Here is a 43,476-nt window from a genome sequence, read left to right as displayed (position 1 = left end):
CGACGTTCCTCTTGCGCCGCCGCCGGCAGCTTGCGCATGTCCACATGCTTCATGCCCCCAACCTGGACGGATCCTACTCGCCTTCAAGACCGCCCAGGCCGGATCAATAGGGTTTGCGGCAAAGTAGAAGTGTCAGGGTCCAGCCCGATCCGCCCTATCTGCGGCGCGCTTTTCGAGGAAGCTCTGGCCTCGGCGCGAGGCAAGACCTCGTCGCTGGTACCCACTCTTCTCGGCGTTGCTCTTGACCCGCGGTGCCGGGAGAGAGGCTTGCAGTTCCTGCACGTAGCGCAGTGCCTCACCCAGCCGCTTGTTCTCGACGATGGCCGCGTGCTGCACTCGCTGGTCCTTGTCGAAAGCGGTGTAGGACAGGGGAATGCCCTGCCAGCGCAGTTCCAGGCTGCCATCCGGGAAGGCGTAGGTGTCGACGTACTGCCCAACCAGGCCACGCGTCACCGGCGTCTCCTGCAGCATGATCCGCTTGCGCTGGTAGCACAGGGTCAGCTGGTGCCCGACATGGCGCTGCTCGCGGTGACACAGGATCTCGCGTAGCCGCTCCGGGCTGACCTCCAGTGGCCGATGGCGGTTCGCAGACCGGGCAGGGGCGACAGCGAACTGGCTGTTGAAGCGCTCCACAAAGCCCGGCAGGTGCGCATCGCCAGCATCGGTGTCGCTGATGCCGGCCAGCCGCAGCTCCTTCACCAAGCGGTCCTGCAGCGTCCGGTTCACCCGCTCGACCCGACCCTTGGCCTGGCTGGAGTTGGCACAGAGGATCTCGATGTTCAGCTCGGCCAGCGCCCGGCCGAACTGGGTCATTTCCTGGCCATGGCGGGCCTCCGTCCGGGTGATACGGAACACCGAGTGCTTGTCCGAACAGAACGCGATCGGCCGACCGTGGTCTCCCAGGTAGCCCTCCAGAGCGGCGAAGTAGGAGAAGGCACTCTCCGACGCCACAAAGCGCAGCTGCATCAGCCGGCCGGTCGCATCGTCGATGAAGACCAGCAGGGTGCAGGGGTCTGCCCGGTCCTCAAACCAGCGATGCTCGCTGCCGTCGATCTGCACCAGCTCACCGAGATGCTCGCGCCGCAACCGGGGCGGATGAAACTGGCGTCGCTGCCGGCGCGGCTGCCACAGGCCGGATTCGGCCATCCAGTGCCGCAGCGTCTCGCGCGAGACTGTCAGGCCGTGGTGCATGGCCAGCATCTCGGCTGCCAGCGTGGGCCCAAAGTCACCGTAGCGCTCGCGGATCAGCGCCAGAGCTTTCTGGCGCTGCACCCCGGACAAACGATTGTTGGACGGGCGCCCACGGGCCCGGTGAGCGAGGGTGCCGGGTCCGCCCTCCCGCAAGCGGCTCAGGAGGCGGTGCGCCTGGCGTGGACTGATCTCCAGCATCGTCGCCGCCAAGGTAACGCTGCGGTGGCCGCTGACCACCTCGCTCAGAACCTCGAAGCGGTGCAGGTCTTTCTTGCTCATTGCGATCCAGCCCATCGCCACCCTCCCAGCCCAGGCGTGCTCGGGGAGAGGAGGCTGACAGTTCTACTTTGCTCAGGCCGGACACTTTAACTTTGCGTCTACAGCGCCTCCCGACCGATTCTGAATTATGGAAAGTGCATGGTAGAAGAAAGGGCTGGAAGGCCTCTGCAGTTGCCATGGGTGCGCTTACCGGGACAATGGAAGCACCTTGTGCTGACATGTTCGCCGCAAATGATTCGCCCGCTGGGCCTGCGCGGCTGGATTGCAATCGTGGAACCATGAGGCGGTACCGGCCGAGCATGGTCTTCATCCGGCCGCATCGACAGGATGGCTGTGATGCCGATCTCCGCCCTGCCTCCCCTGCCCGATGACGCGGCAATGCTCCGCACCCTCTCACGCCCGGCAGTCGAAGCCGGCCGTGCCTATGCGGCGCGCGGCGCAGTGCGCCGCCTTACCGCCTCCGCCGACGGGAGCGTGATCGAGGCGGCGGTGAAAGGCACGGCAACGCGGCCCTACGTCCTGCGCATCACGCTGCGGCCACGACGCGACGGCGGTGCCGATTTCGACGGCATATGCAGCTGCCCGGTCGGGCTCGACTGTAAGCACGTCGCTGCGGCGCTCTTCGCTGCTCGGCGCGAACGCAGCGACGTGCCACGTCCCGCCCTGCCGCCCGCCGCGACCCTGGCCGAGCCAGTATTGCCGCCCGAGGTCGCCGACTGGCTGCGCCAGCTCGGCGCGATCGACGAGGCGGACCCGGAGGCCTACCCCGCGGACATTCGCCAACGTGTCATCTACGTCGTCGCGCCGCTTGCCCGGCCGGTGGGGCACGTCTCGCTAAACGTCGCGGCCTTCTCGGTCACCTTGCGAAAGGATGGCAGCTACGGGACCGGCAAGGGCGTCCAGGCGCAGGCGGGGACGGCGCGCTACCTGCGCCCCTCGGACCGGGCGATCCTGCGGCGGACCGACCTGCTGCGCTACGCGCCTGAAGGCATGCTCCGGGATACGGACCCGCCTGATCTGCTGCGCCGGATCATCGCCACCGGCCGGGGCCGTTGGGCTGCGGCAGATGGGGTCCCGCTGCGGGAGGGCCCCGCGCGGCCGGGCAGGCTTGTCTGGCGGTTGGAGACGGACGGGTGCCAGCGCCCCGTGCTGGAAGTGGACGAAGGACTGCTCGGCCTCGCCTTGCCATCCCCCTGGTACGCCGACCCGACCAGCGGTGAGCTGGGCGTCCTCAATCTCGGTGTGTCGGCGCATGTCGCGGCACGGCTACTGCTCGCGCCGCCCATCCCGCCCGGGGTGGCGCCCCTGGTCGCAGCCGAGTTGGGACGGCGGCTCGCAGCCCCAGCGATGGCATTGCCAGCGACGCTCGACCCACCGGAAACGCTGTCCGGCCCGCCGGTGCCGCGGCTGCTTCTCACCGCCGGCAGGCTGCCGGCCTATGCCATGCGCGGCTACGGCCAAGGCCTCATGCGGCCAGAGGTGGACTTTCCCCTGGCACGGCTCGGCTTCCGTTATGGGCCGCTGCTGGTGGCGCATGACATGCGCACGGCTGACGCCCAAGCGCGGCCCGGCGCAGATGTGGTCGCGCGCGACGGGCGGCTCTATCAAGTGCGGCGCGACACGGCGGCAGAGCGTGCGGTGGTGGCGCGCCTACTGGGCATTGGCTTCGTGGCCACGAGGATGACGCCACCATTCAGTGCGTCCGGCGGCGCCGACGCCTTCCTGCTGGACGACGAGACGGAGGATGACCCCGACTGGCTCTTCGTGCTGCAGGAGGAGGTCCCGGCGCTGCAGGCGGATGGCTGGGATGTGGAGGTCGCCGCCGATTTCCCCATCCGTTTGGTCGAGGCCGACAGCCCGTTGGAGGCGCGGCTGGAAGGCTCCGGCATTGACTGGCTGGACCTGCATCTCGGCGTGACGATTGCTGGGCAGCGGGTGGACCTCGTTCCCGTGCTGCTCGACCTGATCGCCACCGGGGTGGCACCGGAGGAGTTTGCCGAGGGACCGGTCCTGCTGCCACTGCCCGATGGGCGGCTGCTCACCCTGTCACGGGAGCAGATCCTGCCGATCCTCCACTCCCTGATCGAGCTGGTCGAAGGCGGGGGGCTCGATCCGGGGGCGGGGCGCATTGGCTTTACCCGGATGGATGCGGCGGAGCTGGCTGGGATCGAGGCAGGATCCGGCCTTGCTTGGCAAGGCGGGGAGGCGCTGCGGGTGCTTGGCGCTCAGCTCCGCGCGGCGGAAGGGGCGATCCCGCCGGCCGAACTGCCGGCGGATTTCATGGGCACACTCCGGCCCTACCAGGCGCAAGGCGTTGCCTGGCTGCAATTCCTGCGCGGCGCCGGGCTGGGCGGGGTGTTGGCGGACGACATGGGCCTCGGCAAGACGGTGCAGACCCTGGCGCACCTTGCCATCGAGCAGGCGGCTGGACGGCTGGACCGACCGGCGCTGATTGTCTGCCCGACCAGCCTAGTGCCGAACTGGCTACGAGAGGCGGCGCGCTTCGCACCCAGGTTGCGGGTGCTGCCACTGCATGGGCCGGCCCGGAAGACCCGCTTCGGCGAGATTGCGGCGCATGACTTGGTGCTGACCACCTACCCGCTGCTGACCCGAGATCAGGCGGCGCTGACGGCGCAGGATTGGCACGTGGTTGTGCTGGACGAGGCGCAGATTATCAAGAACCCGAACGCCGAAACCTCGCGGCAGGCGCTGCAGCTGCGCGCGCGGCAGCGGCTCTGCCTGTCCGGTACGCCTCTGCAGAACCACCTGGGCGAGCTCTGGTCGCTGTTCGATTTCTTGGCACCAGGCTTCCTGGGCAACGCCCGGAGCTTTCGCAGCCGCTACCGCACGCCGATCGAGAAACACGGCGATGTGGAGCGGCAGGCGGCGCTACATCGCCGCGTGCGACCCTTCCTGCTGCGCCGGACCAAGGAGGAGGTGGCGACCGAGTTGCCACCCAAGACCGAGATCACCGAGCCGGTGGAGATGGCAGCGACGCAGCGTGCGGTCTACGAAGCAATCCGGCTGTCGATGCACGCCAGGGTCAAGCAGGCGGTCGCCGAGAAGGGTTTGGCGCGCTCCGGCATCATCATCCTGGATGCGTTGCTGAAGCTGCGCCAGGCCTGCTGCGACCCGCGGCTGCTGGCGCTGAAGTCGGCGCAGAAGGCTGGCTCGGCCAAGCTGGAGCGGCTGCTGGACCTGCTCGGCATATTGCTCGACGAGGGGCGGCGCGTGCTGATCTTCTCCCAATTCACCAGCATGCTGGCGCTGATCGAAGCAGCGCTGCGAAAGCTCGGCATCCCTTACGTGCTGCTGACCGGCGACACCAAAGACCGCGCGGCACCAGTGCGCCGCTTCCAGGCCGGTGAGGTGTCGGTCTTCCTAATCAGCCTGAAGGCTGGCGGCGTCGGTCTGAACCTGACCGCGGCGGACACGGTGGTGCACTATGATCCGTGGTGGAACCCAGCGGTTGAGGATCAGGCGACGGACCGCGCCCATCGGATCGGCCAAGACAAACAGGTCTTCGTGCACCGGCTGATCACGCTCGGCACCATCGAGGAGAAGATGGAGGTGCTGAAAGAGCGCAAGCGCACGCTGGTCGCGTCCGTGCTGGAAGCGGAGCATGGCGGGGCGTTAAGGCTGACCGAGTCTGATGTAGAGGAGCTGTTCGCCGCCGCCTGACGCGCCGGGCAACTCAGGCTGTTGTCGGCGTCCGCTTGCCCATCATCCGGGTCTGTCCTTCTCGTAAGCGAACCGCGCTGAACCGCTTCTCCGAGACTCAAGGGCCACCTCAGCGGTGTTTCAGCGAGGAGCTATGGCTCAGTCCCCATCTTCGGGCGGCGCATGAATGAACAACGCTACAGTCAACAGGCTCAGCGAGAGATAACCCAGGATCCAAGCGCGCATGATCGGGCTCTCGCTCGTTACAGTATTACGATAGAAGGCATCGACAATATCCGAAGGGATGCTCCGAAAGGGTGATTTTTCCCACTTATATTTAACCATAAGTTTTATCAAGATCCTGCATCGCAGCAGATCGGGCCACTGCCTGGACCAGGATGGCGATAGCGAAGACGGGGATGATGGCGGTCGCCAGCAGCGCCTCGTGTGAGCAACTGTCGTCCTATCGAGCCCCAGATGTGCCGGAGCAGCCTGTAACTGCTATCGCATTTTCGGGGCTATCCCGCTTTGGTGGGCATTGACTCAGCTTTCGCGCGAGGTGCCCCCCCGACCCACCCTGCCTATGCGCCGAAGTTCCGGTGCCAGATGGCTATGCGGGCCCGCGCCAGCCGCGACCCGACCGACTTTGCCCGCAAGCTCGAGTCCTCCGCTCAGGCATTTAGAACTGGGTAGTTGTCGCTGGCTGGCAGGCCGGTGCGAGACCAAGCAACCGCGCCAGGAGCGCGACATTCTCTCTCGAGTGGCGGCTTGCTTTGCCGGCCAAACTGGCGGCGCGAGCCGATATGGGTGCGGCGCCGCTATGGTAGATTTCAGCTCCTGCACGCGATCTTCGGCGCGGTAGGCCGTTAACGCCCCCCCCCGCAACGGTGGCAGCTGGCCGGCGCTGAACTTGGTGGATTGCGACCTCGCCGCCAACCGTTGCGACTAACGGCTGGTTGCCGACATCGCGTTCATCCCGGTGGGTAGCCGATGCCCTCCATCTCGCCGTCGTGCTTGAGACCTGGGAGCTGCCACGCAGTGGCGGCGTGCGGGCCTCTCTTAGAGAGCGTCCAGCGATCGTCTGTGGGGGACGGGAGGTGCTGAAGGATTGAGAGTGATACCGTCGTCTCCGACGGAGACGCGCGCTTCGGGATATGCCGCCAGCGATGCAGCCAGAGCATCGCGGAAGCGCGGGCGGAAGTGTGAAGGATCTTTGTAGCCGCCACCAAACTGCGCCAGCAGCGCTGCCCAGCGGATTGGTGTCGGCTTTTCCAATTGGTGCAGGCGATAGGCTAACCAAACGTAGAGATCGAGCGACATGCTGCGGTCTTTTAACTCTCGCAGCGCCGCTTCCCGCAAAGGGACGGGATGGCTTTTCAGTGCCTCCCAGAACAGCTCATCAAGGATCACCTTATCTTCCCAGAGCCTCGGCTGCTCGGGCATGTCTTCGGCATGGAATCGCAGACCGGCGGAGATGATCCCACCGCGTTTCCAGCCTGAAGCTCCCTCCCCTTCCCAGAAGAATTTCAATGAACATGCTGAAATGCGTGCGGCCTGCTCGCGAAGTGCCTTCGCGGTTTCACCACCTACGGCAAGACCCATCCGCTCCATCCAGGCGCGCATGCTCTTGCCGATCTCAACCTCGCGGGACCCGGTGCGGGTGGCTTCGCTTTGCAGGTATAGCAAGATCAGCCGAGCCCGCGCACCGTATGGAATGCCAAACGGCTTGATCTGCCCAGCGACCTGCATGCTGCCTGGTTCGACCAGGAGCGTCACTCGATGACCGCGTTTCTGCCAAACTTCCCCATCGGCAAGCCGCTTATGCGGCAGGCTGGTGAGACAAAAACCCGCATAGGTGATGCCGATCCGGCCGACCTCATCGGCCATGACCTCGGCGGCGATGTCCACGAGATGCTTGCGCTTGGCTGTTGCCAGCTCACGAGCCTTCTTCCACCCGTGGAGAAGCACAAGCTGATGGACACTCTCGTCGACCATAACCACATCCATAGCAGCGAGTGGCAACCTGCCGGCATAGACATCCTCAGGTCAAGTGTGGGGTTAAGCGGTGCCTTAGTTGCAAGATATTTGATTCTTACTAGTTGAGTATCCCGCTTCTCCCCACGGGAGAACTTGGTTTCGCCCGCTTACCCCCACACTTCGCCCGCTTTCCCCCACGGGATAACTTGGTGGCAATGTGGACGACTCGGCCTTCCTCGCTTCTCCCCACGGGATAACTGTGGGTAAGTCGAAGAGGAGGTCGGATTCTGAGTGGGTTTCTCGTTAAAACAAACACTTACGCGGTGTGGGGTTAAGCGGGCAAGCAATATGGCTCCTATCCAAGGGCTGAAAGCAGGCCTGTTTAAAACGTGGCGGTCTGTTTGAAGGCCCCGCTTAACCCCACACCGACTGATTCAAGTCACCAAAAAATCGAAATGCAGAAGGAACAGGATGTCTGCGAGGCGCATAGACCCTACATGCCCCGCTTAACCCCACACCGCGTCGCCGCGTCTCAGGTAGGTTTAAATCGACCTCCGGGACCGTACCTCCGGATGCCAACAGTCGAGGCTACCGCGAGGGCGACGGGATAGCTCTCGAGGCGGCCGCGGCCCAGCTCAGAGTGCAGATGGCAAACCAAAGACACCTTGAGGCCGGTGCCGGGGGGCACGGTTTGCCGGCCTTGCCCGCTTGGTCGCCGTCGGGCAGGTCCAGTGTCATGGGCCTATCGCGCACTTGTCGTGACGGTAAAGCAATAGGCACGGCCCGGCTGCGGCCGCTGGCAGTCACGCTGCCCTGAGTCTCATTGCCGCCGCGAGAGCGGCCAAGCTCCTCGCGCAGATCTCGCTCCTGACTGTTCCGCTAGTTTTCGCCCCTGCCCTGTTTTGATGGGCACGAATGTCCGCGACATCAAGGAAGGTCATGCCGAGCGCGACCCCGCGCTGCTGAACCAGTTCCTGCTGTAGTAGGCGCTCCCAGACGCCCAGTTGAGCCCACCGGATGAACAGTTGCGCTGCCAGCCACCACGGACCGAGTTCTGTCGGAATGCTGCGCCACTTCGCCCCATTCTGGTGCCGCCAGAAGATCGCCGAGATAGTCCGCCGTAGCTCCTTCGGTGGCACCTTGCCATGCGGGCGAACCGCCTCAATCAGCGGCTCCCAAAACGTCCACGTTGCGTCGGTAAAAATCTCGCACCTGTTCCCAGCAGTCATGCCCCAAAATACCGGAACAGCAGGCACGCTCCAACAAATCTTGGCTCCGTATCGGCGAATAGGCCGGGGCGAAATCGGCACTATTTCGAATGCTGCATGTAGATGCACCTAACTTTCCTTCACAGGAAACGACAGAATGCGACATCTCATGCAGGGCTATTATGGCATGATCTTTCATAGGCCAGCACATGTCATGACGTCGTTTCACGCGATGTCACATGACGTCATGTGGTTGCAAGCGTATGCATATGACACTGTATGCATGCATGTTACATCATGCGAGGTCGTTGTAAATCATGTCCTATTGCTTGTAGGCTCCCCGCCGTTCAATCGGGGAACAGGGGGATGATCCTGACATTTGGCGGGGAAAAGGGAGGTGTCGGCAAATCGACCCTCTCGGTCCACCTCGCTTTCATGTTGCGAGCCATGGGGCGAGACCCTTTGCTCGTAGACGCTGACCCGCAGGGCAGCGCCACAAACTTCACCGCGGCGCGGGACGGACACGGCGCTGAGCCGCGTGTCGCTGGCGTGCAGAAGTTGGGGAAGGGGTTGGCACATGAAGTGCGCGGCCTGGCTGATCGCTACACCGACCTAGTGATCGATACTGGCGGGCGCGATTCCGTCGAGCTTCGGTTGGCAATGTTGGTCTCTGACCGTGTTATTGTTCCGATTAACCTCTCGGCCTTCAATTGGTGGACGCTCGAGAAGGTCGACCAGCTGGTTGGCGAGGCCCGGCTGTCCAATCCCGATTTACAGGCTGCAGTGCTCCTGAACCGGGCCCCGGGCAACCCGGCGCTGCGGCGGCGCAAGGTCGTGACCACGGTCGAGCGCCTACATTCAGCCGCTTTCGCAAACTTAGCGGTGCTGGAGACCGTGATCGTCGAGCGGACCGTTTTCCAAGACAACGAAGAATTCGGCCTGACGGCCTGGGAGCCGTCGGTGTTGCGGGGCGTCGTCGACGCCAATGCCTGCGGCGAGACTGCCGCGCTCTACAAGGAGATCACCGGACATGAGTACACCGCCGGCACCGTCGGCGCGGCCGCCTAACAGCCGACGCTTCGAGGCGCTGGATAGCCCAGCAGCCAAGGCCTTCGTTGAAGGCGCTGATCCGGGGGCAGGGGGAGGGGCAGCCGACGCATCGAATCGGCCGGCTTTGGTAAACGCGGAGCCACCCACAACGGTGGAGCCGCTGCGGTCGACGCCGGCAACCGAGATGATTCCTCGCAGGCCGCGGAAGGAGCGCATGCAGCCGGTGACGCTGCGGCTCAGTGAGGCCTTGCACGCTCAGCTGCTTCATATCGCGGATAACGGCAAGAGATCGATGAATCAATTCATCATTGATGTGCTGGGTCCAGCGGTAGCGGCCGAGGTCGAGAAAATCGAACGCCGAAAGGCGCTAGGATTGGATTAGCTGTCACATGCTGTCATATGATATCATATGATATCATATGACGTCAGACGACAGCATGGGTGGCATGGTCGGTGTTTGACCGTTTTCAGTTGGCGGGCTGGGGCCTAGCTGGCCCCTCCGAGGCGCGTTAACTATGAACCAATCTATCTTTTACAATTCTCCGCGATCCGGTTGCCTGATGCATGGTGCCGGACAGCAAAATGCGGAGCGCGACCACTCTCATGAAGCAATCGGCTACCTTTGGCATCGTTGGCTTTGACCATCAAAGCATTCTGCCGGGCACGAATCCTGCCCTGCTGCCGAACGCTGCGGCCCTCATGGCGCCCCTGCCGGACGCCCTGTCCTCCGAGCCATTCACGCCGGCGTCGGACGGCACGACGGCGCTGTTCAACGGCGGCGTCACGGTGACGACGACGGGGTTCGGCACCGACAGCGAGCACACCACCTACGACGTTTCTGGCGCCTGGAACAGCGTGAAGAACGCGTCTGTCACCGCCGACGCTCCCGCTCACCTGACCTTCTCGGGATTTGTCCATATCGACGCGGTTGTCGGCCTCGGTTCGGACCAAGGCTCGACGGTTGAGCTCGACGGCGTGAAGCGCGCCAACTTAGTGATGGGGGAGGGTGCCGATCGCATCGACGTTCGAGTCCTCAGCAATAATGATGACTGGTCCAATGCGTTCCGCGCCAACACTGGTGACGGCGATGATGTGGTCAGCTTCTCACTATTTGACGCAGCTGGCGCTGCGGCGGCCGATCCTACCTTTGCCGCCGCGTTGGCGACCAAATTGACGTACGACTACACTGGCGCATTTACCCAGATCTATCTGGATCTCGGCGCAGGCGACGATGCCGCAAGCGGACTGGCCGGTAACGACATCATGGATGGCGGTAGCGGCTCGAGCTTCCTCCTCGGCGGTGGCGGCAATGACGAGTTCTACGTTGATGGCCGTGGCGGCAAGGTGTCCTGGAGCACCATCACCGATTGGCAAGCAGGCGACCACCTGGGGCTTCGAGGTTGGCAACCCGGCGTCAGCCAGGCGGCTTGGGTCGAGCATGCGGGCACCGCCGGCTACGAAGGTGCGACGCTGCAAGCCGACCTGAACGGCGACGACGTCACCGATACCAGCATTACCTGGACGGGACTCAGCCCTGAACAGGTTCCGGTCCCAACGACTGCGCATGCTGACGGCATGCTCTGGTTTGCCTGACCGGCAGTGAATATCCTGGAAGGTACCCGCAGCCTCCAGGAGGCGGTGACCCGTCTCACGGGGCGCACTGGCACAGCCGACTACGCAGGTCGCGCAGGCTGACACGGAGGTGGGTGCGCGACCGCGTGCGACATCGATGCAGGCAGCGAGATGGAACCTCGCGCCTGATGTCGCTGGAGCAACTCAAGCTCACGTCGCACCAACGACGCGAGGCGATCGGGCTACCGGAGAGCGGCGAGACTTTGTCGGAGATCGGCCGTAGCGACAATGCTGGCGGGAGGATGAGTCTTCAAATTCGCCCGTGACACGATGAATGTGCCTCTGCTTCAGTACATTAGGAAAAATGGGGAAGTCTCGGATGGCGAAAGCGACAAAGACAGTGGCGGCCAAGAAGCCGGCCGCCTCGGCGAAAGGGGACAAGGCACCGGCGCCGAGCAAGGCCAGGGTGCCGGTCAAGACCGATGGTGGTAAGGCCGCCACGAGCGGCACCACCGCCGCGGCAATTAGCTTGAAGCAACTGGCTGCTGGGCTGGCCGAGAGCCAGGATCTGCCAAAGCGCCAAGTCGAGGCGATGCTGGGTGAGTTCGTGCAAAGCCTGGCCGAGCACCTGCAGCAGGGCAGCAAGATCCGCGTCCCCGGCCTTGGCATTTTCCAGGTGAGCGCGCGGGCCGCCCGGATGGGACGCAACCCGGCGACCGGCGAGCCGATACAGATTAAAGCTAGCAAGAAGATCGCCTTTCGCCCGGCCAAGGAGCTCAAGGAGGCGATCTGACCAGGCGACACCGGGACGAGTGACGCATCCTGCGGTGGTTGCGTCAGGGTGCTGACGCGGAGGACGGCTTGGACGCTCGCTCTCTCGGCCGCTTGCCCATGCCGAGGTCCAACCGTCGCTGGCGGGCGGTCCAGGCGTATTTGGCATCGCCCTCCAGCAGGTGCAGATGGTCGGTGAGGCGGTTGCGCTCGAGCCAGGCAACGGTGGCCTCCAGCTCGGCCAGCGACATCACTGCCCGACCCTTGCCCATCACCCGCTTGAGTGCGGCCGAGTAGGCGTGATGCCCACCCGCGCCGCGCGGGATGCGCAGCATGCCCTCGTCCTCGACAACCTGCGCCGCGACCAGCTGCCCTACCTGCAGCCGCAACGCGCGCTCGCGCCGGGAGGGCAGGTCGAGCAGGTCTGACTGCTGGGCCAGGCGCTGCTCCGGCCGGGCCGCGGCGAAGTCCGGCCCGGGCGCGAGCCGCTCCCAGCGAAGGGCGGTGGCGTTGGAAGCCAGCGGCACGATGGGGTCGGCGCGCTCGCGGCCATCGTCGATCGGCAACTCGCCCTGGCGGCGCGGCTTGCGGTCGCGGGCGAGCGTGCCCTGCTCGCGCTCGATCCGCTCCCGGAAGCGGCGGAACAGCAGGTCGTCCGGGTGGAGCACCAGGGCGGACTGCGTCTGGTAGGGGCCAGCTGCCGGGTCGACCCGGGTGGCGCGGGCGATCATCTGTTCAAGCCAAGCGCGCGAGCGGATGTGGGTCAGCGCGGCGCAGACCGCGACCGAGGGTGCATCGAGCCCCTCATAGGCCATCGCGCAGGTGACCAGGATCGAGGGCTCCGGCCGCAGGCGGAAGGCGGCCAGCGTCGCGTGCGCGTCCCGCTCGTCCGAGGTGGCGATGCGCACCGCATGCTCGGCCTGGGTCCGCGGCACCCAGCCGCGGAGCCAACCGAGGTACTGCCGGGCATTCTCCTGGTCCGGCGCCACAACCAGCAGCTTGCCGAGCCCCATGGCGGCCTCGCCCGGTCCAATGCCGAGGCGCGCGCGCCGGGTCGCGCGCAAGTCGCGGGTGGCGTCGAAGGCGCGCCGCAGCAGGTCGCGGGCAAAGCCGGTGCGCAGCGCGGTGAACAGGGCGGCCCTGGCGACCTCGGGGCTGCCGGAGATGCGGTGCGGCCCGAGCCGGCGGCGCTCCTCGTCCAGCCATTCGGCCTCGCCGTCCAGCGCGCCGAAGTCGACCGGCAGGACCGCCTTCTCGGCCAGCGCCTGGGCACGGCTGTATCCCACCACCGCCCAGCCCGACGCTTCGAGCGCCACCTCCCGGGTCTTGGCCCGCTTGCCGCGCCGGTAAGGCAGCCAGAGGATCGCCCGGCCATCCGCCCGCTCCAGGGTGCCGGAGAGCAGCAGCCGCACGCGTGCGGCCTCCAGCAGCGGCAGGATGGCGCGCGACCAGGACGCCTCGTCATCAGGTGCCAGCGGGTCGACCTCGGCCAGGGAGGGGAGGTGGTGCACCTCGTCGACGACCAGCAGGTAGCGGTGGCGGCGGTGCTCGGCGAGGTGGAGGTCGGGCTGGGCGGCGATGCCCTGGTAGGTGGTGACGTAGCCCTGCAGCCCGCGGCAGAGGTCGGGCGCGTTCTCGGCGGCGCGGACCGAAACAGCATGGCCGAGGGCGCTCTGCCAGGCCGGGTCGGCGAAGGCCTCTTCGGCCTGCAGGCGCAGGCTGTCGCGGGGCACGATCCAGCAGATCCGGTCGACCACGCCGGCCTCGATCAGCCGCGCCGCGGCGATCACCGGCAGCAGCGACTTGCCGCCGCCTGGGGTCACCGCGGCCAGGATGTCAGCGAGGTCGGTCTGGCCCGCGGCGATCGCCGCGACGATGCCGGCGACGAGCTGCTGATGAGAGCGCAGGGGACGGTGCATTGAGGGCGGCAGCATCCAGTGCGGAGGGAGGTGACGGGGCTATACCCCGCGAGAGATTGCGCCCTAGCCTAGCGCGGACTGAGCAGTAGCATCAGCCTCAGCGATGACGGGTCCGCCGTTGAGCAGGGTTCAACCCGTAGCTTGTCCTTCCTGCGTCGGAAATAGGCCCCCTCCGGCGGCAACCCTCCTTCACCCGCATCCGGCGTCCCAACGCTGCGGCCCAGGAGGGCCAAGCTCCGTCTAAGGCACGCTGGGGCACGGCGGCTCGAACGCGCGGCCTACTCCGGCTTACAGCGTCCACACCTGCCCCGACATTCTGGCGGGTGTGTGATTGGTGCTGGATGGGTCACCCTTGACGGGCTGAAGACGGCGGATGGTTGGCTGTCGAGAGGCTGGTCCGTCATTAACGCCGCCCGTCCATCGACAATCGACGCTGTGGGCGTGGACTGCCGCACGCGCGAGCGCCTCCCCGCCCTCGAGAGCGGCGATGTTTGGCTTGGAGCCGGTGGTCCCGCTCATAAGTCCCACAGGCAAAAGCTGCGGCTTCGAAGCCCAGTAGGGAAAGCCTCGCATGCCGGCAGCAAAAGAACTCATTTACACCTATAAGTTTTAAAAATTCCGCAGAAAAAAACTAAATGGCGAAATCATTCAAATTATGCCGATTTCATAATTAATACGATTAAGTGATTTTACAACGCCGCATCAAAAAAAAGCCTGCGGACTTTTCCAGACACACGGAATTGGCTGGAGGTACTAATGAATACATACACGCTGCTAGGGCCAAAATGGCCCGATAGCCACATCACGTGGAGCTTCGCAAACCAAACGTTTAATGAAGACAGCAGTACGCCTTTCTCGGGCACCATCCAGGTTGAATGGCAACACTTGTTCGAGCAGGCGTTTTCCCGCTGGGCGGCTGTGTCAGGGTTGAGCTTCGAAGAAGTTCCCGATGCAACTGATCCAGCAAGCGCCGCTGATATCCGGATTGGCTGGGGAGATTTCGGCGTAACGGCAGGCACAATTGGTGAGGCGTCTATACGGTACATTAAAGACATCATTCAACCCGATGTCATTGTACGCTTGGAAAATCCGGAAGAACGCCCGCTTGTTCTCAACTCACTAGGAGAGCTCATCTACAGCGACACGGGTAGTAGCCTGTATACGCTTGTATTGCATGAGATTGGGCATGCGCTGGGGCTTGGACATGCTGACGATATTTCAGCCGTAATGTACCCAATTATACTATATAGCACACATGATCTTGGCCAGTCAGATATAATTGGTATAAGAGCACTTTATGAAACTTTGTCGTTCTACCAATATTCTATTACCAATTCTACTACGCTGAAGCAGAATTACGTAAACGGCACCACATATGATGGGCCTGTTGAATATCTAAATTTGCAGCTAATTGCAAATAACGATGGTGATATTGTCATGGGAACGCGATTTAATGATTTTATCAATACTCTGGGTGGCGACGATGCGATCGATGCCGGACTGGGTGATGATGTTTTGGACGGTGGGACAGGCTCGAATTTTTTAGTCGGAGGGGAGGGGAGGGACGTTTTTTTCCTGGATGGTCGAGGCAATCAGCCCAGCTGGAGTACTATATCCGATTGGCAAAAAGATGAACAGCTATGTATTTGGGGTTGGCGTCCTGGTGTGAGCAAGAAAACCTGGATCGAGATGGATGGATTAGGAAAATATCGTGGTGTTACTTTACATGCCGATTTGAATGGGGATGGTTTCATTGATGCGAGCGTGACCTGGACGGGACTCACGCAGGCGCAGCTGCCCGCACCATCCGAACTGAATGGTCTGCTTTGGCTAGCATGAGTTGCCCCCGGCTTTCCTGGACATAAATTTGTCTGATTGAAGCCCGGCATGGTGAAGTGCAACATGGCCGCCGTTACGGCGGCGCGCGGATCTGCCGGGTTTGGAAGGGCCCGGGGTGGGCGTTCTACGCCATGTGTCGGCCGGCGCCGGATCCTACCTGCACGTCTGCCGTGCCCGCGCGCCACGGCTCGAAGCCGGTGGTGTCGGATGCTGACCTGCTCCCGGCCATCCGGACCGATCTAGCGCGCTCGCCCTGGACCGGCGAGGGCACCGCAAGGTCTGGGCCCGGCTGCGGACGCAGAATGGCATCCGGGTTGCCCGCAAGCGGGTCCTGTGACTGATGCGCGAGCACCACCTGCTCTCGCCGCATTGGACTCGGCCCTGGGTCGGCGACGAGCCATGAGCGTCAGATCTTCACCGCGGCGCCGAACGTGATGTGGGCGATCGATGCCACCCAGGTCACCACGGTCCAGGACGGCAAGATCTGGCTGTTCGAGGTCCTGGAGCACTGGAACGCCGAGATGCTGGGCTGGCATGTCGCCAAGCGCCGCATCCGCTACGAGGCCGTCCAGGCGCTCGGCACGGCCGTGCGCCAGCAGTTCGGCCATCGGACGGCTGGCGCCGCCCATGGTCTGGCACTGCGCCACGACCATGGGAGCAACTTCATGGTCAACGTGTTCGAAAAGCAGATGTGGTTCTGGAGCGTGACGCCGAGCTACGCCTTTGTCGCCGAGCCCGAGACCCGCGGCTGCATCGAGTGGCTCTTCCACACGCTGAAAAGCAGGCCATTCACGGCCGCATCTTCGAGGCCATTGACGACGTGCGCGACGCCATCCGCGCCGTCGTCGCCCGCTACAACGCCGAATGGCTGATCGAGAAGACCGGTCATTGCAGCTCCGTCGACATGCATACCGCCTGGCAGGAGAAGACCTTCAGGCGCACCGCATAAGCCAAGCGCGGTACACTCCGCCGGGACACAGTTATTGTGGAAAAGGCAGGATTGACGGTCCCGCCTCCGGTAGGAAGGGCTGCCCGGAATGCGCCGAGCAGGTCGTAGGCTCTCTGCATCATGGTGTCGCCAAGGCTGAGTGTGATGATGCGGCAATGCTTAGCGCCTTGCCGCGAGGCACTGGCCCCACATGCTGTGCCAAGCCCTTGGTCGAGACCTCAACCTGTCGAACCGCTCCTGGAATCAGCTCCTCTGGTGGGCTGGCCATCAGCTAACTGTAGGGCAGAGAATGCGGTGTTGCGGCTTGCCACTGGCGCGACCTGACAGCCCTTGATATGGAAGCGCATTCACATGATACCTCATGAACAAAATATCGCTCACGGAGGCGCATGATAGTGTCCCAGGCTATTCGCGCCACATCTGACTCGTTTGAAGCGACAGACAAGGCGGCCACCTGCTTTTTAGCCGAGCCGTCGTTCTGGTTCCCTGATCGTTTGGTGCCGTCCGCTTGGCTGGAGCATGCGCCGTTTGGATTTTGGATTGTTGCCGCCGCTCGGCCACGGATGCTTGTTGAGCTAGGCTCTCACCACGGCTTCTCCTACTTGGTGTTCTGCCAGGCGATCCAGCGGCTTGGGCTTGCATGTCAGAGTTATGCCATCGACAGCTGGGCCGGCGATGCGCACACCGGGACGTATAGTGAAGAGGTGTTTGCTGCGCTGCAGGCCTACCACGAACCGCGCTATTCTAGCTTCTCCAGCCTAATCCGAACTCGGTTCGACGAAGCATTATCGCAGTTCGATGATGGGTCCATCGACTTACTGCATATCGACGGACAGCATCGCTATGAGGATGTCCGCCACGACTACGAGGCATGGCGACCAAAGTTAAGCGATCGGGCGATCGTGCTGTTTCATGACGTGAATGTCCGAGAAAGCGATTTCGGCGTTGTGCGCTTTTGGGAAGAAATGCGGCAACGGTATCCGAGCTTCGCGTTCCAGCACGGCTCGGGGTTGGGCGTGCTAGGCGTCGGGACCCAGTTACCAAACACCATCGCCGAGTTTTTCCGTGCGACAAGCCGGGAGGAGACGGCCGTGGCTGTCTCGTTGGCCTATAGCCGCCTCGGTGCAGCTGTCACCGCTCAGCATCGGTTAGAGCAGCAGGCGGCCACTCTGGCCCAACTGCATTCGACAGCCGCGGTCAATGAACAGCTGCGAAGCGGCAAGATCCTCGATATGCAGCAGACTGCGCGGCTACGCGCCGAGGTCGTTACCGCGAAAGCCTCAGAAGGCAAAGCCGTTGCCGCAGTGTCGCGCCTGACCGCAGAGGCGCGGCGTCTCTTCGAAGAAGCCGTCAAGCGCGACCAAGTGATTCAAGCTGCTCAACAGGACATTGCCGATTTGCGCAGCGTCCTTGCGGAGCGGGAGGCGGCACTTGCATCAAGCTCCGCAGAGCGGGAGGCGATCCTCGTCGTCAGCGGTCACCAAGCCCAAGTGCTGCAGGGCTTGGTGGATAATGCTCGAAACGACGCAGATGACGTCCGGAAGACAGCACTTGCCCTGGGCGCCGAGTTGGCGGCGATGCGCGGTTCAGCTGCTTGGCGGCTGGCAGCGCCCGCGTTACGGCTGGCCGGGATAGATGGCTCACAGCCGTATGTCGGGCTGATGGGCCGTCTACGCCTACGACGGGACCGACGGATGCTGTCCCGCTCGCCGTTGTTCGATCATGCTTGGTATCTGCAGACCTATCCCGATGTGGTCGGGACCGATCCAATCATCCATTTTCTGTGCCATGGCACGCAGGAACGGCGTAATCCCGGGCCAAGGTTTGACACCGCCACCTACCTCGCACGCCGACCAGACGTTGCGGCTGCAAGAGTGAATCCATTGGTGCATTTCCTGCGCGCCGGCTATGCTGAACAGACATTCTTCCCCGTCGCGCCTGGGGTGATTCCAGCAGCGACCGAACACTTGCTGCCGTCGTCCACGGCTGCACCCACGGCACTCCAAACCGTGGCACATGTAGATCCTGAAGCAGCCTTGATCTCACCTACCCTCGACGCGGCTCCGGCGCCGACCGAGTCCTCGCTGGTACCCTCCGTGATCGTGTCTACGGCAATGCAAGCCGTGACGCATGTACATCCTGAAGTAGCATCAACCCCGACTGCACCCGCCACGATCACGATGGCAGTCGAGCACTCACTAGCATTCTCCGCAGCCTTGCCCACGACCGCGCAAGCTGTGGCGCACGCATTTCCCGAGGCCGAGCCTTTCCTGGCTTTCAGCACGCCGACATCGGTCCGACCCCGCGTGACGATGGTGGCGGACAATGTAGATATGGACACTTTCGACGGCAACATCTCGACCGGGCTTGTCCTTGCTACACTACTCGCAGAGCGGCTAGGCGGCGACCTTCGGCTACTCACCCGAAAAGAAGCAAGCGCCCCTGATCGGGTGCGCGAAGTGCTTCACAGCAATGGGGTCAACTGGGCAGCCAATATCACCTTTGAATGCGCCCCCATCGGGGACACTCGGCGGCAGGTGGATGTGACCGATGGGGACCGATTTATCAGCACATCCTGGCCAACGACACGTGCCATGCTGAACGCCGTTGGGCCAAAGCGCGTGACCTACTTGGTACAGGAAGACGAGCGCCTATTCTCCCGCCAAGGTGACGAGCGGCTGCGCTGTGCTGAACTGCTCGCCGAGCCGGAGCTACGGATGGCGGTCAATTCCAGCATGCTATTCGACCACCTTCGAGGCAGTGGCGTCGCCGACCTACCCCGGCGTGCTTGCGTCTTCGAGCCCGCCATCCCCTTTGGGATTCCGGACTTTGCACCTCGACTGGCCGAGAAGTTAAATTTCTTCTTCGACGCCCGATCGAATCGCGCACCGCAACTGTACCTTCGGGGGTTGGAGGTGCTCGCTGCAGCGATTGAGGACAGGCATCTCGACCCGGATCGCTGGGTGATACATTTTGTGGGTGGCAATGACCGAGTCGCGCTGCCGCGGGGCATGGAGGCACGTGTTGTCGCTGGGCTGTCTCGATCGGATTACGTCCAGCTGGTCAAACGGATGGACGCCGGCCTTTGCTTAACCTATGCGCCCCACCCCAGCGTTACGCTGCTTGAGTTGGCGATGTGCGGCGCCGCTGTGGTGACCAATCGATGGGAGGCGAAGACCTCGCTGGAGCGATACTCGGACAACATCTTCTGTGTAGAGCCCGATGTGGCATCGCTGTCGACGGCGATCGGCGACGCGGTTGCACTCGCGGTAGACGTTCCTCGCCGTCGTGCGAATCAGGAAGCATCCACCATAGGGCGTGATTGGCGGGTCGCACTCGCCGAGGTGCTGGATCGGCTAGCAAAGGAATAGCGGGGTGTTCGATCACGGCGTACCGCCTCTGCCTTATGTTCACCCCTGGGCGCAGCCCTTTGAGGACCGCTTCACGGCTTTACGCCGGGCCGGCACGCGCGTCGCCTACTATTACCACGAGCCGGATAACAGCACCTTCCGCTACCGGTGTTATAATATGGCGCAGGCGGTGAACGCCTTATTGCCTGGCGTGTCGGCGGCCCATTTTGTGCAGGAGGACGGCAGTGCACTGGATCGCGTCGTGGATGCTGCGGACATCTTTGTCGTCTGTCGCGCGCGCTACACAGACCGCCTCAATCGCTTAATCACCCGCGCTCGCGGTCTGGGTCGGCGTGTCATCTATGACATCGACGATCTCGTGTTCGATACGCGCTTCACGCACCAAGTGCTGAAGACATTGGACCAGGAACCGTCGGAAGCGGCCATGGACCACTGGTTTGCCTATTTCGGCCGCCTCGGCGCCACCATGCGACTGTGTGACCGAGTCACGGTAACGAACCAGCAGCTGGCTGCGAGGGTGGAAGAGTTCGCTGCGTGCCCGACCCGTGTGATCCCAAACTTCATGAACCGTGAGCAGCTCGAGGTGTCTGAGCGGGTGTTCAACGCCAAGCGGGCCTCCGGCTTTCGATCAAGTGGCCCGGTGTTGCTCGGCTATTTCAGCGGCACGCCCACCCACAACCGCGATTTCGGCCTAATCGCCCCTACGCTGGCGCGGCTGCTGGACAGCGACGAGCGGCTCGGCATTCGGTTGGTCGGTTTCCTGGACGAGTTCGGCCCATTGGCCCGCCATCGCGCCCGGATCAGCCATGCACCGCTCCAGGATTTCGTCAATCTCCAGCGTCTTATCGGCGAGGTGGAGCTCAACCTCGTACCGCTCCAGGACAACGCGTTCACCAACTGCAAGTCTAACCTCAAGTACTTTGAGGCGGGGGTGACCGGCACCGTCACGGTAGCCTCTACCACGATTCCCTATTGCGACGCGATCGAGGATGGCCGCAACGCTTTTCTGGCGCGGACGCAGGCTTGGGAGGAAACCTTGAGCCGCGCTCTCGCGGCTTTGGACGAGTACGCCTGCATCGCCGAGCGCGCGTGCGAGCACAGCTTGGCCCACTACGGTTGGCAGGCCCAGGCCGGTGCCCTTGAGGCAGCGCTGTTGGCGCCATGCCTTCCCCCAACGAGCCGAAAGGACGCGCATGGACCGCATTGACATTTTGATGTCCCTGTTCAACCCGGCCGGGCGCGGATTGGAGGTCGGTGCTGGATTTAATCCGATTGTTCCGAAGGCGCGTGGCTATGACGTAGAGACGGTCGACCATGCCACAGCTGCCGAGTTGCGGAAGAAATGGGCGAACGACAGCCTGGTGGATGTGTCTCGCATCGAAGAGGTAGACTACGTCTGCGACGGTGCTTCCATCGCGGCTGCTGTCGGCAAGGTCGGCCACTACGACTATGTCCTCGCCTCCCACGTCATCGAGCACGTGGTGGATCTCATCGGCTTCCTGAAGGATTGCGAGCAGCTGCTGAAGCCAGACGGCGTGCTGGTGCTGGCCATACCGGACAAACGTCGCTGCTTCGATGTGTTTGGAGGGTTGTCCAGCACGGGAGCTGTGCTGCAAGCCCATATCGATGAGCTGCCACGACATCGCCCAGGCTCTGTTTTCGACTATTACGCAGGCTATGCGCTTCGCGCCGGCCAGATTGGCTGGGCAGGCGGCAGTGACGCAGATCTATCGTTGCGGTACGATCTGCAGACTGCCTACTCGGCGTTTGAGCACTCACGCCATTCGCCGGAGTATCAAGACATCCACACATGGAGATTCACGCCGTCTAGCTTTCGCTTGATCCTGCAAGAGTTGCACGCCTTGGGCTTAACGAAGCTTCAGGAGCAAGTCTTCGTGCCTGGGCCCGGTGTGGAGTTCTACATCAGTCTGTCGACTGCCGGCCTCGGCTGTCCGCTGGACCGTTTGACTCTGTGCAAGCTGATTCTAGCGGAGCAGTACGAGGTCCTGGCTGAGCCGAACGTAGACCTGCAGCCGCAACCTGCACCGGCGGGAATCGAGGAGCGGATGCGACGCTTGGAGGCAGTTTGCCTTCACTTGTCGTCTGCATGAGGGGCTGCATCTTGCGATGCATCAGAGGCGGGCTTTACGGCGGAATGCGTGTGGGCGGCGTGAAGATTTTTGTTACTAATCGTTTCAGCAGATCACGGCGGTCAACTACACCTTCGAGCCGATTGGCGGCGGAGTAGACCAGGCGTTTTTGCTTATAGAGAGAGCGGAGATATGGCGAATTTAGAGTCTCCATGCGGTCAAAGCCGCGAATGTCGAGGTCAGGTGGTGGGCGGCGTTCACCGCTACCAGTCGGGGCTGAGCTCGTTGGCGACGCCGATTCTGGGGATGGTGTGATTTCTGGGAATGGTGTGATCAGCTTGCTGGTTTGCGCCTGGTGGCTGGCTTGCGTGACCACGTCTTGGCGAGATCTTCGACAGCCTTAGCGTGCTTACCGAAGTCGATGACTGCCGGATTCGATCTGCCGATTGGCTATCGTCAGCTCCTTCTGCATGCTGCCGTGGCATGCCAATGGTATCTATGGCTGAGCTAAGCCGCATTCCGTTCAGCCAATTTCCCGTCCATAAAGCGGGAGAAGCAGCGGGAGACTTCTGCGAAGGTCCCGGACGTTGTGGCGGGGCAGTCCCCAATCAAGGAGACGCTTGGGCAAGACACACATAATGACCTGTAATCTCAAGCGATGCCTGCGGCAGCGCACAGTGTGAAGGCCAAGCGCTGCTGAGTAAGCGGCGGAAGAAGGGGCGTTGCCCTATGAACTACCTGTTCGTACACCAGAATTTCCCTGGCCAGTATTTGCATGTACTGCGGCGGTTAGCTGCCGAGCGTCGGCACGAAATTGTCTTTATCAGCTTGCCTAATCACAACCAGATCCCAGGGGTACGCCGGATCGATTATCGTCCCTTGCGTGGCCCGAGTCCCGGTATCCATCGTGATGCGACAGAGTTCGAGGCGGCCATGATTCGCGCGCAGGCCGTCGCGGAAACCGGACAGCGCCTCGCCGCCGTTGGTTTCCAGCCTGATATAATGATTGGCCACAATGGCTGGGGCGAACTCCTCAATCTGAAGGACGTCTGGCCCGGCGTGCCTCTCATTCCGTATTTCGAATTTTTTTATCACGACGCGGGCCTCGATGTCGGCTTTGATCAGGAATTTCCGCTGTCGCCGGAGCAGCGCTCGCAGGTACGGGCTAAGAACGCGGTCAATCTCCTCGGACTGCAACTAGCTGATCGTGGGCAGACCCCAACCGCCTTTCAGCGGAACACCTATCCCGCTTGGGCACGCCGAAAGCTTGCGCTCGTCCCTGAAGGCGTCGACCTGGCATACTGTCGGCCGCGCTGGGATGTTGATTTTGCGCTGCCGGCCATTGGGCGGCGATGGAGCCGACAGGGTCGACGTCTCGTCACCTATGTTGCTCGTAACCTTGAACCGTACCGTGGCATCCACGTGTTGCTACGCGCCATACCCCGCATTCTCGCCGACCGGGCCGATGTCGATGTTGTCGTTGTGGGTGGTGACGAAGTCTCGTACGGCCCAGCACCAGAACACGGCACCTGGCGGGAACGTTTGCTTGCAGAACTTGGTAGCGCGATCGACCCCGACCGCGTCTTCTTTCCCGGCAAGCTTGCGTATGCCGACTACCTGACGCTGCTGCAGGTGTCCTCAGTCCACGTCTATCTCACTTACCCATTTGTTGCATCTTGGTCGTTGCGAGAGGCGCTCGCCTGCGGATGTGCCCTCGTTGCCAGCGATACGGCGCCCGTGCGCGAGTTTGTCAGCGATCGAGAAACCGGTCGCCTCGTGTTTTTCGACAAGCCAGCCGAGGTGGCTTTGGCAGTGCTCGAACTTCTTGAAGACACGGACCAAGCGGATAGGCTCCGACGGAACGCACGACACTGGGCGGAAACCCACCTCGACTTGGCATCTCACCTTACCGCCTTCAAGCAAGTAACCAAGGCCGCTCACCGAGCTTGCTCCAGCACAAGAAGCCAATTGCCGCAGTGATCGGCACAGCCCAGGAGAGGGCTGCCGTGCGTCTTTGACCTACGCGCCGTGGAGCACGGCCCAACAAATTCGAATGAGATCGATCTGGTTTCGTGGTAATTTTTCACTTTACCGCATGAAAGGGGAGGTATGTCGGCGAGCAACTTAGGAAACTGCCTGCTCTAGTTGTAGGAATAAAATCTTTATAAAATTTACTCTGTGTGTCGGATGTTGTTTCGCCCGTACGGCGAACCGATTTTTTTGCAACGCATCATTTAGGTTGATTTCATGCAATCACCAGTTATAACGCAAGCAGTTTTGAGCGACGTTGGGGATCCATAGATGGCTGAGGCGACACTTTCAGGTGGCAGCGGCGGCACCATCACAATTCCGTTTGATACGGCGGGTGCAGCTGGCCTGGCCCAGCAGGCGCTGTCATCGATCACGTCAACCCTGACTTTTACGCCTGGCGGATCGGTGCCGAACGCACCGGTGGGCGGTGGGGGCGCCCTGGCGATTGGCCCGAACGGCCTGCCAACCGGGACGGTGGCCGTGCCGAGCGGTTACACGGCCGTGGTGAATACCGCGACTGCGCCTGTCGCCCTTGTGGGGGGCGGCGAAAGCCAGATCATCATCTCCAGCAGCGGCGGCCTAAATTACTTCACGGGCGGTGGCTCCGACACTGTGATCGCGGCGGGTGGTGACAACCTGATTGGCACCAGCCTGAGTGGAGACGCGGGGTCTCGAATTCTTGCCGGTGTGGGCAATGACACGGTTGTCGCGGCCTCTGGAAACAACACCATTACGGCGGGTGGCGGCAGCAACCTGATTGGCCTCGGCAGCGGCAATAACGTGGTTTACGCACAGGGCAGCGACCGTATCGTCGCGGGCGCAGGCAATGACACCATTGGCGTCGAGAGCGGCAACACCACGGTCTGGGGCGGGGCGGGCCAACTCACCTTCGTCGGGGGAAGCGGCAATACCACGGTGGCCGGCGGATCTGGGACTGCAACAATCTTTGGCGGCGTCGGGGGCGGCCAATTCAGCGGGGGCGCCGGTGGCGGCAACCTGATCGTCTCGGGCGAGGGCGCGAGCACCGTCTGGGGCGGTGGGGGTAACAGCCAGCTCTTCGCGGCTGGCGCCGGCGGCGACGTGCTCGTCGCGGGCACGGGCAACCAGACGCTGAGCGGTGGCAGCTCGACCGGGAATAACACCTACTTTGCCGGGAGCGGCAACAATCTAATTGGTGGCGGGGTTGGCGACGACAACATCTTCGCCGGCCGTGGCAACGCGACGATTTTCGGCGGTGGCGGCAAGGATACCTTTGACTTCTTCAAGGACCTGACGGGTGGCCCAGGCAGCACGATCACCATCGGCGACTTCACGATAGGCCAGGACAAGCTGGCAGTGATTGGCTTTGACAATACGCCGGCGGAGCTGCTCGCGAGCCAACAGGTGCAGGGCGCCACGACCACCCTGATCCTAGGTGACGGCACCAAGGTGGTGCTGACCGGCCTGGCCGGTGTTGACAGCCGTATCTTCGGCTGAGCCGCCGGGGTGGTCGCTCTGCGACCACCCCCCCTCGCCGGCTGACGTAGCGGCAGCAGGGGACGTGGTTGGCACTGCCGAGCACGCCTGGTCACGCGGTCAACAGGCGGGACGGCAGGGCGAATGGGTGTGTGCGGCCCGTTGGTTGGAGCGGGCCTATCGAGTTGGTGGCCGTGCGCCGAGTCTGGCATTGGCCTGGGCCACAGCGCTCACTTACAGCGACACGACGCGAGCAGTTCCACAGCTGGAGGCGCTCGCGCGCGAGCATCCCGGCGGAGAGATCGGCGCGGCGCTTGCGGCGGCCCTGTTGCGACTGGGTGCTGTAGCGCGCGCCGCCGAAGTGCTGGCAGCCGTGCTGCGGCGCAATGCCATCCCATGGGGGGATGGCCGCGTGGAGCTCGCACAGGCCATTGTGGCGGCAGGCGGTGGGTGCGGCTGGTTGGGCTGCTCCGGCGATGAACTGAGACTCTTTCTTCGAGGGGCCGGAGCGTCGCCGACGGAGCTGGCCCTGTGGGCGGGCAACCACCGGCTTGCGCCTGTCTGGCGGCCGTGCGCCGACGGCGGCTGGGCCGCGCCGATACCGGCGGGCATTCCCATCGGTGAGCTGCTGCGGACCAACCTACCGCTGCTGGGGAATCCCCTCGACCTGACCGCGATCCGCCGCGTCGAGGGCTTTGTCGAAGCCGTAGCGGACGGGCTGCGTGGCTGGGCGTGGCAGCCGGGTGCACCCGAGGCACCCATCAGGCTGCAAGTGTCATTTGATGCGAGGGTGGCGGGCGCGCGGCTGGCCAACGGTCCGCAGGCCGTGCCGCACGATGCCCCGACCGCGCGTCCGCGCAGCTTCGCCATTCCAGTGGCCGACATACCACATGGGACCCGCGTGGTGCGCGTCTGGGGCGCCGACGGCCGCGATCTCGCCGGCAGCCCGCTGCGGCTCCGACCTGAGGCGCGGCCGGTGCGGGGCGGGCGAGCAAAAACGCCCGAACGGGACGGGCGGAATGGCGCGGCGCCGGTTGTGCTGCTCGTGCACACGGAGACGCACCCAGTTGCCGACGCGGTGCTGGCGAGCTTGCTGAAGAGCGGGTCGCCCGTCATCGCCGTTGCTGGCGGCATCGCACCCAGTGCGACGCTGCGCGAGGCAGCCCGCGATCAAAGGCTACTGCTGCTGCGCTGGCGACGGCCGCGCGGCCTGGCGGCGGCCTGGAACGCAGCGGCCGCATGCGCCCCGGGCCGGGACGTGCTGGCAACGCGCGGGGACTTACAGCTCGACGCTAGTGGGCTCGGAGCGCTGCATGCCACCGTGGCGGCCGATAGCCGGATCGGTGTCGCGGCGCCGCTCTCTAATGGCTGGATACGGGGCGGCTATCCAGAGGCGGATCGAGCAGTGGCACTCGAGCCAGGGCGGGCGGATGAGATAGCCGCGCGGGCGCAGCGGGTCGCGTCGCCTCCAATCGAGACCATCGCGCGCGGCGGCTGCCTCTACATCCGACGCCGCTGTTTCGACGCCCTGGGCGGCTTCCAAGACCGCGGTGACGAGGCCGCCAATGTGGTCGTCGAAGAGTTCGGCCGCCGGGCGAGTGCCGCCGGCTGGCGCAGCCTTATTGTCCCGTTGGTGTTCGTCGCTGATTTGGGGGTGATTGGCTCGACGTCACTAGCACAGCGAGCGCTCGCCGCCGCGGGTGACCACGGGTTAGACAGTCGCTACCCGGAACGGGGAAAGGAGGCGGACGCGCTGGCGACGGCGCGCCACGCGCTCGACATGGACCGGCTTGTCCAGGCCGTAAGGGGCCGCCCGGTGACGCTCATCGTCACACACAATGAAGGCGGTGGCATCGAGCGGCACGTCCAGGAGCGCTGCGCAGCGCGTGCGCGGGCGGGTGGAGCAGATGTGCTGCTTCGATCAGGGCCTGACGGCACGACGGCAACGCTGGAGCTGGCCAGCGAAGCGGCGGCTCCGCTCTGCTACAAGCTGCCGGCCAGTAGAGCGGCCCTCGTGCAGCTCCTCACGAGGGTGGGGGTGGGGCGGATCGAGTTTCACCACCTGCGTCGGCACCACCGTGCCGTGCGAGACCTCCCGCAGCAGCTTCAGGTCCCCTACGATGTCGTGTTGCATGATTATGCCCTGCTCTGCCCTCGGGCCAACCTCGTGGCGACGTCCGGGCGCTACTGCGGCGAGCCGGACCTAGCCGCCTGCGAGCGATGTGCGCACGAGCATGAACTCCGACCGCGTATCGCGCCGGACGGCGTGGCGGCATTGCGGGCAGAGAGCGCGGCCACCCTGCGTGGCGCGGCACGCATCGTGGCGCCGAGCCACGACACGGTCCGGCGCTTTGGCCGCTACGTGCCCGACTTGGCGATTGAGGTTCAGGCCTGGGAGGCCCCGGCGGGGCACCCACCAGCCCCAACACCAGCGGCGCGGCGCGCGCGCGTGTGCGTCCCGGGCGCCATTAACGATGCGAAAGGCTACGAGGTGCTCCTCGACTGTGTGCGTGAGGCGGCCGCACGACGATTGCCACTGGAGTTTGTGGTGGTGGGTCATACCCGCGACGACGCGGCGCTACTCCAGGCCGGGGCCTTCGTGACTGGACACTATACGGAGGCCGAGCGGGCTGCACTGATCGCAGGGCAGCGTGCACATGTTGGCTTTCTGCCCTCGGTTTGGCCCGAGACCTGGAGTTACGCGCTGAGTGCACTGTGGGAGGCTGGGCTCCCCGTGCTCTGCTTCGACCTTGGTGCCCAGGCTGAGCGGGTGCGGGCAACGGGCGCTGGGCGGTGTATCCCGTTGGGCACGCCGAGCCAAATGATCAACGACGTGTTAAATCAACTTGCCGATAGTGCAAAAAATCTGCCAAACTGCGGTGTGAATTTAACCGGCGCGTGATGCCGGAGGCCACTTTGCGCAGGGCGCTGCATCGTTGCGCGATGCGCGCGAGGGACATTGCATGCCTGATTTTAACTACCCGAGCTCAGCGATTGCCGACATTGAGGTTGCCGCCCATACCCTGCTCCTACCGCAGGGCACCTACTGCCTCCACGTAACCGAGGTCGCCGAAGATCTGGAGGCGGAACGGCTGCCCGGGTTGAGTGTGGCAGTCGCACCGGGTGAAGAAGGCGGCGCTATCGAAGTGGCACGTCTGTCCGGCGAGCCTTGGTTGCGGCGTCCGGGCGATGCCCTCTTGGTACGGGTGCATGCCGCCCGCATTCGGCTGTTGCTGACCAGCTACAACCTCGCCCGTGCGGCGGGCGCGACTCCCCCAAAGATTCAGGTACAGCGGCTGGACGCGCCGGCGGCGGCTGCGCCGGCCCTGCCCGAGGCGGCGCCCCCCGCGCTCGTGCCGACGGCGCTGCTGGTCCACGCACGCAGACGCGGCGACCTCAGTGGTGGCTACGGAGACTGGGTCGGCGAGCAGGCCGACGACGTCTGGATCGAGGGCTTTGCCATCACGCCCCCCGCGGGGCTGGCAGCCGCAGACCTCGAGTATCAGGCGGTGCTGGGCAAGGGCTGGTTCTCGCCCTGGAGCCCCGGTGGCGAGTTCTGCGGAAGCCGGGGGATGCAGCTGCCGATCCTCGGCTGGCGGATCAACCTGAAGGGCGATGCCGCCAAGAACTTTACCTGCAATTACAGTGCGGTCTTCGTCGACGGGTCCGAGGTTGGGCCGGTGACGGTGGGGCAGCCCTGTATGCTGCCGGACCTGAAAGCCGTTGCCAAGCTGCGGGTGTCCATCGTGCCGCGGACAGCGGGGCCGGTTGACGTCGCGACCTCGCTGGCCGCGCCTGGCACGGGTACGGCCACCCGTTCGAAGGGCGGCACCGTGCCACGGTCGGGCGGTGGGCGCGTGCGGTGACGACCCGCACACGCGGGCCGTCGGCGCCATCGAGTAGGCGGTTAAGCACGGCAGGCGAGCCAGCGCAGGCAGGGCTCGTCGAAACCTTTGCGCCGCCTGAACATGGTTGCGCCTGGCTGTTCATCGGCTGGACGGCACGGCCCTGGGCACCGGAAGAGGTTACTGACCGCCTCATCCTGCACCTGCAGGCCGGGAGTGTGACGGGACCAGCGACGACCTACTTTTACCCACGGTCAGATGTGCCTGCGGGAGCGGTGGGGTTCGTCGCCGTCGTCCACGCCCCGCGGCCGCCCGTGGGTGATTTGGTCGCGCTGGAGCTGACCGCGCTGGACTGTCGGCTGCCGTTGGCCAGCCAGGCCACAGCACAGGCGGAACTCACGCTCGGCGCGCTGGCCCGTCGGTTGGTCCAGGCGGGGCCGGGCGGCCGCGGCCACGCCATCCTCAGCCTGCTGCCGCGGCGCGGATACGACGGCACCGACACCCTCGGCCAACTCTGGCCCCCCGTGCACCTGGAATTCGACCAAGTGCTGCGGGTACCGCCCGATGGTGTCGCGCTGGTCGGCTGGTTCGTCGATCCGGGGGCAGCAGTCGCCGCCCTGCGTGTGCGGGGCGCCGGCGCGACCATCGAGCTCAAGCCCGCGACCTGGGTTCAGGTCAAGCGCCCGGACGTTCTCGAGGCGCTGGCGCCCCGCTACGGTCTTGAGCAGGACACGCTAGGGTTCGTTGCCTACGCACCAGGTTTGGCCAAGGTCGGCACAGAGCTCTATGTTGAGATCGAGACTTGGCAGGGCGAGATCGCCTACAAGCCGGTTCGCCCCGTTGAGCTGTTTGGTTTGGGTGTGATCAAGCAGCTGCTCGCCGTGCCACGGCAGCCCCGCGCACGACTGGCGGCAGCCTTCGACAGCGTGCTCGGGCCAGTGATCGAAGGGCTCAATCGGGCCCGCCTCGCGCGCCCGCCCAGCGTGGCGGCGCTCACCTTCGGTCCGCCACTACCCGCGCCCGAGTCTTCGGTCGTGGTACCGCTCCACGGGCGCGTTGACTTCATGGAATACCAGCTCGCGCTTTTTGCGGAGCAGCCGGATCCGCACTGCGAGCTGATCTATGTGCTGGACGATCCCGGACTTCAGGACGAAGCGGAACGCCTGGCCGAGTCCTGTTGGGCACGCTTCCGGCTGCCGTTCCAACTGCTGATGCCCGAGGCAAACCTTGGCTTCGCCCCGGCGACGAACCTGGGCATCGACGCGGCGCGGGGCACATATGTCTGCCTGCTGAACTCGGATGTCTTTCCGATCGGCCCGACCGGCTTGGCCTGGGTCGCCAAACTGGTCCGACGCCTCGCCGAAGACCCCACACTGGGCGCCGTTGGTCCGTTGCTGCTCTACGAGGACGACACCGTCCAACACGCTGGGATGCACTACGAGCAGGTGGCGGGCTTGTCGGACTGGGCGTTTCTCATCCACACGGGCAAAGGGGCTCCAGCGCCGCCGGCCGAGGGTTTGCGCGAAGCGCCGGCGATCACGGGCGCCTGCATGGTCCTGCGCCGCGCGGACCTGCAGACCCTGGGCGGACTCGATCAGGGATATCTCATCGGGGATTTCGAAGACTCCGATCTGTGTCTGCAGCTTCGCGCTCGCGGGCAGCGCTGCGCAGTCGACACTGATCTCCGGCTCTACCACCTTGAGCGGCAATCGCAGGGGCCGGCGAGCTCCTGGCGGATGAACGCGACGCTCGTCAACGCCTGGCGGCATCAACGGCGTTGGCACGCGAGCGGGCTACTGTCCGACATGGGTGCGGACCGGTGAAAAAGTCCGCGACGGGCGCTGTGCACGGGCCGGTGGCGGCCGATACCGGCCTGCCGGAGCCAGCGGCACGGTCACCGGGCGTGCGGCTGCTCGTGGTCTGCCACACGCACCCGCGATTCAGCCGGGGCGGAGCGGAAATCACCGCCTACGAGACGTTTCGGCGCGCTGCGGCGCAACCCGGTGTAGAGGCATGGTTCTTCGCCTCCAATGGAAAAGCGCATGGCGCCAAGATCGGCGTCAGCGTTCAGCAGCCCTTCGGGCCGCGGGAGTTTGTCCACACGGGCGAAGCCTATGAGCAGTTCAAGCTCAGCAACCCCGATCCCGCCTTCGAGCGGGAGTTCGGCCGGGTGCTCCGTGAGGTTCGGCCCGACGTGGTGCACTTCCACCACTATTTGGGAGTCGGCGTCGAAGCCTTCCTGTATGTGCGGCGCCACGCCCCTCAGGCCCAGGTGATCCTCACGCTGCATGAGTATCTCATTATCTGCAATCACCACGGTCAGATGGTGACGCGGCCGAACCTTGACCTGTGCAAGACAGCGAGCCCGCAGCGGTGTGGGCGCTGCTTTCCGGAGCAGGCGCCGCAGTTATTTTTCCTTCGGCGGCTCTGGCTGCAGCGGTTTCTGCGCGAGGTGGACACCTTCATCGCACCCAGCAACTTTCTCAAAGAACGCTATGTCGCCTGGGGCCTCGATCCGGCGAAAATCGTGGTGCTGGAAAATTTTCTGCCCCATGAGCAAGCCCGTACGGCATGCGGAGACGCTGCATGATCGCCAGTCACCAGAGCGGCTTCACGGCGCAAAACCCGCATGTGAACGCTGGCGCAGACACTGCTTCGCCTGAAGATAGGCCGGCAGCTAATGCGGCGCTGCTACGGACCCTGTCGGATCTGCAGGACCAAGCCAAGGAACTTCTTGGCGAACCGCTACGGCCGCAATCGGACAACTTTGCCGGCTATATCGAGGCAGTCACTGTCGACAGTGCTGGACATATCTGGGTAGCCGGCTGGATCAGGCGGTCATTAGGCTGCCAATTTAGTGTCGTGATTGCTGATCGGCAGAAATATGCCGGCGCAATGTCAGTGATCTGCTACGATCGCGCCGATTTGGCGCCCGGTGATCAGGCAATGTTCGGTATAATTTGCACTGATTGGCGCCCCAGTTCGGATACAGACGAGGTATTCCTATTCCTCGGTCCGGAACTGAAGCCATTCCTGCGGGCAGTGCGGCCACTGCCCAAGCTGGGTGGTGAACTTTTGACGGAGCGCTTTGCGGAGGCGCGCTTAAACCATACGCAAGGGCAAGCAGACGCACTGCAGGCACTCCTGCTGGACGCACAGAATTGGTTGCCCAAAACCGCGCAAATCGCCGGCTTTACGGTAGAGGCGGCAGTCGAAGAACTCTTGGTGTTGCCGGGGTTCGGCAGCTTGGTGCAAGGCTGGGTGGTAAGTCCAGCCAAGCCCGTAGCCCAGTTTTCGCTGCGGCTCGGCCAACGCGTCTTGCGTGGCGTGCCGGGCAGTCTGTCGCTGCGGCCACGTCCTGATCTTGCTACGGCGTACCCACGCACGCCCCGGCTGCTTGAGCGTGCCGGCTTTACCGTAGTCACGCGCGGTGTCCTATACTCCGAGGATATCACTCATCCGGTGCTGAAGGTTCATTTTGAAGATGGCACATCCGTGAATGTGTCGATTGATGCAAATGCCGTGCGGCGTATCGGCCATGCCGTACCAGTAGACGACGTTCTGCGACTTTATCCAGGTATTGCCGCCGAAGAATTCTTTGAGGATTTCGCAAATGCGCTCCGTGCCGATACGATTAAACGGCTGCGGTCAGTCGTGATGGTGAAATCGCCTGAGCAGAATCAGCGGTATGTTATTGTTGCGGTGCCTTCGCATAGTTCCGATGCATACCTCCTGGCCGACGGCGTGGCCCGGCATGTCAGCAGCGAAGGGGAGGCATGCTCGGTGATGCTGATGGCCGACCAGAGTTGCGACCGTGGTCAGTTACCAGTGCTCGCAGACGCAATCGAGGCACAGACAGGCCGACGTTGTGGCGTCTGTCTCGTCGAGCAAGCGGACAAGCCACTCTGGGCGCTTCCCGCGGTCTTGGCAGCCACGGGCGCCGAACGTTTTCTATTTATGGCAAAAGACGTCTTCCTCGATCAGTTATCCTGGCGCGCAGTCCTGACGGGATTGAAAGCCGAAGGCGATGCGTTGCTGTCATTGCGGTACCGTGACGGCGGGACTCCAGCGGCTTTTGTGTGGACCAAGAAAGCATTCGACGCATGGTCGCATACGACAAAACACCCACTTGGCATTCGGCATTGCGCAGGTCTTACCGATAAGGCGATATCACTGCCAGGCTATGCTCGGACGGCAGTGGCACTTTTGCCCAGCAACCGACTGTTCGAGAATGTTGACCAGCAAAGTGTGTTTGGGCCGTGAACATACAAAATCAGACGAGTGGTTCTGCGCCGCCGAAGATCGCGGTGATCTCGCACGCTCATCCATCAATTTCGAAGGGTGGTGCGGAGATTGCAGCCGCTACACTCTTTAGGGGCCTGCAAGAGCTAAAGGTGCCTGCGGTATTCATTGCCGCGGTACCTTGGGCAAAGCGCGGTCACCTGAAGCTTGGGGCAGGTGAACACGCCGTCTTCTACGACCCTGAGCGGTACGAGCATTTTTACCACTTGGCGTCGGCGGACGTTCCGATACAGCTAAGCCGTGTCATTGAGCAAACCGGCGCACAGGTGCTGAATTTTCATCATTTTTTAAATTTGGGGCTGAATAGCGTGCGGGCAGCCTCCGCGTTGCCGGGACGCTGCACCGTGATGACGCTGCATGAGCTTCTATCGATCTGTCACCATCATGGCCAAATGCTGAAAAGGCCGGGGCTGTCGCTATGTAACGCGGCGAGCGCATCAAGCTGCGCAACCTGTTTCCCGGAATTTGAATGGAGGCGCTTCGAATTGCGATACGACCTTTTCCGGGACGTCTATGCGGGCATCGACACATTCGTTTCACCAAGCGTTTTTTTGAGTGACCGAACGGTGGCATGGGGGGTGCCGCGTGAGCGAATGCATGTGGTCGAAAACGGACTGGCCAATGCGACACCCGAGCAATGCACGCCGTCCGCGGAGCGTCGAAAATTCGTGTTTGGATACTTCGGTCAAATTAATCCATTTAAGGGCGTTGAAGTAATTTTACGTGCGGCGGAGCGGCTTGGGAGCATGGTGGAGGCCGAGAAGTTTGAGATTCGGCTGCATGGTAATCTAATCGGACAAACCGATATTTTCCGCGAAAAATTAGAGCGGCTCAGTAATACACTGCCATTTTTGAAATTTCTTGGCCCTTACGAAAACGAGCAAGTATCGGAGCTGATGGGGCGGTGCGACTATGTCGTTGTGCCAAGTATTTGGTGGGAAAACTCGCCAGTCGTGATCCAGGAAGCCTATGCCGTTGGGCGTCCGGTCATCTGTACGGGCATTGGCGGTATGGCGGAAAAAGTTCGGGACGGAGTGTCGGGATTGCACTTTGAGCGCGGTGATGCCGAAAGCCTCCTGCAAGCTATGCTCAGAGCGGCGGACGTCACGACCCATGCTCGGTTACAGGCTGGTTTGCCGCGCCCCATCAGTGCTGCCGACATGGCGCGCGAATACCTAAAGGTGTTCGACCGCATTGACGTGTTGTCACCGGGGCTAGAAGCAGAGGCAGTCGGGCTAAATGTCCCCAAGCCAATAACCCAAACGGGGGCGCCAAAACAGCAAAACGTACCTGGCGAACAGGCCGCAAAAATAAGGAAAAAAGCCGGGTATTAACTGCTTTAATCGCTGGGCGGAGCTGCCTATAAGGGCAGTACGCGGCTTAGAAGTATTAATATTCTGCAATTGCACTGGTCGTCTCTTTTAACGCGACATAGCTGCATCATGGAGATTTGTGCCGATGCTAAAAGGAAGTATCGAAGAAGTCACCGCTGGAGAAGTTGCGGGGTGGGCTTACGTCGATAACGCAGAGATGCGAGGGAAGCCTGTCCTGGCATTCCTCGATCAGGAGTGCGTCGGCGCGGGTGAAGTCTCCATATTCCGTCAGGATCTGGCGGATGCCGGATTAGGTGACGGTTTCCTGGGCTTCAATTTTAATGTGCGAATCCCCTCGCCAGCAGATCGTGCGCGAGTGGTGATCCGGGTGGGCGGATCCGACGCCATCCTATTGCAGAGCAACGCCACTATCGTGTCGCGGGCGGCGCCAAGGACGAAGGTCGCGCAAGACTCTCTGGGACGTTCGCTGACGGCGAGTTCGCTGCAGTGGATGCTGGCCCGCGGCTGGCTTACGCAGGCAGACCACGACTTCCTCAAGTTTTTTACAAGGATGGGGGTCTATGACCGGACGCTGCGGGTACCGCGCACAACAGGTGAAGCTGCTGATCCCGGACGGCAGGACCCGGCACTGGTGGCGCGTGATCTGTTAAGCCTGTTTGCGATGCGTGAGGTGGAAATCAGCAAGCGGCAGCTACGACAACAGGATGACTTGCTCGAACAAATTGCCAAGCACACTCAGGCACAAGACGTATTGCCGATCCTGGCGCTCTGGAGTGCCGAGCGTGGCAAGTTGAGCGTGGCCGAGGGCTCGCATGCGGCGAACGACCAGGTGGATATGCTGCCGTTCATTGATTACCCTTTGGGCCCGGACCGGCTTTTGCTGCTGGATGCGGAAATCCGAATCCGCAAGCCTGATGTCCTACCCCAGGGCGGTGCGGTGTTGTTTGTGGCGAAACAGGTTTCGTAATCGTTGATCCGCCTAAAAGCACAACCGGGAGATTACCATGAGTAGCTCGTCGAGTGATGAGATGCCGGTCGAGGAGGCACTTCGGGAGCTCGACGCGGAGTTGTTGGCTCTGATTCGGCGCGGGTTGGAGAGGCGGACAACCAGCATTTCCAGCTTTGGTGCAATCATCACCGGGAACGCCTATCAATCCGTCAATCTGCGCGGCGAGATCGCAACCGGCTTTCGCCGGTCAGACCCCGAGTTGTTCGCGGGTATTCCACTGCAGGGAAAGCGGTTCATCGACCTCGGCTGCAATTACGGGGAGAAGACCAGGCTGGCGGCGCTGGCGGGTGCCGAATACGCCGAAGGCGTCGAGTATGAGGAGTATTTCGTCCGCATCGGTGGCTTGCTGAGCACCTACAATCGCGCCTTCAACGTGGTGGTGCGCCAGGGTGACATCACCCAGCCAGGCTGTGTGCGGGCCGACTTCGATGTCGGTGCCTGCTTCTCCGCTTTCGTCTACCTGCGCCAGAACCTGGACGAGGTGCTGAGCCGCATCCGAAAACTGTTCATTCTTGAAACTCACGCAATGGAGGCAGGCTGGTTCGAGCAGTATATTCCGCCCGTAGCCGCCAGCTTGCCACATTGGATTCTGTACGGATTTTCTGATCATGGTCGCGGGCTGGAGACACAACGGCGGGCGCAGATAGCGTTTGCCCGCGAAAAGGAGGACGCCGGGCTGGTGGCCATCAACCGGGCCGCGGCGTTAAGCCTGACGCATTCAGATGTGCGTAGCCTGAGTTTGCCGAACAGTCGGCGCGCACAGACGTTGATGGGCAATCGCGGTCGTTCCCGGCTGTTGTTCGGGGAGTTGCGCAATTCAATTGCCACGCTGGGGTCGCATGATCAAAGCGAACTGCGGGAGCTACTGCGGAGTGCGCTGCCGCAATTGGATGAGATACGCATAGCCTACGGGCAGACGAAGACGCATTTCGGTACCGACTATTACTGGCGTGTGCTGTTCGACGGCATCGTCCATTACCTGGAAAACCTGGGTCTGACGCCGGCCAATCCGTACCTGATCTTCATGCGCGAGCTGGTCAGCCAGGGCGCCTACGATGCCGGCATGACATACGAGTTGGCGACCGAGGAGCGAGCGATTGCCCGCCTAGCACCACGGCTGGAGCGGATCGTCAGTATTCTGTTGACGAAAGCGATTCCGAGCCCATTGGTGATCTTCAACCCACTCGCGGTGCCCGGCCTGACGCGCGAGGGCTACACGCCGCAGGATTCACAGCTGGACGAACACATCCATATTGAGGGCCGTGGCGAGTACCGTATTCAGTATATCGATGGCAATCACCGGCTCGCCGCCATGTGGCTCAGTGGCGCAAGCAGCTGTCCGGTGTTGCCGGTCTGGACGAATATCTTCGGGCTCGACAAGACAAGCTTCGCGGTGTTCGCCGACAGCGACAAGCAAGACCGCCTGTTGGTGCCGCTGCTGGCCAAGAGCGTCTTACAATTGTAGTTAGGTTTTGACCGCTTTTAAATCTGACAAGCTACTATCGTTAACAGTTAACTACTTCTCAAAATACTTGAAAATTGAGTCCTGTTTAGAAGGAAGTAAGGACATCAGGAAGGCATTATTTAATCACACCCCCACACGACTGCCGTCGCATTCTCGACGGTTGCGAGCGCGGTAAAGGAATTGTAAATGGCAGAGGTAAAGGACCCGCTGGCTCAGGCTCATGCGGCCTTGAAGCAACGCGACTGGCTCAATGCGCTCAGGCTGAGTGAAACGGTTGAGGGCGACGGCGCAAGAGCATACAGCAAAGCCGTTGTGGTCGGCACGGCACTGCGCGAACTCCGCCGCTTCGACGAGGCTGATGCAGCCTTCTCTGAGGTGCTCCAACACTACCCGACACTGGAATGCGAGATAGGACATGCCTACGTCGCCCACCAGCGGGGCGACTGGGCTGAGGCCGTGAGCCGATGGGAGCGGCTGACCCAGCGGCATGAGGACAATCTCGCCATACTGCTCCCATTGTTGGACGCTCTAAGAGCCCTGGGTAATTTCGGGCGGGTAGAAGGCGTGCTCGCTACGGCTATGGCCAGCTTTCCAGCTAACCCTGCCCTGCTTACCAGGCATGCGCGTAGCGCCTCCGACCGGCGCGACCTTCCCGAGGCAGTCCGGCGTTGGCAGGACGTCGCCGACCAACAGCCCGATGACGTCTTGGTCCAGACCGGCTTAGGCTCTGCATTGCGGGAGGTGGGCCGGCTCGATGAGGCAGATCGTATTCTGCAAGCAGCGATTGAACGGTTCCCGAACCATGCTGAAACGATGGCGGCTTTTGCCTGGGTCGCCCATCATCGGAGGAATTGGGCGGAGGCGCTGCGACGGTGGCAGGCGCTCCAGGCGGCGTTCCCGAACCTGCCCATAGGGGCCGTAGGCGTTGGGCATGCCCTCAGGCTTTTGGGCAATTTTGACGAAGCCGAAGCTCACTACAGCAGTGCACTGGAGCGGTTCCCGCTCGTGCCGGAGCTCCAAACGGGTTACGCGTCCACTGCGACAGAGCGAAAGGATTGGCGAGAGGCGCTGATTCGCTGGCGGGCTGCTACGCTTCGGTTTCCAAATGACCCGAATGCATTGAACGGGGAGGCGCGGGTGTGGGCCGAACTCGGTCGCTCCACTGAGGCTGACCTTCTCTTCACCTCCGCAATGACGCAATTCCCGCACCATGAAGGTCTTGTTTATCAACACGCCATGGCGGCTAACCTACGTGAAGACTGGGATGAGGCAGTGCGGCGCTGGACAAAAGCTGCCGAAAGGTTTCCCGGCCGGCCGGCGTTCACAAGCGGTCTTTCCACCGCTGAATATCAGCGTCGCATCCATGCAACCGACCGTGACATCGACATGGCACCGGCTATTGTCGCGCTGGCGATTCGGCCAGGCGATGTTTTAGCAATCGGCGAGGACCTGCCTGAGCTATTACTGCATTTCGAAAGTATTGGCGACAATTGTGAGTTCGGCGGCGTGCAGCGCAAAGTGGGAGCCGAGCCGATCGGACTACTTCGCTGGTCGCGCACGCTGCCGGCGAACATTCTGGCAGCTATGGAGGCAAAATTCGAGGGCATTGGCTTGCCGGAGAACACATCCATTTATCGGCAGAACGGCACCTATAACACTGAGGACCGCCGCTTTGGGATGGGCATGCATACCTTTATCCCTGAGCACCAGCAGGAAGAAGCAGTGGTCTTAAGACAGTTTTGCCGCCGTCTTCAGTACCTCCAACGGAATTTTCTACGTGATATGGCGGAAGGCAAAAAGATTTTCGTCTACAAGAGTTCGACGGAATATCTCAGCGACACCTTCGTAGTGCGCTTGGCCCGCCTTATGCGCGCGCTTGGCCCTAGCAACCTCCTCGTCGTGCGTGCCCAGGAAGAAGGCAGAGCGCCCGGGCGTGTTGACCAAGTGGCAGAGAACGCCCTCATCGGCTATGTGGATCGGCTTTCGCCGCCCGACAATGCCATGGACATTAGTTTTGAGTCCTGGTTCCGGCTTTGCCGGAAAGCCTACCAGGTGCACCAAGACATGCTTAGGAGCAATGCGGCGTGACCATTCTCGGCGATTTAGAAGCGATCCTCCGCGATGTATTTGCACGTGAAGTACTCGTCACCTTGCAGACCACAGCTGCCGATATCGTCGGTTGGGACTCTTTTCGTCACGTAGAAATAATTATTCTGTTAGAAGAAAAATATGGTATCGAGTTGCCGGTCTCCGAGGTAAACGACGCCAAAACACTCGGACAACTTGCCGCGCTGGTCGAGCGTAAGATCGCTACGCAGTGAAACGCCTACTTTTTTCTCTAAAAACGGAGTTTCGCTTTGACCGAATCTATGCGTGCCGAGCCCAACTCATTTCTCACGCCCATTCTGGAGAGGCTCACGGGTCAGCCCGACGGAATTTTCGGCCAATATTACGAGGCAGGTGAGTGGCGCGCTTGTACCAACGCCGCCTATCTCCGACGCGTCTCGGACTATCTACGCCGGTACCGTGCGTTGGGGATTGGAGGAGGCGACGTAATTTTCATTGTCATCCCGGTTGGGGTAGACACCCACGCTGCCTTTTTTGCCGCCATGCTAGCCGGCGCCGTTCCAAGCATGCTGCCCTACCCAAACGTCAAGCAGAACCACGACGATCATTGGCAGCAACACCGCGCGCTGTTTGAGCTGTATGGGACGCACAATGTGGTGACGTTCGACGCCCTTGCGCCGGAAATGCGTGAGCGTTTCGGCGACCTTGGCCTACGTGTGATTGCGGTCAGCGAGGTCTCTTCGGGGCCGGAGGAGCTGCTAGGAGCGTTGCCGCCGGTAGAGCAGGTAGCACTGCTACAGCACAGCTCCGGCACTACTGGGCTAAAGAAGGGCGTGGCGCTCTCTTACGAAGCCATTGCAGTCCAGCTTGCCACCTATCAGCGTGTCGTCGCGCCAGAGGAGCAGGCGACGCCAGTGTTTGTCACATGGCTGCCCCTCTACCACGACATGGGCCTGATCTCGAGCTTCCTGCTGCCTATGTGGCTCGGTGCGCCCATTGTCTCCATTGACTCCTTCGACTGGGTGGCCCGGCCCGCCCTCTTGCTGGACGCGATTCAGCGCTTTGGAGGTACGCATCTTTGGCTACCAAATTTTGCCTTCCTGCATTTGGCGCGCGCAGTTCCGCGCAAACTCACTTGGGACCTCGGAACGGTGCAGGTAATTGTTAACTGCTCCGAGCCATGCAAGCCTGGCGCGTTTGATGCTTTCCTGACGCGCTACGTGGGTAGCGGTATTCGGGCAGAAATGTTGCAGTCCTGCTACGCCATGGCAGAGACGGTCTTTGCCGTTTCGCAGTCTCCGCTTGGCCGCCCTGTTCGCCGGCTATCGGTGGACCGCGCCTGCATCGAGGTGCCGGGTTCATTGCGCCTCACCGCGTTCGGCACGGACACAGCGATGGAGTTTGTCTCGAACGGCCCGCCAATCGACGGCTGTGAGGTAGCAATACTACGCGGCGATGCGTTCCTTGGTGAGGACGAGGTGGGCGAGCTCTGTCTAAAGGCAGCCTACATGTTCTCTGGTTATTATAAAAACCCGGACGCTACAGCAGCTACTTTTCAAGATGGATGGTATCGTACCGGCGATATTGGCTTCGTCCACGAGGGCGAGCTGTATGTCGTCGGCCGCGTGAAGGATTTGATCATCGTCAACGGCAAGAACATCTTCGCTCACGATGTAGAGGCGGCCGTGTCGCGTGTGCCCGGGGTGAAGCCCGGCCGCGCGGTGGCCTTTGGTCACTACTCCGATCGCATGGGGTCCGAGCAGCTGGTAGTTGTCGCGGAGCGCGATGGCACTGACGCGTCAGAGGCCCAACTGCTGAGCGCCATCAACCGTGCGGTGTTGGGCGAGGTAGGCATCCCCTGTTCGGACGTACGCTTAGTCGACCAGGGCTGGTTGGCCAAAACGACCAGTGGCAAAACCTCGCGGTATAACAATGCCCGTAAGTACGCCGCAAGCTATCGGCCAGTCGATTAAACTGGCCCGAGAGCCTGCTGCTGAATGGCCGGGACGTTGTCGTTTGTCCGTCGTCGAATGCTTTGAGACAGGCGAGGCGTCTTCCTAGCCCGGATTATGCGCGAGGGCTGACGGGCATGGCGCGAGCCGTTGCGTGGCCATAAGATTTGGTTTCGACCCACAAATCCAGCCGCGTCCGGAGACCATGCCCGTCACGGTTGAAGCTACCCCGCCGCTGGCCGGCCTGTCACCGGTTGCCGGCAAGCCCCTGATCGCCCGCTTCGACGGCGAGCAGCTCTCTTCCGATGGCGGCCTGCTGGCCCTGCGGGAAGTCGAGCGCCGGCTCGGCATCGCCGACCGGCTTGCCGCCTGCATCGACGACCCGCGCGCGCCGGAGCGGATCCGGCACGGCCTCGCCGCCATCCTACGGTTCCGCATGCTGATGATCGCGGCCGGCTACGAGGACGGCAATGACGCCGACAGCCTGCGGCACGACCCGGTCTTCAAGCTCGCGCTCGATCGTCTGCCCGACGGCGCCGCGCTCTGCTCGCAGCCGACCATCTCGCGGCTCGAGAACCTGCCCGATCTACGCGCCTTGCTGCGGATGGCTCGCGCCATGGTAGGGCTGTACTGCGCCAGCTTCCGGCAGGTGCCGCACCGCATTGTCCTGGACGTCGATGACACCTTCGATGCGGTCCACGGCGGACAGCAGCTGCGGCTCTTCAACGCCCACTACGACGAGTACGGCTTCCAGCCGATCGTCGTGTTCGACGGCGAGGGCAGACCGGTGGCCGCCATGCTGCGGTCGGCACACCGTCCCAGCGGGCACGAGGCCCGCGCTTTCCTGCGCCGGAGACACCGTGCCCTTTAACAATGCTGCCGAACGCGCGCTCAGGGGTATAGCCCTCGGAAGAAAGTCGTGGCTATCCGCTGGCAGCGACCGTGGCGGTGACCGCGCCGCGGCCATGTACTCGCTCACCTACACCGCCAAGCTGAACGACGTAGATCCACGCGCCTGGCTGGCCGATGTCCTGGCCCGCATCGCCGACCACCCCGCCTCCCGCCTGAACGAGCTGCTGCCGTGGAACTGGGCCCGGGCGAGGGAAGGAAAGGCGGCGGCATGACCAGCAGCATCGCCCGGCTCAAGATCACCCTCGACGACGTCAAGCCCGCGGTGACGCGCCGCGTCGAGGTGCCGCTGACCATCCGGCTCGATCGCCTGCACCTGGTGCTGCAGGCCGCCATGGGCTGGACCAACAGCCATCTCTACGAGATCCGCGCCCGCGGCGTGGGCTGGGGCGTGCCCGACCCGGACTGGGGAGATGGCCCACTCGACGCCCGCAAGACACGGCTCCTCGACGTCATCGAGGACACGGGCGCGAAGACGCTGAAGTACCTCTACGACTTCGGCGATGGCTGGGAGCACACGGTCAAGGTCGAGCGCATCACCGACGCTATCCCCGGCCTGCTCTACCCGTTCCTGATCGACGCTGTCAACGCCGCCTGAAATCTGACCCACTTCGTCTTGGTCCGCCGATCGAAACCTGACCCCCTTGATGCCCGGGGGTGGGGCGAGCCCCAACCCCCGGGCGGCGCCGTTCAAAGGCCCTCCTTCTTCGCCATTACCCCTGCCCGTCGCTTGTCCTTCAGCCGGTAGCTCTCGCCACTGATCTGCACGACGGTGGCGTGGTGCAGCAGGCGGTCGAGCATGGCCGCCGTCAGCACCGGCTCGCCCGCGAAGGCCTGGTCCCAGCTGCCGAAGGTGAGGTTCGAGGTGAGGATCATCGCGCCGCGCTCATAGCGCTTGCTCACCACCTGGAAGAACAGGTTGGCCTGCTCGCGGCCCATCGGCAGATAGCCGATCTCGTCGATGACCAGCAGGCGGTAGATGTTCACCGCCCGGTGCAGTACTTCCTTCAGCCGCCCCTGCCGCTGCGCCGCCTCGAGCAGCAACACCAGGTCCGCCGCGGTGGTGAAGCGCACCTTCCAGCCGCGCTGGGTGGCGAGGTAGCCGAGCGCGATTGCCAGATGCGTCTTGCCCACGCCGCTGGGTCCGAGGAAGACCACGTTCTCGGCCCGCTCGACGAAGGCCAGGCTGGTCAGCTCGGTGATCTGCTGGCGCGGCGCGCCGGTGGCGAAG

At 62.8% G+C, this 43,476-nt stretch carries 28 protein-coding genes and 3 pseudogenes; 26 read left to right on the top strand and 5 right to left on the bottom strand.

Annotation, left to right across the window (positions count from 1 at the left end; all coding sequences use genetic code 11):
• Positions 1–132: 132 nt before the first annotated feature.
• Positions 133–1,485 (bottom strand): ISNCY family transposase, encoded by a 1,353-nt coding sequence (locus tag E2C06_RS24430; protein WP_133291204.1) that lies wholly within the window; start codon positions 1,483–1,485, stop codon positions 133–135.
• A gap of 321 nt (positions 1,486–1,806) precedes the next feature.
• Here E2C06_RS24430 and E2C06_RS24425 point away from each other — a divergent pair, with 321 nt between their 5' ends.
• Positions 1,807–5,151 (top strand): DEAD/DEAH box helicase, encoded by a 3,345-nt coding sequence (locus E2C06_RS24425; RefSeq protein WP_165982632.1) that lies wholly within the window; start codon positions 1,807–1,809, stop codon positions 5,149–5,151.
• A 1,038-nt stretch (positions 5,152–6,189) separates the two neighbouring features.
• Here E2C06_RS24425 and E2C06_RS24420 read toward each other — a convergent pair.
• Both E2C06_RS24420 and E2C06_RS24415 read right to left on the bottom strand, forming a co-directional pair.
• Positions 6,190–7,125 carry a replication protein RepA gene (locus E2C06_RS24420; RefSeq protein WP_133291202.1) on the bottom strand — a complete coding sequence of 312 codons (936 nt, stop codon included), beginning with the start codon at positions 7,123–7,125 and terminating at the stop codon, positions 6,190–6,192.
• A 699-nt stretch (positions 7,126–7,824) separates the two neighbouring features.
• Positions 7,825–8,312, bottom strand: a pseudogene (locus E2C06_RS24415) (transposase); the annotation flags it as partial.
• A 369-nt stretch (positions 8,313–8,681) separates the two neighbouring features.
• On the opposite strand from E2C06_RS24415, the gene E2C06_RS24410 reads away from it, so the two are divergent.
• From E2C06_RS24410 to E2C06_RS24395, 4 genes are all read left to right on the top strand, one after another.
• Positions 8,682–9,383 carry a ParA family protein gene (locus tag E2C06_RS24410; RefSeq protein ID WP_165982631.1) on the top strand — a complete coding sequence of 234 codons (702 nt, stop codon included), beginning with the start codon at positions 8,682–8,684 and terminating at the stop codon, positions 9,381–9,383.
• Between the two features lie 196 nt (positions 9,384–9,579).
• The gene (locus E2C06_RS37870) at positions 9,580–9,747 is read left to right on the top strand and encodes a toxin-antitoxin system HicB family antitoxin (RefSeq protein ID WP_165982630.1); all 168 of its coding nucleotides are present in this window, start codon (positions 9,580–9,582) and stop codon (positions 9,745–9,747) included.
• 182 nt (positions 9,748–9,929) lie between these two features.
• A complete protein-coding gene (locus E2C06_RS24400) occupies positions 9,930–10,958 on the top strand; it encodes a hypothetical protein (protein WP_133291199.1) in 1,029 nt (342 codons plus the stop codon).
• 358 nt (positions 10,959–11,316) lie between these two features.
• Positions 11,317–11,730, top strand: a complete 414-nt coding sequence (locus E2C06_RS24395; RefSeq protein WP_133291198.1) for an HU family DNA-binding protein — start codon at positions 11,317–11,319, stop codon at positions 11,728–11,730.
• Positions 11,731–11,773: 43 nt separating this feature from the next.
• On the opposite strand, the gene E2C06_RS24390 is transcribed toward E2C06_RS24395, so the two are convergent.
• Positions 11,774–13,627, bottom strand: a complete 1,854-nt coding sequence (locus E2C06_RS24390) for a DEAD/DEAH box helicase (protein ID WP_241671448.1) — start codon at positions 13,625–13,627, stop codon at positions 11,774–11,776.
• Between the two features lie 756 nt (positions 13,628–14,383).
• Between E2C06_RS24390 and E2C06_RS39710 the strand changes: the two genes are divergently transcribed.
• The 21 genes and pseudogenes from E2C06_RS39710 (at position 14,384) to E2C06_RS24280 (ending at position 42,843) form a co-directional block, all read left to right on the top strand.
• Entirely contained in the window at positions 14,384–15,466 is a 1,083-nt protein-coding gene (locus E2C06_RS39710) for a matrixin family metalloprotease (RefSeq protein WP_133291196.1), read from the top strand.
• A gap of 434 nt (positions 15,467–15,900) precedes the next feature.
• Positions 15,901–16,338: a DDE-type integrase/transposase/recombinase gene (locus E2C06_RS24380; RefSeq protein ID WP_133291195.1), complete on the top strand. Its 438-nt coding sequence runs from the start codon at positions 15,901–15,903 to the stop codon at positions 16,336–16,338.
• A gap of 472 nt (positions 16,339–16,810) precedes the next feature.
• A complete protein-coding gene (locus tag E2C06_RS24375) occupies positions 16,811–19,786 on the top strand; it encodes a rhamnosyltransferase WsaF family glycosyltransferase (protein ID WP_206664676.1) in 2,976 nt (991 codons plus the stop codon).
• A 4-nt stretch (positions 19,787–19,790) separates the two neighbouring features.
• The gene (locus E2C06_RS24370) at positions 19,791–20,993 is read left to right on the top strand and encodes a glycosyltransferase family protein (RefSeq protein ID WP_133291193.1); all 1,203 of its coding nucleotides are present in this window, start codon (positions 19,791–19,793) and stop codon (positions 20,991–20,993) included.
• Positions 20,980–21,897 (top strand): class I SAM-dependent methyltransferase, encoded by a 918-nt coding sequence (locus E2C06_RS24365; RefSeq protein ID WP_133291192.1) that lies wholly within the window; start codon positions 20,980–20,982, stop codon positions 21,895–21,897. Before E2C06_RS24370 ends, E2C06_RS24365 begins: the two co-directional genes overlap by 14 nt.
• A 708-nt stretch (positions 21,898–22,605) precedes the next feature.
• A complete protein-coding gene (locus tag E2C06_RS24355; protein WP_133291191.1) occupies positions 22,606–23,856 on the top strand; it encodes a glycosyltransferase in 1,251 nt (416 codons plus the stop codon).
• A gap of 321 nt (positions 23,857–24,177) precedes the next feature.
• Complete coding sequence (locus tag E2C06_RS40400; protein ID WP_133291190.1) at positions 24,178–25,383, top strand: calcium-binding protein; 1,206 nt, start codon at positions 24,178–24,180, stop codon at positions 25,381–25,383.
• A gap of 190 nt (positions 25,384–25,573) precedes the next feature.
• On the top strand, positions 25,574–28,264 hold the full coding sequence (locus E2C06_RS24345; protein ID WP_133291189.1) for a glycosyltransferase: 2,691 nt from the start codon (positions 25,574–25,576) through the stop codon (positions 28,262–28,264).
• A gap of 61 nt (positions 28,265–28,325) precedes the next feature.
• Positions 28,326–29,228: a hypothetical protein gene (locus tag E2C06_RS24340; protein ID WP_133291188.1), complete on the top strand. Its 903-nt coding sequence runs from the start codon at positions 28,326–28,328 to the stop codon at positions 29,226–29,228.
• A 254-nt stretch (positions 29,229–29,482) separates the two neighbouring features.
• Entirely contained in the window at positions 29,483–31,030 is a 1,548-nt protein-coding gene (locus E2C06_RS24335) for a glycosyltransferase family 2 protein (protein WP_165982629.1), read from the top strand.
• A 32-nt stretch (positions 31,031–31,062) separates the two neighbouring features.
• Entirely contained in the window at positions 31,063–31,797 is a 735-nt protein-coding gene (locus E2C06_RS24330) for a glycosyltransferase (RefSeq protein WP_165982628.1), read from the top strand.
• Positions 31,794–33,470, top strand: coding sequence for a hypothetical protein (locus tag E2C06_RS24325; protein WP_133291185.1), 1,677 nt, complete (start codon positions 31,794–31,796; stop codon positions 33,468–33,470). Before E2C06_RS24330 ends, E2C06_RS24325 begins: the two co-directional genes overlap by 4 nt.
• Positions 33,467–34,843 (top strand): glycosyltransferase family 4 protein, encoded by a 1,377-nt coding sequence (locus E2C06_RS24320; protein WP_133291184.1) that lies wholly within the window; start codon positions 33,467–33,469, stop codon positions 34,841–34,843. The genes E2C06_RS24325 and E2C06_RS24320 overlap by 4 nt, the downstream gene beginning before the upstream one ends.
• Positions 34,844–34,967: 124 nt before the next feature.
• The gene (locus E2C06_RS24315; protein ID WP_133291183.1) at positions 34,968–35,810 is read left to right on the top strand and encodes a hypothetical protein; all 843 of its coding nucleotides are present in this window, start codon (positions 34,968–34,970) and stop codon (positions 35,808–35,810) included.
• Between the two features lie 37 nt (positions 35,811–35,847).
• Complete coding sequence (locus tag E2C06_RS24310; protein ID WP_133291182.1) at positions 35,848–37,317, top strand: class I SAM-dependent methyltransferase; 1,470 nt, start codon at positions 35,848–35,850, stop codon at positions 37,315–37,317.
• 186 nt (positions 37,318–37,503) lie between these two features.
• Positions 37,504–39,405: a tetratricopeptide repeat protein gene (locus tag E2C06_RS24305; RefSeq protein WP_133291181.1), complete on the top strand. Its 1,902-nt coding sequence runs from the start codon at positions 37,504–37,506 to the stop codon at positions 39,403–39,405.
• The gene (locus tag E2C06_RS24300; protein WP_133291180.1) at positions 39,402–39,638 is read left to right on the top strand and encodes an acyl carrier protein; all 237 of its coding nucleotides are present in this window, start codon (positions 39,402–39,404) and stop codon (positions 39,636–39,638) included. The genes E2C06_RS24305 and E2C06_RS24300 overlap by 4 nt, the downstream gene beginning before the upstream one ends.
• 36 nt (positions 39,639–39,674) lie before the next feature.
• Complete coding sequence (locus E2C06_RS24295; RefSeq protein ID WP_133291179.1) at positions 39,675–41,357, top strand: AMP-binding protein; 1,683 nt, start codon at positions 39,675–39,677, stop codon at positions 41,355–41,357.
• Between the two features lie 184 nt (positions 41,358–41,541).
• A pseudogene (locus tag E2C06_RS24290) lies at positions 41,542–42,204 on the top strand (IS1380 family transposase); the annotation flags it as partial.
• A 1-nt stretch (position 42,205) separates the two neighbouring features.
• A pseudogene (locus E2C06_RS24285) lies at positions 42,206–42,460 on the top strand (transposase domain-containing protein); the annotation flags it as partial.
• On the top strand, positions 42,457–42,843 hold the full coding sequence (locus tag E2C06_RS24280) for a plasmid pRiA4b ORF-3 family protein (RefSeq protein ID WP_241671446.1): 387 nt from the start codon (positions 42,457–42,459) through the stop codon (positions 42,841–42,843). The pseudogene E2C06_RS24285 and the gene E2C06_RS24280, both read left to right, overlap by 4 nt.
• A 92-nt stretch (positions 42,844–42,935) precedes the next feature.
• On the opposite strand, the gene istB is transcribed toward E2C06_RS24280, so the two are convergent.
• Positions 42,936–43,476, bottom strand: a 541-nt coding sequence (istB, locus tag E2C06_RS24275; protein ID WP_133291178.1) for an IS21-like element helper ATPase IstB, incomplete at its 5' end; no start/stop codon positions are given.

The sequence above is a fragment of the Dankookia rubra genome (assembly GCF_004355005.1).
Taxonomy (GTDB): Bacteria; Pseudomonadota; Alphaproteobacteria; order Acetobacterales; family Acetobacteraceae; genus Paracraurococcus; species Paracraurococcus ruber_A.
The sequence above is the reverse complement of the archived record's forward strand: the minus strand, read 5'-3'. Positions and strand labels throughout refer to the sequence as shown.

Coding starts and splice junctions, on each gene's coding strand:
- E2C06_RS24420 (WP_133291202.1), bottom strand. CDS start 7,125: ATGGTCGACGAGAGTGTCCATCAGCTTGTGCTTCTCCACGGGTGGAAG.
- E2C06_RS24410 (WP_165982631.1), top strand. CDS start 8,682: ATGATCCTGACATTTGGCGGGGAAAAGGGAGGTGTCGGCAAATCGACC.
- E2C06_RS24425 (WP_165982632.1), top strand. CDS start 1,807: ATGCCGATCTCCGCCCTGCCTCCCCTGCCCGATGACGCGGCAATGCTC.
- E2C06_RS24340 (WP_133291188.1), top strand. CDS start 28,326: ATGCCTGATTTTAACTACCCGAGCTCAGCGATTGCCGACATTGAGGTT.
- E2C06_RS24400 (WP_133291199.1), top strand. CDS start 9,930: ATGGTGCCGGACAGCAAAATGCGGAGCGCGACCACTCTCATGAAGCAA.
- E2C06_RS24355 (WP_133291191.1), top strand. CDS start 22,606: ATGAACTACCTGTTCGTACACCAGAATTTCCCTGGCCAGTATTTGCAT.
- E2C06_RS24310 (WP_133291182.1), top strand. CDS start 35,848: ATGAGTAGCTCGTCGAGTGATGAGATGCCGGTCGAGGAGGCACTTCGG.
- E2C06_RS24280 (WP_241671446.1), top strand. CDS start 42,457: ATGACCAGCAGCATCGCCCGGCTCAAGATCACCCTCGACGACGTCAAG.
- E2C06_RS24395 (WP_133291198.1), top strand. CDS start 11,317: ATGGCGAAAGCGACAAAGACAGTGGCGGCCAAGAAGCCGGCCGCCTCG.
- E2C06_RS37870 (WP_165982630.1), top strand. CDS start 9,580: ATGCAGCCGGTGACGCTGCGGCTCAGTGAGGCCTTGCACGCTCAGCTG.
- E2C06_RS24380 (WP_133291195.1), top strand. CDS start 15,901: ATGTGGGCGATCGATGCCACCCAGGTCACCACGGTCCAGGACGGCAAG.
- E2C06_RS40400 (WP_133291190.1), top strand. CDS start 24,178: ATGGCTGAGGCGACACTTTCAGGTGGCAGCGGCGGCACCATCACAATT.
- E2C06_RS24315 (WP_133291183.1), top strand. CDS start 34,968: ATGCTAAAAGGAAGTATCGAAGAAGTCACCGCTGGAGAAGTTGCGGGG.
- E2C06_RS24305 (WP_133291181.1), top strand. CDS start 37,504: ATGGCAGAGGTAAAGGACCCGCTGGCTCAGGCTCATGCGGCCTTGAAG.
- E2C06_RS24365 (WP_133291192.1), top strand. CDS start 20,980: ATGGACCGCATTGACATTTTGATGTCCCTGTTCAACCCGGCCGGGCGC.
- E2C06_RS24430 (WP_133291204.1), bottom strand. CDS start 1,485: ATGGGCTGGATCGCAATGAGCAAGAAAGACCTGCACCGCTTCGAGGTT.
- E2C06_RS39710 (WP_133291196.1), top strand. CDS start 14,384: ATGAATACATACACGCTGCTAGGGCCAAAATGGCCCGATAGCCACATC.
- E2C06_RS24390 (WP_241671448.1), bottom strand. CDS start 13,627: ATGCACCGTCCCCTGCGCTCTCATCAGCAGCTCGTCGCCGGCATCGTC.
- E2C06_RS24325 (WP_133291185.1), top strand. CDS start 31,794: ATGATCGCCAGTCACCAGAGCGGCTTCACGGCGCAAAACCCGCATGTG.